The 46,683-nt window shown below is 66.7% G+C and carries 41 protein-coding genes and 2 pseudogenes (1 of these 43 cut by a window edge); 22 read left to right on the top strand and 21 right to left on the bottom strand.

The features are described 5' to 3' along the window. Positions 1–1,446: thioesterase domain-containing protein (locus BST12_RS34165; RefSeq protein WP_139801432.1), on the top strand; the 1,446-nt coding region annotated here is incomplete at its 5' end. A 6-nt stretch (positions 1,447–1,452) separates the two neighbouring features. Here BST12_RS34165 and BST12_RS01475 read toward each other — a convergent pair. Next, the gene (locus tag BST12_RS01475) at positions 1,453–2,919 is read right to left on the bottom strand and encodes an HNH endonuclease signature motif containing protein (protein WP_245849992.1); all 1,467 of its coding nucleotides are present in this window, start codon (positions 2,917–2,919) and stop codon (positions 1,453–1,455) included. Positions 2,920–2,968: 49 nt separating this feature from the next. Here BST12_RS01475 and BST12_RS01470 point away from each other — a divergent pair, with 49 nt between their 5' ends. Next, positions 2,969–3,550: a hypothetical protein gene (locus tag BST12_RS01470; protein WP_083111240.1), complete on the top strand. Its 582-nt coding sequence runs from the start codon at positions 2,969–2,971 to the stop codon at positions 3,548–3,550. Then, positions 3,550–4,452, top strand: a complete 903-nt coding sequence (locus BST12_RS01465; RefSeq protein ID WP_083111195.1) for an alpha/beta fold hydrolase — start codon at positions 3,550–3,552, stop codon at positions 4,450–4,452. Before BST12_RS01470 ends, BST12_RS01465 begins: the two co-directional genes overlap by 1 nt. A 36-nt stretch (positions 4,453–4,488) precedes the next feature. Here the strand turns inward: BST12_RS01465 and satS are convergent, their stop codons facing one another. Both satS and BST12_RS01455 read right to left on the bottom strand, forming a co-directional pair. Then, positions 4,489–5,811, bottom strand: coding sequence for a protein export chaperone SatS (gene satS, locus BST12_RS01460; RefSeq protein ID WP_083111194.1), 1,323 nt, complete (start codon positions 5,809–5,811; stop codon positions 4,489–4,491). A 33-nt stretch (positions 5,812–5,844) separates the two neighbouring features. Further along, positions 5,845–6,726: an alkaline phosphatase family protein gene (locus BST12_RS01455; RefSeq protein ID WP_083111193.1), complete on the bottom strand. Its 882-nt coding sequence runs from the start codon at positions 6,724–6,726 to the stop codon at positions 5,845–5,847. 91 nt (positions 6,727–6,817) lie between these two features. On the opposite strand from BST12_RS01455, the pseudogene upp reads away from it, so the two are divergent. Beyond that, a pseudogene (gene upp / locus BST12_RS01450) lies at positions 6,818–7,438 on the top strand (uracil phosphoribosyltransferase); the annotation flags it as partial. 4 nt (positions 7,439–7,442) lie between these two features. On the opposite strand, the gene BST12_RS01445 reads toward upp, so the two are convergent. From BST12_RS01445 to BST12_RS01435, 3 genes are read right to left on the bottom strand one after another with little or no spacing between them, the layout of a single operon-like run. Beyond that, positions 7,443–9,029, bottom strand: a complete 1,587-nt coding sequence (locus BST12_RS01445) for a phospho-sugar mutase (protein ID WP_139801431.1) — start codon at positions 9,027–9,029, stop codon at positions 7,443–7,445. 2 nt (positions 9,030–9,031) lie between these two features. Then, positions 9,032–9,838 carry a purine-nucleoside phosphorylase gene (locus BST12_RS01440; RefSeq protein ID WP_083111191.1) on the bottom strand — a complete coding sequence of 269 codons (807 nt, stop codon included), beginning with the start codon at positions 9,836–9,838 and terminating at the stop codon, positions 9,032–9,034. 22 nt (positions 9,839–9,860) lie between these two features. After that, positions 9,861–11,786: a PPE family protein gene (locus BST12_RS01435; RefSeq protein WP_083111190.1), complete on the bottom strand. Its 1,926-nt coding sequence runs from the start codon at positions 11,784–11,786 to the stop codon at positions 9,861–9,863. A gap of 179 nt (positions 11,787–11,965) precedes the next feature. Here BST12_RS01435 and BST12_RS01430 point away from each other — a divergent pair, with 179 nt between their 5' ends. The 3 genes from BST12_RS01430 to BST12_RS01420 all read left to right on the top strand — a co-directional run bounded on the left by BST12_RS01430 (position 11,966) and on the right by BST12_RS01420 (position 15,310). After that, entirely contained in the window at positions 11,966–13,150 is a 1,185-nt protein-coding gene (locus tag BST12_RS01430; protein ID WP_083111189.1) for an amidohydrolase, read from the top strand. After that, a complete protein-coding gene (locus BST12_RS01425; protein WP_083111188.1) occupies positions 13,147–14,316 on the top strand; it encodes a M20 family metallopeptidase in 1,170 nt (389 codons plus the stop codon). The genes BST12_RS01430 and BST12_RS01425 overlap by 4 nt, the downstream gene beginning before the upstream one ends. A gap of 112 nt (positions 14,317–14,428) precedes the next feature. Then, positions 14,429–15,310: an endonuclease domain-containing protein gene (locus BST12_RS01420; RefSeq protein WP_083111187.1), complete on the top strand. Its 882-nt coding sequence runs from the start codon at positions 14,429–14,431 to the stop codon at positions 15,308–15,310. Between the two features lie 72 nt (positions 15,311–15,382). On the opposite strand, the gene BST12_RS01415 is transcribed toward BST12_RS01420, so the two are convergent. Further along, on the bottom strand, positions 15,383–15,856 hold the full coding sequence (locus BST12_RS01415; RefSeq protein ID WP_083111186.1) for a gamma-glutamylcyclotransferase family protein: 474 nt from the start codon (positions 15,854–15,856) through the stop codon (positions 15,383–15,385). Positions 15,857–15,913: 57 nt separating this feature from the next. Here BST12_RS01415 and BST12_RS01410 point away from each other — a divergent pair. The 3 genes and pseudogenes from BST12_RS01410 to BST12_RS01400 form a co-directional block, all read left to right on the top strand. Further along, a pseudogene (locus BST12_RS01410) lies at positions 15,914–17,391 on the top strand (NAD(P)H-quinone dehydrogenase); the annotation flags it as partial. 27 nt (positions 17,392–17,418) lie between these two features. Further along, complete coding sequence (locus tag BST12_RS01405) at positions 17,419–19,164, top strand: glycerol-3-phosphate dehydrogenase/oxidase (RefSeq protein ID WP_083111184.1); 1,746 nt, start codon at positions 17,419–17,421, stop codon at positions 19,162–19,164. Between the two features lie 81 nt (positions 19,165–19,245). Further along, positions 19,246–19,668 carry a CBS domain-containing protein gene (locus BST12_RS01400; RefSeq protein ID WP_083111183.1) on the top strand — a complete coding sequence of 141 codons (423 nt, stop codon included), beginning with the start codon at positions 19,246–19,248 and terminating at the stop codon, positions 19,666–19,668. On the opposite strand, the gene BST12_RS01395 is transcribed toward BST12_RS01400, so the two are convergent. Beyond that, a complete protein-coding gene (locus tag BST12_RS01395; RefSeq protein ID WP_083111182.1) occupies positions 19,629–19,862 on the bottom strand; it encodes a three-helix bundle dimerization domain-containing protein in 234 nt (77 codons plus the stop codon). The two genes, BST12_RS01400 and BST12_RS01395, sit on opposite strands and share 40 nt — an antisense overlap. Positions 19,863–19,942: 80 nt before the next feature. Here BST12_RS01395 and BST12_RS01390 point away from each other — a divergent pair, with 80 nt between their 5' ends. Both BST12_RS01390 and BST12_RS01385 read left to right on the top strand, forming a co-directional pair. Continuing rightward, positions 19,943–20,818: a pseudouridine synthase gene (locus tag BST12_RS01390; protein WP_083111181.1), complete on the top strand. Its 876-nt coding sequence runs from the start codon at positions 19,943–19,945 to the stop codon at positions 20,816–20,818. Continuing rightward, positions 20,811–23,717 (top strand): arylsulfatase, encoded by a 2,907-nt coding sequence (locus BST12_RS01385; protein ID WP_083111180.1) that lies wholly within the window; start codon positions 20,811–20,813, stop codon positions 23,715–23,717. The genes BST12_RS01390 and BST12_RS01385 overlap by 8 nt, the downstream gene beginning before the upstream one ends. 5 nt (positions 23,718–23,722) lie before the next feature. On the opposite strand, the gene BST12_RS01380 is transcribed toward BST12_RS01385, so the two are convergent. Together BST12_RS01380 and BST12_RS01375 are read right to left on the bottom strand one after the other, a co-directional pair. Then, complete coding sequence (locus BST12_RS01380) at positions 23,723–23,926, bottom strand: hypothetical protein (RefSeq protein WP_083111179.1); 204 nt, start codon at positions 23,924–23,926, stop codon at positions 23,723–23,725. A 73-nt stretch (positions 23,927–23,999) separates the two neighbouring features. After that, positions 24,000–24,317 carry a DUF732 domain-containing protein gene (locus BST12_RS01375; protein WP_083111178.1) on the bottom strand — a complete coding sequence of 106 codons (318 nt, stop codon included), beginning with the start codon at positions 24,315–24,317 and terminating at the stop codon, positions 24,000–24,002. Between the two features lie 243 nt (positions 24,318–24,560). Here BST12_RS01375 and pstS point away from each other — a divergent pair, with 243 nt between their 5' ends. The 4 genes from pstS (at position 24,561) to BST12_RS01355 (ending at position 28,725) form a co-directional block, all read left to right on the top strand. Next, positions 24,561–25,673, top strand: a complete 1,113-nt coding sequence (gene pstS, locus BST12_RS01370; RefSeq protein ID WP_083111238.1) for a phosphate ABC transporter substrate-binding protein PstS — start codon at positions 24,561–24,563, stop codon at positions 25,671–25,673. 81 nt (positions 25,674–25,754) lie between these two features. Beyond that, positions 25,755–26,906: a PPE family protein gene (locus BST12_RS01365; protein WP_083111177.1), complete on the top strand. Its 1,152-nt coding sequence runs from the start codon at positions 25,755–25,757 to the stop codon at positions 26,904–26,906. Positions 26,907–26,948: 42 nt separating this feature from the next. Continuing rightward, positions 26,949–27,755 (top strand): MBL fold metallo-hydrolase, encoded by an 807-nt coding sequence (locus tag BST12_RS01360; RefSeq protein WP_083111176.1) that lies wholly within the window; start codon positions 26,949–26,951, stop codon positions 27,753–27,755. A gap of 52 nt (positions 27,756–27,807) precedes the next feature. Further along, entirely contained in the window at positions 27,808–28,725 is a 918-nt protein-coding gene (locus BST12_RS01355) for a CE1 family esterase (RefSeq protein ID WP_083111237.1), read from the top strand. Here BST12_RS01355 and nei2 read toward each other — a convergent pair. From nei2 to hglS, 5 genes are all read right to left on the bottom strand, one after another. Next, positions 28,722–29,486: an endonuclease VIII Nei2 gene (gene nei2, locus BST12_RS01350; protein WP_083111175.1), complete on the bottom strand. Its 765-nt coding sequence runs from the start codon at positions 29,484–29,486 to the stop codon at positions 28,722–28,724. The genes BST12_RS01355 and nei2 overlap by 4 nt on opposite strands. A 3-nt stretch (positions 29,487–29,489) precedes the next feature. Then, positions 29,490–34,046, bottom strand: coding sequence for an ATP-dependent helicase (locus BST12_RS01345; protein ID WP_083111174.1), 4,557 nt, complete (start codon positions 34,044–34,046; stop codon positions 29,490–29,492). A gap of 41 nt (positions 34,047–34,087) precedes the next feature. Beyond that, entirely contained in the window at positions 34,088–34,750 is a 663-nt protein-coding gene (locus tag BST12_RS01340; protein WP_083111173.1) for a TetR/AcrR family transcriptional regulator, read from the bottom strand. Positions 34,751–35,031: 281 nt separating this feature from the next. Further along, positions 35,032–36,540 carry an L-piperidine-6-carboxylate dehydrogenase gene (gene amaB / locus BST12_RS01335; RefSeq protein ID WP_083111172.1) on the bottom strand — a complete coding sequence of 503 codons (1,509 nt, stop codon included), beginning with the start codon at positions 36,538–36,540 and terminating at the stop codon, positions 35,032–35,034. Next, on the bottom strand, positions 36,537–37,766 hold the full coding sequence (gene hglS / locus BST12_RS01330; RefSeq protein ID WP_083111171.1) for a 2-oxoadipate dioxygenase/decarboxylase: 1,230 nt from the start codon (positions 37,764–37,766) through the stop codon (positions 36,537–36,539). Before hglS ends, amaB begins: the two co-directional genes overlap by 4 nt. Positions 37,767–37,796: 30 nt before the next feature. Between hglS and BST12_RS01325 the strand changes: the two genes are divergently transcribed. From BST12_RS01325 to usfY, 4 genes are all read left to right on the top strand, one after another. After that, a complete protein-coding gene (locus BST12_RS01325; protein WP_083111170.1) occupies positions 37,797–38,249 on the top strand; it encodes an Lrp/AsnC family transcriptional regulator in 453 nt (150 codons plus the stop codon). 52 nt (positions 38,250–38,301) lie between these two features. After that, a complete protein-coding gene (gene lat, locus BST12_RS01320; protein ID WP_083111236.1) occupies positions 38,302–39,618 on the top strand; it encodes an L-lysine 6-transaminase in 1,317 nt (438 codons plus the stop codon). A gap of 101 nt (positions 39,619–39,719) precedes the next feature. Then, positions 39,720–40,103, top strand: a complete 384-nt coding sequence (locus tag BST12_RS01315; protein ID WP_083111169.1) for a hypothetical protein — start codon at positions 39,720–39,722, stop codon at positions 40,101–40,103. A 140-nt stretch (positions 40,104–40,243) separates the two neighbouring features. Beyond that, the gene (gene usfY, locus BST12_RS01310; protein WP_083111168.1) at positions 40,244–40,555 is read left to right on the top strand and encodes a protein UsfY; all 312 of its coding nucleotides are present in this window, start codon (positions 40,244–40,246) and stop codon (positions 40,553–40,555) included. An 89-nt stretch (positions 40,556–40,644) separates the two neighbouring features. On the opposite strand, the gene BST12_RS31845 is transcribed toward usfY, so the two are convergent. Next, on the bottom strand, positions 40,645–40,794 hold the full coding sequence (locus BST12_RS31845) for a hypothetical protein (protein WP_170062030.1): 150 nt from the start codon (positions 40,792–40,794) through the stop codon (positions 40,645–40,647). A 107-nt stretch (positions 40,795–40,901) separates the two neighbouring features. Here BST12_RS31845 and BST12_RS01305 point away from each other — a divergent pair, with 107 nt between their 5' ends. Both BST12_RS01305 and BST12_RS01300 read left to right on the top strand, forming a co-directional pair. Further along, entirely contained in the window at positions 40,902–41,339 is a 438-nt protein-coding gene (locus tag BST12_RS01305) for an anti-sigma factor (RefSeq protein ID WP_083111235.1), read from the top strand. Next, a complete protein-coding gene (locus tag BST12_RS01300; protein ID WP_083111167.1) occupies positions 41,336–42,127 on the top strand; it encodes an RNA polymerase sigma factor SigF in 792 nt (263 codons plus the stop codon). Before BST12_RS01305 ends, BST12_RS01300 begins: the two co-directional genes overlap by 4 nt. Here the strand turns inward: BST12_RS01300 and BST12_RS01295 are convergent. From BST12_RS01295 to BST12_RS01275, 5 genes are all read right to left on the bottom strand, one after another. Beyond that, positions 42,107–42,487 carry an STAS domain-containing protein gene (locus BST12_RS01295; protein WP_083111166.1) on the bottom strand — a complete coding sequence of 127 codons (381 nt, stop codon included), beginning with the start codon at positions 42,485–42,487 and terminating at the stop codon, positions 42,107–42,109. The genes BST12_RS01300 and BST12_RS01295 overlap by 21 nt on opposite strands. A gap of 172 nt (positions 42,488–42,659) precedes the next feature. Then, a complete protein-coding gene (locus BST12_RS01290) occupies positions 42,660–44,456 on the bottom strand; it encodes an acetyl/propionyl/methylcrotonyl-CoA carboxylase subunit alpha (RefSeq protein ID WP_083111165.1) in 1,797 nt (598 codons plus the stop codon). A 126-nt stretch (positions 44,457–44,582) separates the two neighbouring features. Further along, positions 44,583–45,002 carry a SufE family protein gene (locus tag BST12_RS01285; RefSeq protein ID WP_083111164.1) on the bottom strand — a complete coding sequence of 140 codons (420 nt, stop codon included), beginning with the start codon at positions 45,000–45,002 and terminating at the stop codon, positions 44,583–44,585. 4 nt (positions 45,003–45,006) lie between these two features. After that, positions 45,007–45,900, bottom strand: coding sequence for a sulfurtransferase (locus BST12_RS01280; protein WP_083111163.1), 894 nt, complete (start codon positions 45,898–45,900; stop codon positions 45,007–45,009). A 273-nt stretch (positions 45,901–46,173) separates the two neighbouring features. Continuing rightward, on the bottom strand, positions 46,174–46,683 hold the 3' end of the coding sequence (locus BST12_RS01275; RefSeq protein WP_139801429.1) for a non-ribosomal peptide synthetase. It continues 8,223 nt past the right edge of the window; only the last 510 of its 8,733 coding nucleotides appear in the window; its start codon lies beyond the right edge, outside the window; its stop codon occupies positions 46,174–46,176.

Here is a 46,683-nt window from a genome sequence, read left to right as displayed (position 1 = left end):
GGGTGTGGGTATTGGCGTCGGGGGGCGTTGACGGCGTCGCGGTTTGTGGCGTGCCCGTTCGTCGGCGTCGGGGAGCGGATGTATCGGACCGGGGATGTGGTGCGCTGGGGTTCAGATGGCCAGCTGGTGTATGTGGGTCGTGCTGATGAGCAGGTCAAGATCCGTGGGCATCGCATTGAGTGCGGGGAAGTCGCGGCGGTGTTGGCTGGTGTGGATGGGGTGGATCAGGCCGTGGTGATCGCCCGTGAGGACCGTCCCGGCGACAAACGCCTGGTTGGTTATGTGGTGGGGACTGTTGACCCGGACCGGGCGCGTGCCGCGGTGGCCGACCGGTTACCGCCCTACATGGTGCCCGCGGCCGTGGTGGTGTTGGCCGAGTTGCCATTGACGGTCAACGGCAAGCTGGATCGACGGGCGCTGCCGGCCCCAGGGTATGGCGACACCGAGCGATATCGTGCCCCCGAGACGGCGTTGCAGGAAATCCTGGCCGATATCTACGCTGAAATCCTGGGTCTGGAGCGGGTGGGGATCGAGGAATCATTCTTCGATTTGGGTGGCGATTCACTGCTGGCGATGCAGGTGATTGCCGCGATTAATAAGTCCTTGAATACTCGTCTTCCAGTGCGCGCCCTATTCGAAGCGCCGACCGTTGCAAACCTCAGTCATCGGCTGCCAGCGCTAGAGGGTTCAGCTGAAATTGTTCCCATTGAGGTACTCAAAGGCGGATCTGGGGTCCCGCTGTTTTGTCTGCCGCCTGGGGGAGGAATCAGCTGGCTCTACCGAAATCTGGGTTCGTATGTGGACTGCCCGATCGTCGGCATTCAAAAGGTCCCGCAGAATGGGCAATTTGAGCCCGCATCAATTCGCGAGCTGGCCAAGCACTACGCCGACCTGATACAGGAATTCCACCCGGGCGGGCCATACAATCTGCTCGGCTGGTCCTTTGGCGGCGTCGTCGCTCATGAGTTGGCCATTGAGCTGCGCCGGCGGTCATGCGCAGTTGGGCGCCTGATAGTTTTGGACGCCTTTGTCGACGTCGATCACACCTGGGGCGGCAAAGATGCGGTGACCGAGAGCGATGTCGTCGAGATGCTCACGATCTTGCAAACAGCTGGCCTCGATATTGAGACACTGGCCCAGCCTCAAACCGATCAGCAGGTACCGGAACAAGCGTCCTTGTCTAAAGAGATTATTGAGATCTTGCTCAACAACGTGAATGCCGATAGGCAACTCCTAATACGGCATGTGCCGGACATATTTGATGGCGACATGATCATTTTTTCGGCATCCCGTGGCAACGACGGATCACCACTCTCAAATAATTGGCGGCCATACGTCGTGGGAAATATAACCGAATACCCAGTTGACTGTACGCACCAGGAGATGCTGACCTCGGAAACACTGAAATTGTTCGGCCAACAACTCGGGACCGCAGCTCAGCCCTAGAACGAACTAGAACGGCGGTGGTTCGTCGTCGGTTTCAGGTGGTGGGGCCGGGCCGAAGTTGTTGACGGATTCGGCTCGGCGGGTCATGCGGGCTTGGTGGCTTTGGCGGCGTTCGGTGGCGATGCGGTAGGCGCGGTCTTGAGCGCGGGTGCGACGGCGTTTGGGCATCATGGCGTTGCGTTCAGCGCAGTAGTCATAGGCCGGGTCCGCGTTTGGGACCGGAAGATCACCGGTGGGCGCGCACAAGCCTGGGAACAGTAGTGCGCTGCCGGGGGTGGTGACATAGGTGTGCCCCGTGGGTGCGGTCAAGATGAGGGTGCCGTCGGGCAACTGCTGCTCACCCCAGCCCCAAAAGGTTTTCGCCAGGTGATGGGTGCGGCAGTAACACTTCAGGTTCGACGCGTGGGTGGGCCCACCGGCAGCGTAGGGAATCGTATGGTCCACATCGCATTTCGTGGCGGGCCGGTCACAACCGGGCCAGCGGCACGTCAAATCCCGACACCGCACAAAATCGGCCAACGCCCTCGACGGCGTGTACTGCGGTTCGGGTGGGGCATCGACGGGATGCACCAGCGGCACCAGCTTCGCCGATTCAGCTAGCTCGGCCACCAACTCAGCCGTAATCAGCCCATCGCCGTCGAGCAGGGAACCCGGCGCCGCGCTGCGCCCATCGAGGGTGGCCTGCTCGGCGATCACATGAATCACCACCGGGCCGGCGGCCGCACGCCCCCCGGCCGCACAGTCCGGGCGCCCGCAGCGACACCCCAACCGCCTAGCATCGGCGGCCAGCGCCCCCACGGCATCGGCGCGCCGCTGATCACGGGTGCGCGGATCGTGTTCACATACCGTGGCCGCCAGCGCGGTCAAACGCTGATCCAACGCCTGCGCGTCGGTCGTGGACAGGCTGCCCACGATCTCACAGGTGCCGTCGTGGCTGGGCCCGATCCACACCGAGCGATCGGAGTGCTGCTTGCGACGCCGTCGCACCGCGTCCGCGTCGGCGCGGGCCACCACCTTGTCCACCAGTGCGCCCAGCCGACCCTTGCTCAGCGACGCCCAGCGCGCAACCTTGACGAACAGTTTGCCGTCGACGTCGGCGAGCACGTCGGGATCGACGATCAAATCGGTGCGCGTCACGAGCGTCTGGAATGCCCGGTAGTTGATCTCGCCGGCCTTGAACAGTTCGGCCACCTGCGGCAGCCGCTCGCGCATGGCCCGGGCATACGACAGCCGGTCACCGGCGGCGCTTTGGCTGATCCGCAACGCCGCCGCCACCTCGGCGGCGACCGCCTCCTGGGTATCCAGCGCCCAGTCCTCGGTCTCCGAGCACCGCGACAACCGATAGGCAAACAACTGCCCGATCGCCACCAACTGGGCCGCCGCGGCCCGGTTCTCGGCTCGGCTCGCGCAGCAGATCCGCTCGATCAACTCCGCCGACTCCGCCGTCGCCGATCGATCGGTCCATTCGAACATACGTGCGATTCTGCCACAGGGGTCCGACAACCGGCATACCATCGCTCGTGTGCTGCTCAACCGTGCCACCGCCGAGGGCATCGCGCACGGCCGCATCAGTCTGGTCCTCCGCCGTTGGGACGCCGCGCGAGCCAAAGCGGGCGGTACCCAACGCACCATGGCGGGCACCATCCGCATCGACGATGTCGCCGAACATCCCTGCGACTACCGCGTCACCAAACAGCAGGCGCGCGCCGCGGGCTATCCCGACGCCGCTACCGCACAGGCGGAACTCGACCAGCGTCAGGCGAAACACACTTACCTCATCACGGTCTCGTTCGTCGGCCTCGACGAACGCCCCGCGCTGGCCGCCGACGACACCCTGACCGCCAACGACATCCAATCGATCGTGGCCCGACTCGACCGCCTCGACGCGGCCAGCGAATCCGGTCCCTGGACCAGGCGTTACCTGCGGATCGTCGGCGACAACGAGGCGGTTCGCGCGCCCGACCTCGCCGCCGGTGAAAGCTTGGACGTTCCGCGATTCAAGCGGCGGGTCCGCCGTCTCAAGGAGATGGGCCTGACGATCAGTCTCGATGTCGGCTACCGATTGTCGCCGCGCGGCCGCGCATTCCTCAAGGCCACACGGTAATGACATTGCTGCCCAACGATATTCGCGCCGACGAGGCGAGGATATTCACGCTGCCCGACGGGCGCGCGCTCGCCTACGCGCAGTGGGGCGACGCCCACGGCTATCCCGCGTTCTACTTTCACGGCACGCCGAGCTCGCGGCTGGAAGTTGTGTTCGCCCACGGCGCCGCACAGCGCAACGGCTTTCGGCTGATTGCACTCGACCGCCCCGGCTTCGGACGCTCAACTTTCAAGCAGGGCCGCATATTTCGCGATTGGCCCGCCGACGTCATCGCCCTGGCCGACGCGCTGCAACTCGCCGAATTCGGCGTCGTCGGACACTCGGGCGCCGGACCGCACCTATTCGCTTGCGGCGTGCACATTTCGCCAGAACGACTGAAATTCGTTGGTGCACTGGCACCGTGGGGACCACTGGCGACTCCGAACATCATGACGGCCCTGAACGCGGCCGACCGCCGCTATGCGCGGTGGGCGCAACGCGGTCCACGACTGTTCGGTACCGTGTTCGCGCCACTCGGCTGGTGTGCGAAGTACAGTCCCGATTTGTTCTTCCGCCTGGTGCGGGCTTCGGTGTCCGGGGCCGACCAGCAACGCATGAGCGACGGACTCTTCGCACGGCACTTCCGCGCCATCCAGCTCGAAGCTTTCCGGCAGGGCAGCCGCGGCGCGGCCTATGAATCGTTTCTCGACTACCGGCCCTGGGAATTCGACCTCGCCGATGTGGCCGTCCCGACGCATATTTGGCTGGGCACCGACGACATCTTCGTGCCGCGCGCGATGGGCGAGTATTTCGAGCAGACGATACCGGGTGTCGACTTCCACTGGACCGAAGGCAAGGGGCACTTCAACATCGAAGACTGGGACGCGATCCTCGCCGCCTGCGCGGCGGACATTGGCAAGTGACCGGCAAGTGACCGGCAAGCGACGGGGCTCGCGGCGCTATTCGCGCCTTAGCCGTCCCTCCACGAAGGTTTCCAACTTCTCCCACTCTCGCACCGCCGAGGCATACGGTGCCGCAGGCTTTTTCGCCGAGGCGGGATCGAGCACATATGCCACCAACTTGCCCAGCGGTTTGCCGGTGTCCAGCGCCTTGTCGACGGTGCTCTCCTCGGAATAGTCGCCGATATCGCGCAGCAACTCGACTGCCAAGTCAAGTTGCTCGCGGTCCACCGCGTCCGGCCCGTCGGCGAAGTCGTCGGCAAGCCCGCTCAACACATAGATGTTCTCGTCGGTGATGTCCACCGCCAGCGACCCGTCGGTGGCGGCGGTCCGGATGTCGTCGTAGGTGCTCAGATCGGACAAGTCGTGATCGTGTTCGTCGGCCAGATAGCGGGCCAGGGCACGCTCGGAGGTGAATACGCTGATTCGGCCGTTGCGGCCCAAAAAGATCGGGCGATCGTCCAGATAACAGCGCAGCGTGTAGAAGGTGCCCGCACCCGTCATGATCTGGATCGGGTCGATTCCTACCTGCGCCCAGAAGTCCTCTTCGCTGCCCAGCACCACATTGTCGCCGGCCGCGCGCTCGTCCTCGTCCTCGTCTTCGTCGTCATCGGCGCCCTCATCGGCGCCCTGAGCCTCGGCCTCGGCCTCGGCCTCGGCCTCAGCGTCAGCAGACTCTTCGCTGGACTCCGCGTCGGCCTCCGCCTCTTCTTCGGGCTCCTCGCGCTCCTCTTCCAGTTCCTCGGCAGCCTGCTCCGATAATTTCTCGTCCACTTCCGGAGTGCTGATGATGCCCTCGATGGCCTTGAGCACGTCGTCCCAGCTTCGATCGATGATCTCGGCGATCGCGTTCCAGCGCTTCTGGCCGGCCTTGCCGGTGAAGTGTTCGCTCCCGCCGGAAACGGTGCCCAGCGTGGGATTGCCGTTGAAGAACTTCGACACCGCAGCCAGTTCGCACACCGATCCGATCGACGAGACCACGGCCAGCGTGGCCGCCAGCGAGCCCACCGACTCCTCGGTCGGCTTCTCGGCCACCAGCTCCTCGACAACCACCAGGTCGAACTGTCGCTCCTCGGCCGGCTCGAAGGCATGCGCGTGCGCCTCGGTCAGCGCCTTCCATCCGGGATGGTCCACCAAATCGTTGTCGGAGTCGCTCCGTACGAAGGCAATCAGGTCGGCGACCGTCTCGAAGCCGAACAGGTCCTCATCCTTGCCCAGAAACGCTTCCCACTCGTCGCCCGCGTCGCGCCAGCGGGGCGCCCACAGCGTGTAGCGGTCACCCTCGGACAGGCTCAGGCGGATGGGCACGAGGTCAGCAGCCATGCGGCACACAATAGCGACCTCACCCGGCAGCGCTTACCCGCCCCAAATAGTTGCGACGGGTGCGGCGGCCGCCGCCTTGCCCGTCTTGGGCAGCCCGTACATCTGTTCCAGGGTGGAAAGCACGTTGTAGTGGCTGATCTGCTCGTTGTAGGTTCCGGGCTGCACATGGGCGCCGTAAAAGATCGTCGGGATCTGATTGCGGCTGCCGCCGTCGTCCTCGTCCCAGGTCACGATGAGCAGGCTGTTGTTGGCCTTGGCCCAGTTCGCATAGGCCGACAGCTGACGGTTCAGCCAGGCGTCACCGGCGGCTATCGAGCCGTCGTGCATGTTGTTGTCGGCGTTGGGGATGACGAACGCCACCGTCGGCAGGCTGGCGTAATTCTCCGGCGACGGAAATGCGGAAAACGGCACCGAGTTGGCCGCCGGGACGTTGCTGAAGTTGACCCAGGGCACGTGCTTGCGCCCGTATTTGCCCGCGGCGCACACGGTTGAGCCGACCGCCGGCAGGTCTTCGGAGAAACCGACGAATGTATAACCGGCGCTGAGCAATTCGGAGCCCAGGTTGGGCAGGTTCCCGCCGTTGACCGGGCAGGTGTTCTTGGTGAGTCCGAACGTGTCGCCGGCGAAGAGCGCCAGATAATTGGGTTCGCTGGGGTGCGTTTCGGCGAACGATTGCGCCATCATCGCGCCATTGCCGGCCAGTGCGTTGATGAACGGTGCCGACTTGTTGCCGATGATGTTGGCCTGCGACCGGTTTTCCTCCACCACGATCACCACGTGCGCGAACGCGGGCAGCGTTGCCGCGGCATGCGCCCGCCAGCCGGTCAGCGGCGCAGCCGAAACTGTCGCCGTTAGCAAGGCTAACGTTGCCAGCGCGGTATACGCCCTGTTCAGGAGCGTTTTCACGGGCCGCATGCCGGGAGTATATGGGCGCTGCGCCGCGGCTCGGGTCGCCGCGCGAGCGTGTTCCCGGTGCGACCCCCGATTGTTATATACGCTCGACGGCATGGACGTCTGCGTCGTTGATCATCCGCTGGCTGCCGCGCGACTGACGGTGCTGCGAGATGAACGGACAGACACCGTTGCCTTCCGCGCCGCGTTGCGCGAGTTGACGCTGGTGCTGGTCTACGAGGCCAGCCGCGACGCGCCCCGAGAGCCGGTGAAGATCCGCACGCCGGTGGCGGAGACGATCGGAACCCGGCTGATCGACCCGCCCCTGCTGGTTCCCGTACTGCGGGCGGGCCTGGGCATGGTCGAGGAGGCCCACGCCGCCATCCCGGAGGCCCAAGTCGGATTCGTCGGCATGTCGCGCGACGAGGAAACCCACGAAGCCGTCCCGTATCTGGAGTCGCTGCCCGACGATCTGACCGGGTGGCCGGTGATGGTTCTGGACCCGATGCTGGCCACCGGCGGGTCGATGATTCAGACGATCGAACTGCTGCGCCGCCGGGGCGCCACCGACATCATGGTGCTCTGTGTCGTCGCCGCACCGGAAGGCCTTGCGGCACTTGAGGAAGCGGCGCCGAATGCGCGGGTGTTCACCGTCGCGGTCGACGAGGGGCTGAACGAGTCGGCGTATATCGTGCCGGGTCTCGGCGACGCCGGCGACCGGCAGTTCGGGCCGCGCCCCTTCACCAGCCCGCAACCGAAGCGGCCACCTCCGCACGCACCGCGGCGGCCCGTTCCCGGGCACGTCGCAGGTCAGCGGCCACCGCGCAGCGAACCTCCAAATAGCACTTCACCTTCGGCTCGGTTCCAGAAGGGCGTACCACCAACCTGATCGAGGTGGTTTCGTCGCCGCCGGTGAAGATCAGTGCGTCGGTGATGTCGGTGACGGTCGCGGCACGCCCGGCCAGCCGGTCCGGCGGCGCTGCCCGCAGGCGCTGCATCCAGGCGGCGGCCTCCTCGGCATCGGCGACCCGACGCGACACCGCGGCCACGTCGTGCACGCCGTGGCGCCGGGCCAGTTCGTCCAGCGCATCGGACACCGAACGACCCTGCTCTTTAAGCGCGGCCACCAGATCGCACACCAGGACCGCGGCGCTGATGCCGTCTTTGTCGCGCACCGCTTCGGGGTCGACGCAGTGCCCGATCGCTTCTTCGTAGGCATAGACCAGCGTTCCGCCGGGAACGTTGGCGTCGGCGCGCGCCAGCCATTTGAACCCGGTGAGCGTCTCCACATGTACCGCGCCATAGCGCGACGCGATCGCGGCCAGCATACGCGACGACACCACCGTGCTGGCCACCACTGGGGTCCCGTCTGCGCCTGCCGAAAGAATGTAATCGCCTAGCAGCCAACCGGTTTCGTCACCCGACAGCATTCGCCAACCGGCCGGGCCGGGTATGCCGACCGCGCACCGGTCGGCGTCGGGGTCCAGCGCGATCGCGACGTCGGCGTCGACGTCAGCGGCCAGGGCGAGCAGTGCGTCGGCGGCCCCGGGTTCCTCCGGGTTAGGGAACGCGACGGTGGGGAAGTCCGGATCGGGCGCGAATTGCGTTGCGACGGCGTGCACGTCGCTGAAGCCGGCCCGCCGCAGTGTCTCGAGCGCCACCGCTCCGCCGACACCGTGCATCGGCGTCAGCGCCACCCGAAGCGATCCGGTGCCGCGGCGAACCTCCGACGCGCGGCGGATATAGCGCTCCACCAGATCGGTATCGGCGGGTGCAACGGCCTGCCGGGCGATCTGATCGGCCAGTGGCGCGGCCGCCATCGCGGCTTCGATCTCACGGTCGGTGGGGGAGACGATCTGGATGCCGCCGTCGAAGTACACCTTGTAGCCGTTGTCGGTCGGGGGGTTGTGCGAGGCGGTGATCTGTATCCCGGCGGCCGCGCCCGTGCGACGCACCGCGAAGGCCACTACCGGCGTGGGTACCGGCTCGCCGAACAGCGTTACGGTAAAGCCTTGGGCGGCAAGCGTTTCAGCGGCCGCCGTCGCAAATGCCGCCGAGCCGTGCCGGACGTCGCGGCCCACGACTACGGCTGAGCCGGCCAGGCCGCGTTGCGTGAGCACCTGGGCCACCGCCCACGTCGCGCGCAGCACCACGGCAACGTTCATCGCGTCCGGCCCGCCGCGCACCGGCCCGCGCAATCCCGCGGTGCCGAACGTCAGCGGACGGGCGAACCGCGCCGCGAGTTCGTCGGCGTCGCATGCGGCGAGCTCGGCGGCGGTCTGCGGGTCTGGGTCGTGCGCGATCCAATCCTGTGGTGAGACAGTCACTTTCAAAACCGGGCGATGACGTCGGCCAGCAGCGAACCCATCCGGGCCGCCGATGCGGCTCCCGCGGCAAGCACCTCGGCGTGGCTCAACGGCTCGCCGGTGATCCCGGCGGCGAGGTTCGTCACCAGCGATAGGCCCAGCACCTCGGCGCCCGCGGCCCGGGCGGCGATGGTCTCGTGCACGGTCGACATGCCCACCAGATCGGCGCCCAGTATTTGCAGCATCCGGATCTCCGCGGGCGTCTCATAATGCGGGCCCGGCAGGCCCGCGTAGACACCTTCGCTCAACTGCGGGTCGGATTGCCGGGCCAGCGCACGCAGCCGCGGCGCGTAGGCATGGGTCAGGTCGACGAACTGCGCGCCGACCAGCGGCGAGCGCGCGGTCAGGTTCAGGTGATCGCTGATCAGGACCGGCTGGCCCACCGCCATGTCCGGGCGCAGCCCGCCGGCGGCGTTGGTGAGCACGACGATCCGTGCGCCCGCCGCGCAGGCTGTCCGCACCGGGTGTACCACGTGCGCCAGGTCGTGGCCCTCGTAGGCGTGGATACGGCCGGCCAGAACCAGCACGCGGTGCCTGCCGATCGCCACCGACAGCAGCTCACCGGCATGCCCGGCCGCGCGCGGCGGAGTGAAGCCGGGCAAGTCGCGGTAGGGCACCGTCGCGGTCGCGGTCCCCAGCGCCGCCACGGCGGGTGACCATCCCGAGCCCAGCACCACCGCGACGTCGTGCTCGGCGACCCCGGTGCGCTCGGCGATGACCTGGGCGGCGCGTTGCGCGGATTCGGCGGAAACGGGCTGCGGTCCAGTCACACTCGAAGGTTACCGACCGCGCTTACCGGTGGAAGAAACCCGACTGTTGGGTTCCGCTGTTGAAGGCGCCAGAGTTCAGGCTGCCCCCATTGGCCAGCCCGGAGTTAAATCCGCCTCCCGAGTTCAGGAAGCCCGACGTCTCGCCTTGCCCTGAATTGAAGAAGCCTGAAATCAAGCTACCGAGGCCGGAGTTGAAGAAACCCGCCTTGAAGCCGCCAGTGCCGCCGCTGCCGCCCGAGTTCATAACCCCGACGTGGGCGTTGCCGCCTGAGTTGACGAAGCCGCTGTCCACGTCGCCGGCGTTGCCATAGCCGGAAGTTTGGCTGCCATTGTTCCCGTAACCCGAGCTCTGCGTGCCTGTGTTGTAGAAGCCCGAGTTGCCCGTACCCGAATTCCCGAAGCCCGAGTTCGACACTGTTTGGTTGATCACGCTACCGAAGCCAGTGTTGAGGTCGCCGGAATTAAAGCCGCCGGTGTTAGTGTCCCCGGAATTCGAGAACCCGGTGTTGAAGTTGCCGCCGTTGAACCAACCGGAATTGTTATTACCCGCGTTGAAGTCACCGGTAATCGATGCGCCCGCGTTGAAAAAACCCGTGTTGTACGAGCCCGAATTGAAGCTGCCAACATTAGCGAGGCCGGAATTTCCGAAACCTGTATTGTAATTGCCGCCGTTTCCGAACCCGGTGTTTGCTCCTTCAAATATAAGGTCGGTAACACCTGAGTTCCACATGCCGGTGTCGAGATTTCCTGAGTTGCCGATGCCAGTACTATTATTGCCAGAATTCAAGAACCCGGTGTTGGTGTGTCCTGAGTTTGCGATGCCCCAATTACCGTACCCCGAGTTGAAGAAGCCGACATTATTATTGCCGGAGTTAAATAGCCCTATGTTGCCACTTCCGCTGTTTAGAGCGCCAAAGCCGATCTGGTTGTTGCCGGTAAGCCCGAAGCCAATGTTGCCCGAGCCGTTGTTGCCGAAGCCAACATTTCCACTGCCGAGGTTGCCCCAGCCCCGGTTGTTATCGCCATGGTTACCGAAACCCACGTTGTTGTTGCCGTAGTTGCCGGAGCCTACATTGAGGTTTCCATGGTTTGCGTTGCCGATGTTGCTGTCGCCCAGATTTCCGCTACCGATGTTTCCAGTGCCTCCGGATTGCGAGCTTCGCGAATTTCCGAATCCGAAATTGTTGGTACCGAAGTTTCCGCTTCCGAAGTTATGATCACCGAAATTTCCGCTGCCGATATTGTTGTTGCCGGTGTTTCCGGCGCCCACATTGTTGTTGCCTTTGTTTCCGCCGCCTACGTTGGATTGACCTTGATTGCCGCCACCGACGTTTTGGCTGCCGAAGTTTCCGCTGCCGGCGTTGTTGTTGCCGGTGTTTCCGCTGCCCAGATTGCCACTGCCCTTATTGCCGATACCCAGATTTACGTCTTGCAATAGGCTCTGCAGCGGCGACAACTGTGCTGCGACGGCAGCGGCCGTGGAGTGATATCCGAACATTGCCATCACGTCCTGGGCCCACATCTCTTCGTAGGCGAATTCGGCAGCCGCAATCGCCGGCGCGTTCTGCCCGAACAGATTCGACAACACCAACTGGACAAACGTATTCCGGTTGGCCGCCACTGCTATCGGATGGATCATTGCCGTCTGTGCGGCCTCGAACGCGCTGGCCACCACGTTGGCCTGAGCGGAAGCGCCCGCGGCCTGCGCCGCAGCGCCATCCAGCCAGGCGGCATACGGCGCCGCGGTGGCGGCCATGGCCACGGACGCGGGACCTTGCCATGCCTGGTCGGCCAACCCCGAAATCGCTGAAGAAAACGAACGTCCGGCGGCGGCCAATTCGTCGGATAGTTGAGACCATGCCGCCGAAGCCTGCAACATCGGCTCAGAACCGGCGCCGGAAAATATGAGCGCGGAATTAACTTCCGGAGCCAAAATCGAGTAATTCATTACGCCTCCATCCCTTTTCGAGGAATCTCGCAAGTGAGCCCCACGTGCTTCGCGCCGTAGCACTGGATGTCCGCCGAGCGCTCCCCGAGCGTACGGATCGCCAGCTTTGCGCGATGGGGTTTTGGCCACAGAGCCGAACAAGATTCGGCCGCTTCTTGCTCGATGAGATACTGCGAAGCATGCCCGCAGCCAGCGCCCTGGACAACGTCGAGGAGGTGGTGCGCCGGCGCGGGGCCGAACTGGTCGAGTTGTCCCACGCGATCCACGCCGAACCGGAGTTGGCTTTTACCGAACACCGCAGCTGCGCCAAGGCGCAGGCGCTGGTCGCCGAACGCGGTTTCGCGATCACCGCGGCCGCCGGTGGTTTGGACACTGCGTTTCGCGCCGACTACGGCAGCGGGCCGCTGGTCGTCGGTATCTGCGCCGAATACGACGCACTGCCCGAGATCGGCCACGCCTGCGGCCACAACATCATCGCGGCCTCGGCGGTAGGGACCGCGCTGGCGCTGGCCGAAGTGGCCGACGAACTGGGCCTGACGGTCGCGCTGCTGGGCACCCCGGCCGAGGAGTCCGGCGGCGGCAAGGCACTCATGCTGCAGGCCGGCACGTTCGACGACGTCGCGGTGGCCGTGATGGTTCACCCCGGGCCGACCGACATCGCCGGGGCCCGATCGCTGGCGCTGTCCGAGGTCACCGTGGCCTACCGGGGCAAGGAATCGCACGCCGCCGTCGCGCCGCACCTCGGCGTCAACGCCGCCGACGCGGTAACCGTCGCACAGGTGGCCATCGGATTGCTGCGTCAGCAACTGGCGCCCGGGCAGCTGGTGCACGGGATCGTCACCGAGGGCGGCCAAGCGGTCAACGTCATCCCCGGGCATGCGATGGTGCAGTACGCGATGCGGGCTGTTGAATCGGAATCGCTGCGCGAACTCGAAGGCCGCATCTATGCCTGCTTTGCCGCCGGCGCGCTGGCGGCCGGCTGTGAATACGAAATCGACAGCGCCGCACCGGCATACGCCGAACTCAAACCCGACCAATGGCTGGCCGGCGTGTGCCGGGAGGAGATGCGCCGGCTTGGCCGCGAGCCGGTGCCGGCGGCCGTTGAGGCCGGATTGCCCCTGGGCAGCACCGATATGGGTAACGTGACGCAGGTGCTGCCCGGGATACATCCGGTGATCGGGGTCGACGCCGGTGGCGCCACCGTTCACCAGCGTGCCTTCGCCGCCGCCGCTGCCGGTCCAAGTGCCGACCGAGCGGTCGTCGAGGGCGCAATCATGTTGTCGCGCATCATTGTTCACCTCGCGCAGAACCCCGACGAGCGGGACCGGGTGCTGGCGGCCCTGGAAAAGCGGGCGGCATCGTGAGCCTCGTCGATACCGCCGAATCCTGGCTGGCCGCCCACTATGACGAACTGGTCGAATGGCGCCGGCATATCCATCGCTACCCGGAGCTGGGCCGCCAGGAATACGCCACCACCCAGTTTGTCGCCGAGCGGCTGGCCGACGCGGGCCTCAACCCCAAGGTGCTGCCCGGCGGAACCGGCCTTGTTTGCGACTTCGGCCCCGAACATCAGCCGCGGATCGCATTGCGCGCCGACATGGATGCGCTGCCGATGGCCGAGCGCACCGGTGCGCCGTACGCCTCGACGATGCCCAACGTGGCACACGCTTGCGGTCACGACGCGCACACCGCGATCCTGCTGGGCACCGCGCTGGCGCTGGCGTCGGTGCCCGAGCTGCCGGTCGGGGTGCGGCTGATCTTCCAGGCCGCCGAAGAGTTGATGCCCGGCGGCGCCATCGACGCGATCGCGGCCGGGGCACTGAGCGGAGTGGCGCGGATTTTCGCCCTGCACTGCGACCCCCGGCTCGAGGTCGGCAAGATCGCGGTCCGGCACGGCCCCATCACCTCGGCGGCCGATTCGATTGAAATCACCCTGTATTCGCCCGGCGGGCACACGTCGCGGCCACACTTGACCGCCGACTTGGTCTACGGCCTGGGCACGCTCATCACCGGACTGCCCGGGGTGCTCTCGCGCCGCATCGACCCGCGCAACAGCACCGTGCTGGTGTGGGGGGCGGTCAATGCCGGGGTGGCCGCCAACGCCATTCCGCAATCCGGGGTGCTGTCCGGCACCGTGCGTACCGCCAGCCGGCACACCTGGCTCGAACTCGAGGGGATCATTCGCCAGGCTGTGACTGCGCTGCTGTCGCCGTTGGCCATTGAGCACACGCTGCAGTACCGGCGCGGTGTGCCGCCCGTAGTGAACGAGGACGTCTCGACCCGCATTCTCACCCACGCGATCGAGGCCGTCGGCCCCGATGTGCTGGCCGATACCCGGCAGTCGGGCGGCGGCGAGGACTTCTCCTGGTATCTGGAAGAGGTGCCCGGCGCGATGGCACGCCTGGGCGTCTGGCCGGGTGAGGGACCGCAGCTGGATCTACATCAGCCGACGTTCGACCTCGACGAGCGCGCTCTGGGCATCGGGGTGCGGGTAATGGTCAACATCATCGAGCAAGCCGCCTCCTTCTAGCGCCCGCGAGCGTGCATGTTTGCACACGACACGCCGCCTCCGGCCGGCATTCTGCGCACGCTCGCCAGGGGTGAATTGTCGACTCCGCGAGGCGCGCCCGACCATAACGGGCGTGCATCCAGAGTTGAGCCAGTTGCTTGACGCCCAGGGTGGAGTCGTCACGTCAGCGCAGGCCTTGACCTACCTCACCCGTCGCGGCCTGCAAGCAGATCTGAAATGTGGTGTGCTGCAAAAGGTTTGGTATGGAATCTACGGCCGCGGCGAAATAACCGACCCGGTGCGGCTGCGCGGCCTGGATTTGGCGACCGGGACGACAATCGCCGTGTGCTTGAGTACCGCCGCGGCAGGCTACGGCTTCGACACCGAACTGGATCGGGATCTTCATGTCCTCAATCCCGCTGGCCAACAATTGCGACCGGCCCGCGGGCTGATGGTGCACCGGCGTGCGGGCGCGCCGTTGGCCGTCGTCGCGGGCCGGCCGGCGACGGCACCCGCGTGGACGGCGATCGAGGTCGCTCGCGCGCTGCGCCGGCCGAGGGCGCTGGCGACACTGGATGCCGCACTGCGCAGCGGCATGTGCGGCCGCATCGAGCTGGAGCGGGCAGTCAAACGGCAATATGGCCGTCGCGGCATCGTCAACGTGCGCGAATTGCTCCCGCTGGCGTCCCCGCTGGCCGAATCTCCGATGGAGAGTGAGGCTCGCCTGGCCATGATCGACGGCGGGTTGCCGCTTCCTGAGTTGCAATACGAAATCGTGGATTTGAGCGGCCGAACCTGGCGGGTCGACTTCGCCTGGCCCGAATACCGCCTCGCCGCCGAGTACGACGGCGTCGACTGGCACAGCGGGCCGCAAGCCTTCCTCCGTGACCGTCGACGCTCGTCGGCGCTGCAGGACGTGGGCTGGTCGATAGTGCCCATCGTTGCCGAGGACGTCAGATATCGCCGGCACGAACTGGTCCGCCGGCTCGAGACGCGGCTACTGCGCGCCGCGTGAGCGTGCGCAAAATGCCAGCTGTAGCGGCGTGTCGGTGTACCGACACGCACGCTCGCGGCCAAGCACAAAAAGCTAAGTGCCCGGGCCGATGTTGCGGGCCGGGCGGGTGCGCAGATCGTGTACGTAATCGGCTGGGGCACCGGCGATTTCGGCCGCATCGGCCATAACCCCGAGATAGCGCGCCGACGGCAGCCCGCCCTCCCAGGCGTCCAGCACATAGAGCCAGGCCAGCGCGGGATCGGTTGTGGTGTCCGAGGATAACCGTTCCACCCGGCAGCGGATCTTCTTATGCACGCCGAACTCAGAGCCCTCCCACCGATCAAGGCTCATCTCGTCGGACGGTGTCATGTCGTAGAGCACGACGAACACCTTCGAATCCGGATCCTCGACGATGGTGGCCAGCGCGCCTTCCCAGCCGAAGTCTTCGCCGCCGAACGTCAACCGCCACCCGTGCAACCAGCCGGTTCCGGCCATCGGCGAGTGGGGTGCTCGCTGCAGCATCTGCTCGGGATGCATGTTCGATCCGTAGGCGGCGTAAAGCGGCACGGACAAAGCTTAGACGGCGCGCTGCGGCGTCCGGCTAGGCCAAGCTAGGTTAGGCCTGTGGTGACCCGCATCGTGATCCTTGGTGGAGGCCCGGCCGGTTACGAGGCTGCACTGGTCGCCGCCACCTCACACCCCGAAACGACCCACGTCACCGTCATCGACTCCGAGGGCATCGGCGGAGCGGCCGTGCTGGACGACTGCGTGCCGTCCAAAACGTTCATCGCCTCCACCGGCCTGCGCACCGAGCTGCGCAAAGCGCCTCAGCTGGGCTTCGACATCGACCTCGAAGACGCCAAGATCTCGTTGCCGCAGATCCACGCCAGGGTCAAGGACCTGGCCGCGGCGCAGTCCGCCGACATCGCTATGGACCTGCGGAACATGGGAGTACAGGTGATCGCCGGCCGGGGTGAGCTGGTCGATCCCACTCCCGGACTGGCGCACCACCGCGTCAAAGCGACCGCCGCCGACGGCACCACCAGCGAACACGACGCCGACGTCGTGCTGATCGCCACCGGCGCCAGCCCCCGCATTCTGCCGTCTGCCCAGCCCGACGGCGAGCGGATCCTGACCTGGCGGCAGCTCTACGACCTGAAGAAGCTGCCCGAGCATCTCGTGGTGGTCGGCTCGGGCGTTACCGGCGCCGAATTCGTGCACGCCTATACCGAGCTGGGCGTACAGGTGTCGGTGGCGGCCAGCCGCGACCGGGTGCTGCCCTACGAGGACGCCGACGCCGCTGCTGTGCTCGAAGAGTCGTTCGCCGAACGCGGGGTCCAGCTGTTCAAGAACGCCCGGGCCGAATCGGTCACCCGGACCGACGCCGGTGTCCTGGTGACCATGACCGACGGCCGCACCGTCGAGGGCAGCCACGCCCTGATGACCATCGGGTCGGTGCCCAACACCAGCGGCCTCGGCCTGGAACGGGTCGGCATCGAGCTCGGCCCCGGCGACTACCTAACGGTGGACCGGGTGTCGCGCACCTCGGTGGCCGGCATCTATGCCGCCGGCGACTGCACCGGCCTGCTGCTGTTGGCCTCGGTCGCGGCGATGCAGGGCCGCATCGCGATGTATCACGCGCTGGGCGAGGGGGTCAGCCCGATCCGGCTGCGCACGGTGGCCGCGACGGTGTTCACGCGGCCCGAGATCGCCGCGGTGGGGGTGCCGCAGTCGGCGATCGACGACGGGTCGGTGCCGGCGCGGACCATCATGCTGCCGCTGCGCACCAACGCGCGGGCCAAGATGGGCGGGTTGCGGCAGGGGTTCGTCAAGATGTTCTGCCGCAAGTCCACCGGCGTGGTGATCGGCGGCGTGGTGGTGGCTCCGATCGCATCCGAGCTGATCCTGCCGATCGCCGTCGCCGTGCAGAACCGCATCACCGTCAACGAGCTGGCCCAGACACTCGCCGTTTACCCGTCGTTATCAGGTTCGATAACTGAGGCCGCCCGCCGCCTCATGGCACACGACGATCTGGACTGAAGGGCGACTCAGGGCGCCCGAACGAACTAGCCTTGGCTACGCAACGCCCACCGCCGAGTAACCGAAGTAACCGACAGGAGTCATTAGTCGTGAGCAACCCGATCCACGGACCGGAGAGCCCCGCCGCGTCGCTCGGGCCGCAGCAGCGCGCATTGGCCTGGGAGCGACTCGGTGCCGAGCAGTTCGACGTGGTGGTCATCGGCGGCGGCGTGGTGGGTTCCGGCTGTGCCCTGGATGCCGCCACCCGCGGGCTCAAAGTGGCCCTGGTCGAGGCGCGGGACCTGGCCTCGGGCACCTCGAGCCGGTCGTCGAAGATGTTCCACGGCGGCCTGCGCTATCTCGAGCAACTGGAATTCGGGCTGGTGCGTGAGGCTCTATATGAGCGCGAGCTGTCGCTGACCACGCTGGCACCCCATCTGGTCAAGCCGCTGCCATTCCTGTTCCCGCTGACCAAGCGCTGGTGGGAGCGTCCGTACATGGCCGCGGGCATCTTCCTCTACGACAGCCTCGGCGGCGCGAAATCCGTTCCGGCGCAAAAGCATATGACCCGTGCCGGTGCATTGCGATTAAGTCCCGGGCTAAAACGCGCGTCGTTGATCGGCGGTATCCGCTACTACGACACCGTCGTCGACGACGCCCGTCACACCATGACGGTGGCGCGCACTGCCGCACACTACGGCGCGGTGGTGCGGTGCTCCACCCAGGTGGTGGCGTTGCTGCGCGAGGGCGACCGGGTGACCGGGGTGCGGGTGCGCGACTCGGAGGACGGCTCGATCACCGAGGTGCGCGGTCACGTGGTGATCAACGCGACCGGGGTGTGGACCGACGAAATCCAGGCGCTGTCCAAGCAGCGCGGCCGCTTCCAGGTGCGCGCCTCCAAGGGCGTACACGTGGTGGTTCCCCGCGACCGCATCGTCAGCGACGTGGCGATCATCCTGCGCACCGAGAAGTCGGTCATGTTCGTCATCCCGTGGGGGAGCCACTGGATCATCGGGACCACCGACACCGACTGGAACCTGGACCTGGCGCATCCGGCGGCCACCAAGGCCGACATCGACTACATCCTGGGCACGGTCAACACCGTGTTGGCCACGCCGCTGACCCACGCCGATATCGACGGCGTCTACGCGGGACTGCGCCCGCTGCTGGCCGGGGAAAGCGAGGAGACCTCGAAGCTCTCCCGCGAACATGCGGTGGCGGTGCCGGCGGCCGGCCTGGTAGCCATCGCGGGCGGCAAGTACACCACCTACCGGGTGATGGCGGCCGACGCCGTGGACGCCGCGGCCGAATTCATCCCGGCCCGGGTCGCGCCGTCGATCACCCAGAAGGTGCCGCTGATGGGCGCCGACGGCTACTTCGCCCTGGTCAATCAGACCGAGAATGTCGGTGCGACGCGAAATCTGCACCCCTACCGGGTGCGCCACCTGCTGGATCGCTACGGCTCGCTGATCGACGAGGTGCTGGCGCTGGCGGCCGAAGATCCCGAGCTGCTGAGCCCGATCAACGAGGCGCCGGGCTATCTGAAGGTGGAAGCCCTGTATGCCGTCACCGCCGAGGGCGCCCTGCATCTCGAGGATGTACTGGCCCGGCGGATGCGGATCTCCATCGAATACTCACACCGCGGCGTGGACTGCGCCCAGGAAGTGGCCGACCTCATTGCCCCGGCGCTGGGCTGGAGCGCGGCCGACGTCAAGCGTGAGGTCGCCAACTACAAGGCTCGGGTGGAGGCGGAGATACTGTCGCAGGCGCAGCCCGACGACGTCTCGGCCGACGAGTTGCGCGCCAGCGCACCCGAGGCGCGCGCCGAGATTCTCGAGCCGGTACCGCTGAGCTGAGCTACGCCCGGTGACTTGTTTCACCGGAATGGGGGACTGAGGTCACTAGTAAGCGCGGCCGGACTTGGTGAGCATGGGTGCGTGACTAGCATCTCTCTGGCGGGTTCGACCCCGATTTCGACCGTTACCGGCGACGCGGTGGTGCGCGTTGCCGCCGACGCCACGATCGCCGACATAGCCAAAGCCATTGTGGCCCATGATGTCGGGGCGGTTGTGGTGGGCGACGACAACAGGCCCACCGCAATAGTGAGTGAGCGCGACATCGCTCGGGTGGTGGCCGCTGGACAGGATCCGGCAGCCGTACGTGCCATCGACACGGCCACCACCAAATTGGTGTGGTGCAGCGCCGAAGCCACCGTCGACCAAGTCGCGGTCCAGATGATGGACCATTACATCCGCCACATCCTGGTGGACGATGACGGCGCTCTGGACGGCATCGTCTCGGCCCGTGATCTGCTCGGCGTTTACAGTGCCCAAGCCGATTTGGGCATCGACTCCGCGTAAGGCTCAGCCCAGGGCCGGCGTGGTTGCCGGCGCGATTCCATCAACCGGTTGCGGACGATGTGTTCGACGAGGATCGGCACGAAGGTCTGCAGCGGCGCGTCGACGAATTGCTCAGCGGCCTCTTCACACTGCCGGATCTGCGGCCTGAGTCGAGCGGTGCGCTGCTCGTCGCCGTGGCCCTCGTGCCGGGCCAACTTCTACGTCCATGTCTTGATCACCTGTTGCCCTCCGACGACGTACGCTCGCGTGGTCGGATACCGCAGGAGGATTGCAATTGGAGCCCGCAGTGCTCAGCGTTCGCGATGCGCTGGGGCCGGTGCGGGTGCGGTTGCGGGGTGGATCGGTGCTGACCGAACTCGTCGAAAGATTCGGCGCTCCTGCCGGCGCGAAGCTGCTCGCCGGGGAAGTCGTCGATGGCCGCGGCGCGGTGGTCGACAGCGGCCGGCTGCTGCCGCCGGGTTCCTTCGTGTACGTCTACCGTGACCTGCCCGACGAGGTGCCGGTACCCTTTGACATCCCGGTGCTCTATCAGGATGACGACCTCGTCGTCGTCGACAAACCGCACTTTCTGGCCACCATGCCGCGCGGGCGCCACGTCGCGCAGACGGCGCTGGTGCGGTTGCGCTGCGCCCTGGGATTGCCCGAGCTGAGCCCGGCACACCGCCTGGACCGGCTGACGGCCGGCGTGTTGCTGTTCACCACCCGGCGCGAGTTGCGCGGTGGTTACCAGACGCTGTTCGCGCGAGGCGCGGTGCGCAAGACGTACCTGGCCCGGGCGGCGGTCGACCCGGGGCTGGTGCTGCCGCGCGTGGTGCGCAGCCGCATCGTCAAACGCCGCGGCAACTTGCAGGCGGTGTGCGAGCCGGGTGCGCCCAACGCGCAGACGTTGGTGGAGCTGGTTTCACCCGATGGCCTGTACCGGTTGAGCCCGCGCACCGGACGCACCCACCAGTTGCGCGTGCAGATGGCCTCGCTTGGGCTACCGATAAGCGGAGATCCGTTGTACCCCAACGTGGTTGACGTCGCTTCCGACGACTTCAGCACACCGCTGCAATTGCTGGCGCAGCGCATCGAGTTCGACGATCCGATCACGGGGTTGCCCCGTGAGTTCATCAGCCGTCGCGAATTACAGGAGTCTGGGAATGAGTGAAGAGAACGCGCTCGTCATCGTCGCTGGCTATCAGGAGCTGGACACCGCTCGGCGCGACTTCGAGAACCTCACCGGCCGGGCCAACGCCAAGACCGTGCCGTTGCAGGGCGCGGTGCTGGTGGGCAAGGACGCCGACGGCAACGCCGTCCTGCTCGACACCGGCAACCGGCTTGGCCGCCGCGGCGCGGCGTGGGGCGCCGGGGCGGGTCTGGCGGTCGGCCTGTTCTCGCCGGCTCTGCTGGCTACGGCGGCATTCGGGGCGGCCGCCGGAGCCCTGGCCGGCACCTTCGCCAATTACCGGATCAAGAGCGGGCTGGCCGACAAGATCGGCCAGGCGATGGCCGCGGGCAGCGCGGTGATCATCGCGATAACCCCGGCCCGGGGCCGGCTCACGGTAGAGCAGACGCTGGCCGGATCGCCGATGAAATCGGTTGCCGAGATGAGTCATTCGACGCTGCGCAGCTTCGGTGCTGCGCTGCAAGAGGCGATGGGCAAGTTCAACCCGGACCGCACCAAGCTGCCGATACCGCAGCGCAGCTTCGGTGGCACCATCGGCCGCACCGCGGCGGACTCGGTGGGGGACTGGACGATCGTCCCCGGCGCCAGCGCGCCCGACGGCGCACCCAATGTGCTGATCGTGTTGATCGACGACGCCGGCTTCGGCGGCCCGGACACCTTCGGCGGCGCCATTCGCACCCCGACGCTGTCCCGGGTTGCCCAGAACGGCTTGGCCTACAACCGCTTTCATGTCACCGCGGTCTGCTCGCCGACCCGTGCGGCGCTGCTGACCGGACGCAACCACCACCGGGTGGGCTTCGGATCGGTCTGTGAGTTCCCGGGACCCTACCCGGGCTACTGCACCGTCAAGCCGCGCAGCTGCGCCTCGCTGCCCCGCATTCTGCGCGACAACGGTTATGTGACAGGGGCTTTCGGCAAGTGGCATCTGACCCCGGACAACGTCCAGGGTGCGGCGGGGCCGTTCGACAACTGGCCGCTGGGTTGGGGATTCGACCACTACTGGGGATTTCCGTCCGGTGCGGCCGGCCAGTACGACCCGATCATCAGCCAGGACAACTCGGTCATCGGCATACCCGAGGGGCAAGACGGCAAGCTCTACTTCTTCCCCGACGACCTCACCGACAAGGCCGTCGAATGGCTGCACACCGTGCGCGCCCAGGACGCCACCAAGCCATGGATGATGTACTACTCGACCGGCGCCACCCACGCCCCCCACCACGTCTTCAAGGAATGGGCCGACAAATACCAGGGGCAGTTCGACGAGGGCTGGGATGTCTACCGGCAGCAGACATTTGAGCGTCAGAAGCAACTCGGCATCATTCCGCCGGACACCGAGCTGACCGAGCGGCCGGATCTGTTCCCGGCCTGGGACAGCTTGTCGGAGACCCAGAAGAAGCTGTATGCCCGCCAGATGGAGGTGTTCGCCGGGTTCTCCGAGAACGCCGACTGGAATGTCGGGCGGCTGCTGGACGCCATCGAGGATCTGGGCGAGTCGGACAACACCCTGGTCTTCTACATCTGGGGCGACAACGGCGCCAGCATGGAAGGCACCAACACCGGTTCGTTCAACGAGATGACGTTCCTCAACGGCCTGGACCTCGACGCCGACCGGCAACTTGAGCTCATCGAACAGTACGGCGGGATCGAAGCGCTGGGCGACGAGTTCACCGCGCCGCACTTCGCCAGCGGCTGGGCGCACGCCAACAACACGCCGTTCCAGTGGGGCAAGCAGATGGCCAGCCATCTCGGTGGCACCCGCGATCCAATGGTGGTGGCCTGGCCGTCGCGGATTCGGCCCGACGGTGTTCGGGACCAGTTCGCGCACTGCATCGATATCGCGCCAACTGTGTTGGAGGCCATCGGTTTACCCGAGCCCACCCATGTCGACGGCTTCGAGCAGGAACCGATGGACGGAATCAGCTTCCTGCACACCTTCGACGGGGCGGACGCCGAAGACCGCCACACCGTGCAGTACTTCGAAAACTTCGGCAGCCGCGCCATGTACCAGGACGGCTGGTGGGCATGCGCCCGGCTGGACAAGGCGCCGTGGGATTTGTCGCCGGAGACCATGGCGCGGTTCGCGCCCGGCACCTACGACCCCGACAACGACGTGTGGGAGCTGTACTACCTGCCTGACGACTTCTCCCAGGCGAAGAATTTGGCAGGCGAACGTCCGGACAAGCTGGCCGAGCTGCAGCAGCTGTGGTGGCAGGAAGCTGAGCGCAATAGGGTGCTGCCGCTACTGGGCGGGCTCGCGGTGATGTACGGCGACCTGCCGCCGCTTCCCACTGGGTTTTTTGAAGCGCGGTTCAGCTTCAAGAAGGGGGTGCAGAACATCCAGCGGGGCATGGTTCCGCGCATCTTCGGCCGCTCCTATGCCATCGAGGCACTGCTGAACGTGCCCGACAATGCCGAGGGCGTGATCGTCGCCAACGCCGACTTCATGGGCGGGTTCGCGTTGTGGGTCGACGGGCAGCGGCGTCTGCACCACACCTATTCCTTCCTCGGGGTCGAGACCTATCGGCAGGTGTCCACCGAGCCCATCCCCACCGGCGACGTGACCGTGCGGATGCAGTTCGACAGCGAGCAGCCCGTCGTCGGTTCCGGCGGACGGGTGACGCTATGGGCCGGCAATCGGTTGATCGGCGAGGGTGAGCTCCCGCAAACGGTGAGCCTGGCGTTCACGTCGTATGCCGGGCTGGACGTCGGACGCGACAACGGTCTGGTCGTCGACCGCGAATATGAGGACAAGGCGCCGTATGCGTTTACCGGCACCGTGCACGAGGTGACCTTCGACCTCAAACCCGTTTCGCCGGAAGCCGAGCAGGCGCTGCATGAGCACGCGTCGGTCCAGGCTGTCGGGCAGGGAGCCGCGGGCTAGGCGGATTAGTCTGGGGCGTCGTTCAGCTCGGCAAGGCCGTCGCGGATTCCGGTATCGATTTGCTGGGTGAAGGTCGGCCCGCTCTGCGGCACCGGTTCGCAGTTACAGCTGAGGGTGTTGTACCAGCTGGGGTCGGCGTTGGCCGCAGTGGCTACCCCTACCGCAGCACAGACCGCGATTGCGGCGCTGAACAATGCTTTCCTGATCATTTATGGCTCCCCGCCTGCATGTAGCAAAAGTTTATGCGGGTGCCGCTATGGATCAGAGGCTTGACATCAAGTCTTAACCAGAGTGATGCCGGGGGCAAAAAGCCGCGACGCTCAGGCCGACAAAGAACCCGGCGTGATAGCCGTCCAGGTTGCTGCTGGCCGCTACGTCATTGGCGATGTCGGGCTTGGCTCTACCTGAATCGAGTTGGTCGCAAACCTGGTGACCGGCCAGGAGCGCGGCTTGCGGTGACGCGAAGTTGATGCCATGGGCGTGCGCGGCACTCAGGAAGTGGTCATCGACCGCGTCGGCATGCGCTGCTGGAGCGGCGACGGCAACGAGGCTGCACAGCGCGGCCCCCAGGAAGGGGCCGGCCGCTTGGGTGATCGCCATTGCTGGAACCTCCCCGGGTAAGAGTGCGGACGTAACAGGCTGCTTACGTTTTGATCATTCCAGTTAACGATACGACGCGGGAACCCCTTAGGTGACCGAACCGTGTACCGGCCGGAAACTGTGGCTGAAATCGTGAACCCGGCCGTCTGCAGCGATGGCCGGAAGCAATCGGCTACGGGAAGATCATGAACTGTGCCGCAGGACTCCGGGCAGGATAGCAGTCTGGTCGCTCAAGGGATTCAATTGAAGTTCAACCGATTTGGCCCCGCGCTGAGCGTCCTGGGCGTTGCCGTGCTGCTCTTGTCGGCGTGCGGCAGCGACAACAAGCCCACCGCGGCACGCGCGGCGACCCCGTCGTCGTCGCCGAATGTCTGGTGCGGGGGCAAGCCGACGCTGAAGGCCGGCGGCTCCACCGCCCAGGACAATGCCATGACCCGCTTCGTCAAGGCTTTCGAACGGGCGTGCGCGGGGCAGACGTTGAACTACACGGCCAACGGTTCGGGTGCCGGAATCAGCGAATTCCTGGGTGGTCAAACGGATTTCGCCAGCTCCGACTCTCCGCTCAGCATGGATGAGTACGCCAGAACCGAGCAGCGGTGCGGCTCGCCGGTGTGGAATCTGCCGATGGTGTTCGGACCCATCGCGATCGCCTACAACGTCACCGGCCTGACTTCGCTGAACCTCGACGGTGCCACCGCGGCCAAAATCTTCAACGGCGCGATCACCTCCTGGAACGATCCGGCGATCGCGGCGCTGAACTCAGGCGTCGGCCTGCCCGCCGAGCCGATTCATGTGGTGTTCCGCAGCGACGAGTCCGGGACCACGGAGAATTTCCAGAGATATCTCGACACCGCTTCGGGCGACGAGTGGGGCAGGGGCGCGGCAAAGGAGTTCAAGGGCGGCGTCGGTGAAGGTGCCAACGGCAGCAACGGTGCCGCGGCGGCCGTCAAGGGCGCCGAAGGGTCGATCACCTACGTCGAGTGGTCCTTCGCCCGAGCGCAGCAGCTCAGCGTGGCCAAGGTGATCACCTCGGCGGGTCCCGAACCGGTAGCGCTCGGCATCGACTCGGTGGGGCGCACGATTTCCAGTGCGTGGTTCACCAGAGAGGGCAACGACCTTGCCCTCGACACCATCTCGTTCTACCGGCCCAACCAGCCCGGCGCCTACCCGATCGTCCTGGCGACCTATGAGGTCGTGTGCTCGAAGTATCCGGACCCGGGAGTCGGTCCGGCCGTAAGGGCGTTTCTGCAAAGTACGATGGGCGCTGGTCAGAGCGGTTTAGCGGACAACGGATACGTCCCCGTGCCGGATGCGTTCAGATCGCGACTGGCGGCCGCGGTGAACGCCATTTCGTGACGCGCAATGTTTCGACGGTTTTCCCGCCGTTGTCAACGTAATGTTTTGCAAAATTTCCCAGCGTAGTAAGAGTGTCATGTTATGGAGTTCATAACGCTGCCCCCCGAGGTCAGCTCAGCGCTGATGCACTCGGGGCCCGGCGCGGAATCACTGCTCGAGGCTTCCGGTGCGTGGCAGCGCCTCGGTGCCGATCTAGAAGAAACTGCCAGTAGCTATAACGCCTTGCTTTCTGCGCTGGCCGCCGACTGGCACGGTCCGTCGCCGCTGGCGATGGTTCAGGCGGCCGCTCCCTACCTCACCTGGATGCGCGCCACCGCGCAGCAATGTCAGCAGTTGGCCTTGTCGACGCAGTCCGCCGCGGCGGCATTCAGCTCTACCCTGGCGGCGGTCGTTGCACCCGCGACGGTCGGCGCCAACCGGACGCAGCTGGCCCACCTGCTGGCCACCAACGGGTTCGGCAAGAACCTCGCGGCCATCGCCGAGAACGAAGCCCAGTACCAGACCATGTGGGTGAACAACGCGTCAGCGATGTACCGCTACGAGACCGCTTCAGCGCAAGCGACCGCGTTGTCGTTGTTCGCTTCGCCGCCCTCGGTCGCCGATCCGGGCGCACCGGCAGCTCAAGCCAGCGCGGTTTCGGCCGCTGCGGCGGTGGCGCCGGCCGACGCGATCGCTCCGCCGGTATCTCCCATCGATGCGCTAATGCAGGCGATAGGCGTTACCTTCGACCCCGACCAAGGCTGGTTCGGATTGGCCAACACCTACGCCAACCAGTTCATATCGTCGGGATTCCCGATCAACCTACTCAGCTACATGGCGCAGAACACCTCCGCCCAGGCATTGCAGTCGGTGGCGCCCGACATCGCGGACGGCTTATCGCAGGGGGAGGCGGCGCTGAGCGACGCGGCGGCTGGGATATCCAACGCTGCCGGCGCCTTCGGTGCGCTGGAGCCGGCCGCGGCGGTAGGCGTGGGAGTTTCGCTGGGCAACCTCAGCGCGCCGCCGGCAACGCTGGGGGTGCTGACCGCCGCGCAAACACCGGTGCAACTCGCGTCGGCGGTGTCGCCGATTCCGGCCGGGGACGCCGGGTTCCCCATGCTTCCGCCGCTGATGCCACCGCCGATATCGGCTGGCAGTGGTTGGCGCAAGCGCAAGGAGCCCAAGTACGAGGACCTGGCAATGGGCCTGGAGCTGAAGGGGACGTTCATGCCCCGGCCACCCGGGGCGGGCTGAGCGCGGCTGCTTGAACCGCCGTCACCCGGGTAGTCCCGGGCGATGGACATCACCGTCACATTCGTGGGCAATGCCACCACGCTGGTTGCCGCCGGCGGCCTGACCATCCTGACCGATCCGAACTTCCTGCATCGCGGACAGCACGCCTATCTGGGCTACGGGCTGGTGTCCAAACGCCTCCGCGAACCGGCGTTGACCATTGATCGTCTGCCGCCGATCGACGCGATCGTGCTGTCGCACATGCACGGCGATCATTGGGACCGCGTTTCGCAAAAAGGCCTCGACCACGACCTGCCCGTCATCACCACCCCGCACGCCGCCAAACGGCTGCACCATCGCGGCTTCGAGGATGCGCTCGGTCTTTCCACCTGGCAGCAGCACATGATCAGCAAGGGCGGCGTCACCGTGACCATGACGTCGTTACCGGGCCGGCACGCGCCGGTGCTCGCCCACCGGCTGCTGCCCCCGGTGATGGGAACCATGCTCGATTTCGCCGCCGCGGACGGCTCGCGGCGACGCCGGGTCTACATCTCCGGCGACACCCTGCTCGTCGAGGAGCTCAACGAGATTCCGGTGCGTTTCGATGCGATCGATTTCGGCTTGCTGCATTTGGGTGGTACCCGGCTGCCGGCGGGCCGGCGTCTGCCGTTCGGTCTGACGGTGACCATGGACGGACGTCAGGGGGCGGGACTGGTCGAGCTGCTGAAGCTGCCCAAGATGATTCCGATTCACTTCGACGACTACGGCGTCTTCGCATCGCCGTTGGCGGACTTCACCGCCGAAATGCAGCGCCGCGGCATGGCCGATCGCGTCGTTGCGCTGGAGCGCGGCGCTTCGGCAACCCTATGAAAATTCAGAGGTCTGCGAGCGGTTGGTGGGGGCGGTCGGTAACTTGGCCGTCATGCCCTGGGTGCGACTGCTCTTGCTACTCGTTCTCGTGGGCGGCCTGATTGGCTGTCGCGGACAGCAGGTTTCGGCGGCCAGCGCCCGAGATCAGCCGGGCACCTTGCAATTCGGTGGCCTGAAGCGCACCTATACGGTGCATGTCCCGCCGGGCCCGCCCGTTGGTTTGGTGCTCAACCTGCACGGCGGTGGCGGCACCGGCGCGGGACAGCAGGGGCTGACAGGCTTCAACGCCGCTGCCGACGTCACCAACCTGCTGGTCGTCTATCCCGACGGCTACGACAAGAGCTGGGCCGACGGCCGCGGTGCATCCCCGGCGGACCGCCGCCATGTCGACGACGTCGGGTTCCTGGTGGCGCTGGTGGGCAAGCTGCAGAACGAGTTCAGCGTTCCCGCCGGGCGCGTGTTCGCCACCGGCATGTCCAACGGCGGCTTCATGTCCAACCGGCTGGCGTGCGATCGCGCCGACCTGTTCGCTGCGATCGCGCCGGTATCCGGAACGCTGGGGGTTGGTGTGGCCTGCAATCCGTCCCGTCCGGTGTCGGTGCTGGATGCGCACGGTACCGCCGATCCAGTGGTGCCGTTCAACGGCGGGGATGTCCGCGGCCGGGGCGGGGTCAGCCACGCCGTCTCGGTGAAGAGCATGGTGGATCGGTGGCGCGCGGTCGACGGCTGCCAGGGCGATCCGGTGACCGAAGTGCTGCCGAACACCGGGGATGGAACCGTTGTGCACCGTTTCGATGCCCAGATCTGTTCGGCCGGGACGGAAGTGGTGTTCTACCAGATCGACAATGGCGGGCACACCTGGCCGGGCGGCAAGCAGTATCTGCCCAAGCCGGTCATCGGAGCCACCACTCGCGCGTTCGACGCCTCGCAGGTCATCGCGCAGTTCTTCCTGACGCACGGCCGCGACTAGCGCTGGCAGGATGGGCACCAGTAGGTGACCCGTTCGCCGGCGCCATCGGGGCTTCGGTGCTCGATGCGGGTTCCGCAGCGCCGGCAATGCTGCCCGGCGCGCCCGTAGACCCACAGCTGCCGGCCCGCCCGGGTATCGCCGGTGGTGCAGCGTTTCCAGCGAAACCGGTTGGCCCACAACATGTCCCGCGCGCGTGAGACCAGCCGTCGTGGATCGGCGATGGCGCTGACCGGTGCAGTTGGCAGGTGGCCGCAGACGAAACACAGCTCGGTGCAGTAAACATTGCCGATCCCGGCCATTACCCGCTGGTCCAGCAGCGCCTCGGCGATGGGCCGGTTCGGATCGGCTATCAGGTTCGCGGCGGCAAGTTCGGGATCCCAGTCCTCACCCAGCAGATCGGGACCCAGATGTGCGACGGCGTCGCTGTCGTGGTCGCGTTCGAGGATTTCCAGCACGCCCAGGTCGATGCCGACCGCTCGAATGTTGGCTGCTTCCAGGATGATTCGTGCACGGTGGTCAACGCGCACCGGCCGGTCGCCGACCCGCCAGCTGCCGTCCATCTTCAGATGCGAATGAATGCTGGCCGCGCCCACCCGGATGAACAGATGCTTGCCGCGGCTGAGCACTTCGTCCACCACCTGACCGGTGAGGTCGACGGTGGCAAACCGCGGCACCCGGATGTCGCAGCGGGTCAGCGTATGGCCGACCAGGTGCTGGCGCAGCGCGGCTGCGGTGTGCCAGACGGTGTCACCTTCGGGCATGGTCTAGCGCAGCCGCAATCCACGCGGGGTGCGGACGAAGCCGGCGTCGGTCAGGGCTGCGCTCACCGGGCCCGGTATGCCCGGCTGCAATACCGGTATCCCGTCGACGCGTTCGACCAGGATCGATGCGACGCGCCGGGCGCCGACGAGATCGGCCAGGCCGACCGCCGCCGCGTGATTGGCCGCCGGATCCTCGGTGAACGTCAGCAGTGAGCGCCCGCCGCGCTCCAGGAACCAGGCCAGCTCGCCGTCCACCAGCACCACCAGCGCGCCGGCCTTGCGGCCCGGGCGGGCGGGCGCCCGGGCATCGTCGCCATCTGCGGCGGGCCACGGCAATGCCGCGCCATAGGGATTGGCCGGATCTGCGGCGGCCAGCACCACGGCGCGGTATTCGGGCCGTTCCGGGTCGACCCCGTCGAGATAGCTACGCAGCCGGTCGACGGTCGAGGCGACCGCGAACTGCGCACCCCCCAGCGACTCGACGAAGTACCCGCGCTGGCACCGCCCGGCATCCTCGAACGCGCTCAACACCTTGTAGAGGGTGGCGAATCCGCCGGGTACCCCCTCGGCGGCGGCCGCACCCTTGGTCAGCACACCGTGGCGGTTCAACAGCAGTTCGGCCTGGAAATGGGCCCGCAGCGTGGAGTCCGGCTCGGGAACCGGCAGCAGTGACCACCGCCCGGCCACGGTCGGGTCGGCGGTGCGTGCAGTGGCATGCGCGACGCTGTAGCGGCTCAACCGCGGCGGGCGGTGGCTGCGGTGCGCCGGCTGGGAGCGCTTACGGGTGCCCGAGCCGCCGAGCAGCGCCCGCACCGGCGCGAAGGTGTCGCCGGTGATCCACCCCGCCCAAATCAGTTCCCACAGTGCGGCTTTGAGGTCACCTTCGGTGTGCCCGTGCTGGGTGAGCTGGCGGAAGAAGTACGCGCCGCCGCCGGCCAGGGTGTCCAGAATCGCCCGGTGCGCCTCGGTGAAGTCGATCTCGGCCGGGGCGGTCAAAGTCAGCGGCGCGGACTCCGCCGGATGCAGCGCGATCCAGCCGTCGCTGCCCGAGATCGACCCGGCACCCGACCAGGTCACGTCCCCGCTGGCGAGCAGTTCATCCAGCATCGCCGGGGCATAATCGCGAACACGCGGAGCCAGCACCAGCGGTTCCAGCGCCGAGGCCGGCAATCGCACTCCGGCCAGCTGTTCGACGACGGCGGCCAGCCCGTCAATACCCGAGTGACTGGCGTCCACGTGGTGCCAGGCCGGCAGGAAGCGGCCGTAGGCCGCGGTGCTGACAGGCTCGACCTGAGCGCGCAGCGCCGCCAGCGACCGCCGCCGCAGAATGCGCAGCACCTCGGCGTCACACCACTGTTCGCCGCCGGCCACACCAGACGCATCGACGGCAACGAAGTCGCCGCGCACCAGCCGGCCTCCGGAGGTCAGGTCGGCCAGCCGGCCCAGCACGTCGGCGGTGACCCGCAGGCCCAGGCCGAACCGGCTGGCCGCCTCGGCGGTGGTGAACGGCGTGTGGGTGCGCGCATAGCGGCCCAGCAGCTCGCCCAGCGGGTCGGCCACCGCTTCGGTGAAGCTGTCCGGCAGGCCCACCGGAACCGCCACGCCCACGCCGTCGCGCAGCCGGCCGATGTCCTCGACTGCCACCCACCAGGTCTGTCCGGCGAACGACACCGTCAGCGCGCGCCTGGCGGCGCGCAAGCCTTCCAGCCAGCCCCCGACATCGGCTGCGGTGGCCCGGGCGGCGACCTCGTCCGCGGTGAGCGGACCCAGCAGCCGCAGCAGATCCGCGACCCCTTCGGCGTCGCGGGCAAGCCGGTCGGCCGACAAATGCTGCAACTGCCGGCCGGTCCCGGCGATGACTTCAGGGTCGAGCAGCTCGCGCAGCTCGACGCGGCCCAGCAGCTCGGCCAGCAGCGTGCTGTCCAACGAGAGCGCGGCCGCGCGGCGTTCAGCCAATGGGACATCGCCCTCGTACATGAACGCACCGACATAGCCGAACATCAGCGACGCCGCGAACGGGGATGGTTTCGCCGTTTCGGCCGAGAGCACCCGCACCTTGCGCTGGGCGATCTGCGTCATCAACTCGACCAGGGTCGGAACGTCGTAGACATCCTGCAAGCACTCGCGGACGGTCTCCAGCACGATGGGGAAGTCGGGGTATTTGCGTGCCACGTCGAGCAATTGGGCGGCCCGCTGGCGCTGGTGCCACAACGGCGAACGGCGGCCGGGATGGCGCCGGGGCAGCAACAGCGCACGCGCCGCCGATTCGCGGAACCGGGACGCGAACAAAGCTGACTCGCCCACCTCGGCGGTGACGATGGGATCGATCTCGTCGGCGTCGAACACGAAAAGTTCGGCGCCGGGCGGTTCGTCCCCGGCATCGGGCAGGCGCACCACGATGCCGTCGTCGGAAGCGGTCGGCTTCTCGTCGAGCCCGTAACGTTCGCGCAGCCGCCGGCCCACCGCAAGCGCCAGCGGCCCATGCACCCGCAGCCCGTACGGCGAGTGCAGGACCACCCGCCAGTCGCCGAGCTCGTCGCGAAACCGTTCGACCAGCAGGGTGCTGTCGGTGGGCACGACGCCGGCGGCCGTCCGCTGGTCGTCCAGCAACGTCCACAGGTTGTCCGTCGCGTACGCATCGAAACCCAAAGCGGCGCAACGCTTGTCGAACGCATCGCGGTCCAGGCCCGCCAGCTCGCCGGTGAACGCGCCCAGTGCCCGGCCGAGCTCGGCGGGGCGCCCGACGTCGTCGCCGCGCCAGAACGGCAGCCGGGCCGGCTGGCCCGGCGCGGGAATCACCAACACCCGGTCGTGGGTGATCTCGGTGATCCGCCAGCTGGTGGCGCCCAGTGAGATGACATCGCCGGGCCGCGACTCGTAGACCATTTCTTCGTCGAGTTCGCCTACCCGGGAAGGCTTTTCGGAATCGCTGGCGAGGTAGACGGTGAACAGCCCGCGGTCGGGGATGGCGCCGCCGGAGGTGACGGCCAGCCGTTGGGCACCGGGCCGGGCCGTCAGGGTGCCGTTATCGCGGTCATACACCAGCCGCGGCCGCAGCTCGGCGAACTCGGTGGACGGGTACTTGCCCGACAGCAGATCCAGGGTGGCCTCGAAGACGCTGCGCGGCAGCGTCGCGAACGGGGCGCTGCGACGTACGGTGTCGAACCAACGGTCGGCATCCAGCGGTTCCAGTGCCGCCGCGGCCACCGTGTGTTGCGCCAGGATGTCGAGTGGATTTGCCGGTACCCGCATGGTCTCGATCTGTCCGGTAAGCATGCGCTGCACGCTGACCGCGCAGCCGAGCAGATCGGTGCGGTGTTTGGGAAACAGCACCCCTCGCGAAACCTCGCCCACCTGGTGGCCGGCTCGGCCGATGCGTTGCAGGCCGCTGGCCACCGACGGCGGTGCCTCCACCTGGATCACCAGATCGACCGCGCCCATGTCGATGCCGAGTTCCAGGCTCGAGGTCGCCACCACCGCCTTGAGCTCGCCGCGTTTGAGGTCTTCTTCGACGACGGCGCGCTGCTCCTTGCTGACTGAGCCGTGATGCGCGCGCGCCAGCAGCGTCGGCGCACCGAAGGTCTGGCCGCTGGCCATGACGTAGGCCGGAGCGCCGCCGGCAACCTGGGGGTTGGCCTCCGAGGGCACCGCCAGGCCACACCGCTCGGCGTGAATCTCGTTGAGCCGGGCGGTAAGTCGTTCGGCCAGGCGCCGTGAATTGGCGAACACGATGGTCGAGTTGTGCGATTCGATCAGGTCTACCAGCCGCGCCTCGACGTCGGGCCAGATGCTGTTGTTGGTCAGGTTGGCCATATCGGGCACCGGGACCTGCACCGACAGCTCGACCGTCTTGGCCGACGGCGGCGCCACTATGGTCGTGGGGGTTGTCGCGCCCGCGCCGGACAGGAACCGTGCCAGCTCCTCGGGCGGCCGCACGGTCGCCGACAGCCCGATCCGCTGCGCGCGTCGCCCGCCGGCTAGTTCGTCGAGCCGCTCGAGCGACAGCGCCAGGTGTGCGCCGCGCTTGGTGGCGGCGATGGCGTGAATCTCGTCGACGATGACGGTCCGCACGCCGGCCAGGGTTTCGCGGGCGGCCGAGGTCAACATCAAGAACAGCGATTCGGGGGTGGTGATCAGTACATCGGGCGGCTTGGTGATGAGTTGACGGCGCTGCGCGGGCGGGGTGTCACCCGAGCGGACGCCGACGCTGATGTTCGGCGCCGGCAGACCACGTTGTTCGGCGAGCCGGGTGAGCCCGGCCAGCGGAGTGCGCAGGTTGCGCTCGACGTCGACCGCGAGCGCTTTGAGCGGGGATACATAGAGCACGCGGGTTTCCGCCGGCCGGTCTGCCTCGGGGGCCGCGCGGGCCAGACTATCCAGCGCCCACAGGAATGCGGCCAGCGTCTTGCCCGACCCGGTGGGCGCGACAACCAGGGTGTTGTCGCCATCGGCGATGGCGGCCCACGCCTCGGCCTGCGCCGGGGTGGGTCCGGCGAAGGTGCTGGCGAACCAGTCGCGAGTAGTCGCGCTGAATCTGCCTAACGGATCAGAGCTCACCAGGCCATCGTGCCAACACCCACCGACAAAAAAGATTCAGAGCTTCACAGCCGGGCGGTGGCCAGCGCCTCGGTGAGTTCGGGCGGAATCTCGGGCAGCCGCGCGATCAGATCCAACAGCGAGTGCGCGCACGAGTCGGCCAGCCGGTCGGCGTCGGTGGTGGGGTCCATAATCCGCTGGCGGCAGATTTCGAAGGTGAACGAGATCCAGCCGAATACCAGCACCCGCAGGTCACGCTCGACGTCAGGATCGAGCTTGTTTCCCTGAGTCGCGGCCACCGTATTGGTGATGCGATTCATGATGTGTTCCATCTGGCGGTTCTTGGCTTCGTCATCGATGCCGAGCAGAACCGGGTCGGACCGCCCGAGTCCGACGTATGCGGCCCACGCGGCCTCCGGGTTCTGCTGGTGGTAGGCCATGTAAGCCAGCACGCCCATCCGGATCTCTTCGAACATCGTCAAGCCGGGCGCCGGCTCGATGTTGGTGGCTGCGTACAGCCGGTCGGCCTCGTCCTTGACGACAGCGGCAAAGAACGCGCGTTTATCCGGGAAGTAGTGGTACATCAGCGCGCGCGACACGCCGGCCCGCTCCGCGATCTCGTCGATACGGACCTCGTCATAGGGTCGCTTGCCGAAGACCTCCGCCCCCAGTGCGAGCAACTCGGCGCGTCGATCCTCTGGGGATAACCGCCTCCTGGCCGTCGCCATAAGCAGTGATACTACCCACGCAAGATGTGCGTTCCGCTAGAGCTGATGGTGGTGACCCACTGCGCCCCGCTTCGCGGCGCTGGTGATCACCACGATGCTGATGGTGGTGACCCACTGCGCCCCGCTTCGCGGCGCTGGTGATCACCACGATGCTGACTGTGGCGACCCGCGGCGCCCCGCTTCGCGGCGCTTGCGATCACCACGATGCTGATGGTGGTGACCCGCGGCGCCCCGCTTCGCGGCGCTTGCGATCACCACGGTGACGACGGTGGCGCCCAGGCTCAGCCGAATTCCACGCCCTGCGCCAGCGGCAGCTCATTGGAGTAATTGATGGTGTTGGTAGCGCGCCGCATGTAGGACTTCCAGGAATCCGAACCCGACTCGCGTCCACCGCCGGTCTGCTTCTCGCCGCCGAACGCGCCGCCGATCTCCGCGCCCGAGGTGCCGATATTGACGTTGGCGATACCGCAGTCCGACCCGGCCAGAAATCGTTGCGCCTCGCGCAGGTCGGTGGTGAAGATCGACGACGAAAGCCCTTGCGGCACCGCATTATTGAGCGCTATCGCGTCGTCGAGATCGTCGTAGGTCAATACGTAGAGGATGGGCGCGAACGTTTCGGTGGCCACGATGGGCGTCTGGGACGGCATTCGCACCAGCGCGGGGGAGACGTAGTAGGCGCTGGGGTAGTCGCCCGGCTGGTGGTCACCTCCGATCACTTCGCCGCCGTCGGTGCGGGCGTCGTCCAGCGCACCGAGCATGTCGCGGTAGGCGGCCTCGTGAATCAGCGGCCCGATCAGGGTGCCCGGCGCCGACGGGTCGCCAACCGGCAGCTGCCGGAATGCCGAGGCCACCCGCTGCACCACAGCGTCGGCCACTGAGCGGTGCACGATCAGCCGGCGCAAGCTGGTGCACCGCTGCCCGGCGGTGCCCGCCGCGGCGAACACGATGGCGCGCACCGCCAGGTCCACGTCGGCAGACGGCGTCACAATGGCCGCGTTGTTGCCGCCCAACTCCAGCAACACCCGTCCGAACCGGCGGGCCACCCGGGGTCCCACCTGTTCACCCATACGCACCGAGCCGGTGGCCGAGACCAACGCGATTCGGGGGTCGTCGACGAGTTGCTCACCTAGCTCGCGACCGCCCAGCAGCAGACCGCCCAGCCCGGGCGGCGCGCCGACATCAGCGGCGGCCCGGTCCAGCAGCGCCTGGCAGGCCAGAGCAGTCAGCGGCGTCAGCTCCGAGGGCTTCCACACCACCGGGTCGCCGCACACCAGCGCGATCGCCGTGTTCCAAGCCCACACCGCCACCGGGAAGTTGAAGGCGGTGATCACCCCGGCGACGCCGAGTGGATGCCAGGTCTCGAGCAATTGATGCCCCGGACGTTCGGAGGCGATGGTGCGCCCATAAAGCTGACGTGACAACCCGACGGCGAAGCGACAGATGTCGATCATCTCCTGCACTTCGCCCATTGCCTCCGAGGTGATCTTGCCGACCTCGACCGTCACCAGCGTCGCGAGCTCACCCCGGTGCTCGGTGAGCAGTTCGCCGAGCCGGGCGACCAGGGCGCCGCGCACCGGCGCTGGGGTGGCACGCCACTGCGAAAACGCTTGGCACGCATCGGCAATCGCGCGGCCGGCCTGCTCGGGCGTGGTCTGCGCGACGGTGCACAGCACCTCCCCGGTGATCGGCGTGCTCGCCGCCAACCCGTCGGAACCCGGCTCGCCGAGGCCGAGGGTGACGCCGATCGCCTCGAAAGCGTCGCGCACCCGGGTGCGTAGCTGCTCGGTCATGCCCGTGCCTCCGCCTCGTACAGCGCGTAGGGATCGTAAATGTCGCGGCCCATCACCCCAGCCAACCACTGCGCGTCGTATTGCGAGTCGTCGGCAACCGAACCGATATCAGTGTCGCGGTCCAAGTTCGAGCGAAAGATACCCGCCGCCGACGCCGGCAAGAAGTCTTCGTAGACCACCGGCACGCGGGGGTCGCCGCGGCGGTAGTACGCCAGCTTCTGGGAAGCCATTTCCGCATCGGTCGACGGAAAGTACCGGGACCACACCGCGGCCGGATCCGCGACGGCCATCGCGGTGTCGTAGCGTTCCCGGCCCTTGCGGGTCAGCGCGACACCGCGCGCCTCGACTTCGCCGAACCGCACCCGCAGCGTGCCCGGTCGCACGCTGCCGTCAGCGCGGCGGAAAAGGCGCGGTTCGGCCAGCGCGCGAAAAGAGGTCTGGCGCAACAGCACCTCGGGTCCGTCGCTGCGGGGCGGGCCCTGGATCGCATCGATCATGGTGATGCCGCGCCCGGTCATCCGGCGGTACGACTCGTCGATGTCGAGGACCCGTGGCGTCAGGTGATTGATGTGGGTGGAGCCGACCGCGGCAATGTCGGCGGCCACCGCCGACACCTCGGACAGCTCGTCGTACCAGGACTTGTCGATCGGATCACGCGACAATGCGAATGCCGCCACCGCCGCGTCGACGAAACCGTCGGCCGCCTCGGCGTCGCAGCCGCCGTCGGCCGCGACGGTCCGCGCCCGGACCAGCAATGCGGGATCGAACAACTGCCGGCGCGACAGGAATTCCTGCACGCGGGCGCGCAGGCCGGCGTCGAAGTAGCGCGGGTCATCGGTGGCCAGCATCGAGGTGAACACCCGAAACGGGTTGCGCGCCAACTCGGTTGGATCGACCGGCCGAAACGCCGTTGACACCACGGGTATCGGTGCGGCCGCCGACCGCAGGTCGTAGTAGCCGACCGGCAGCATGCCGAACGCGGCGAACAGCTCAGCGACGCAAGCGAGTTCGGCCGGATTGCCAACCCGGATGGCGCCGTGCCGCTCGGCCGTGACGCGCTGCAGCGAACCCAGTCTTTCGGCGCCGGGGTGCGACGCAACATAGTCCCGATTGACCTGTGCGCTGACCTCGACCAGCGTGCCGTAGGCGGGTACCTCGGCGGCGTACATGGCCGATAGCCCGGCGGCGAACCGCGCCCGCAGCTGCCAGGTCGGTAGCCACCTCATGGCGCGCCGTCGCTGCGATACTCTCCGGCCATGAGTGAGACGCTCGACGATATCGACCGGATCCTGTTGCGCGAACTGGTCGCCGACGGGCGCGCGACGCTCTCGGAGTTGGCGACGAGTGCCGGACTGTCGGTTTCGGCGGTCCAGTCCCGGGTGCGCAGGCTGGAGTCGCGTGGTGTGGTGGCCGGATATTCGGCGCGGATCAACCCCGAGGCCGTGGGGCACTTCCTGTCGGCGTTCGTGGCCATCACTCCTCTGGATCCGTCTCAACCCGATGATGCTCCTGCCCGGCTGGAACGGATCGAGGAAATCGAGTCCTGCCATTCGGTGGCCGGCGAGGAGAGCTACGTCCTGCTGGTTCGGGTCGAATCCGCCCGGGCGCTGGAGGATCTGTTGCAACGGATTCGGACAACCGCCAACGTGCGGACGCGCAGCACCATTATCTTGAATACTTTTTACTATGATCGGCAGTTTGTACCATAAAGTTTTCGGTTGGTATCTCAATACACCGTAAAGATGCCGCTATCATGTGGGCATGACTGTCGCCCTCAACGCCGGACCGGCCCAGGTCCCCGATGTCCTGGCGCGCAGCATCCTGCTCGATACGTTCGATCTGGTACTCGATCTCAACCGCTCGGCCGGTTCGTATCTGGTGGACGCCCGCACCGGTCGGCGCTACCTCGACATGTTCACGTTCGTCGCGTCGTCGGCACTGGGCATGAATCACCCGGCGCTCGCCGGTGACGACCAGTTCCGCGCCGAACTCGTCGAGGCCGCGCTGAACAAGCCGAGCAACCCCGACGTGTGCTCGGTCGCGATGGCCCGCTTCGTCGAGACCTTCACCCGTGTCCTGGGCGACCCGGCGCTGCCGCATCTGTTTTTCGTCGAAGGGGGCGCGCCGGCGGTAGAGAACGCCCTCAAGGTCGCCTTCGACTGGAAGAGCCGGCACAACGAAGCACACGGGATCGACGCGGCGCTGGGCGGTCGGGTTCTGCACCTGCGCGGCGCATTTCACGGTCGTGGCGGCTACACCTTGTCGCTGACCAACACCAAACCGGCCAACGTGGCCCGCTTCCCGAAGTTCGACTGGCCCCGTATCGATGCGCCGTACCTGCGGCCGGGCGCCGACATGTGTGCGCTGGAAGCCGAGTCGCTGAACCAGGCTCGCGCGGCATTTGCCAAGTACCCCAACGACATTGCGTGCTTCATCGCCGAACCCATTCAGGGGGAGGGCGGCGACCGGCACTTCCGGCCGCAATTCTTCGCCGCGATGCGACAGTTGTGCGACGAGCACGATGCGCTGCTGATCTTCGACGAGGTGCAAACCGGCTGCGGGCTCACCGGAACTCCGTGGGCCTACCAGCAATTGGGTGCCCAGCCCGACGTCGTGGCGTTCGGCAAGAAGACGCAGGTGTGCGGCGTGATGGCGGGACGTCGGGTCGACGAGGTCGCCGAGAACGTGTTCGCGGTGAAGTCACGGCTCAACTCGACCTGGGGTGGCAATCTCACCGACATGGTGCGCGCCCGCCGCATCCTCGAGGTGATCCAAGCCGATGGCCTCTTCGAGCGCGCTGCCGAGCGCGGCCGCTATCTGCTCGGGCGGCTCGACGAGCTCGCCGACGATTTTCCGGCGCTGGTTTCGCACCCGCGCGGACGCGGCTTGATGTGTGCCTTCAGCCTGCCCACCACGGCCGTGCGCGACGAGGTGATCCGGCAGTTGTGGCACCGCGCGGTGATCGTGCTTCCCACCGGAACAGACGGTGTGCGGTTCCGTCCGGCACTCACCGTTTCGCGCGACGACATCGATGCCGCGGCGGCCGCCCTGCGGGGCGCGTTAACGGCTGTGACCTAGACGTATGCAGCGACGGATGCAGCCTGTTGCGGGTTTGTGCGGTATTGACGCAGGGTATTCGGCGGGGGTAGTTGGTAAGGGCGGGGATTAGAGGTGCTCCGATGCAGAAAGTACATGACGTAACAGGACGTGACCGTCTCGGTCAGGAGGACAGCGAGGTCCGCTCCGCCATCCGGTTTGCGGTGGTGGCCACCGTCGCGGGAATCGGCTTCGTAATCATGGCCGCATTGTGGGTCAGCACGTGTCCCGGAGTGAATGTGGACACCGCGGCCTGCGGCGCGCCCGAGCGGACGATGCTGGCGTTCGGCGGTCCGGCGATCCTGTTTGCGGCTGGGCTCTGGGCGTTTGTGCGCACCTACCGGGTTTGGCGGGACGAGGGCACCTGGTGGGGATGGCAGGGCGCCGGCTGGTTCCTGCTGACGCTGATGGTGGTCACGGTATCCATGGGCGTCCCCCCGATCGCCGGCCCGGTGCTGGGCCTGTGAGTCTGGCCAAAAGCCTGGCCTATAAGCCTGGTGGCAAATAAATCGCCCTGAGCCCTCCACAACCCGTTCTGCGAGTTCTACCGTTGGTGGTAATGCCTTGCTCGGCAGATGGCGGGCAGAAATCGCGGGAAGGAGGAACCATGGGGGACACTTATCGTGACCCCGTCGACCACTTGCGGACGACGCGGCCACTTGCCGGCGAATCGCTGATCGACGTGCTGCACTGGCCTGGGTACCTCTTAATGGTCGCCGGTGTGATTGGTGGTGTCGGGTCCCTCGCGGCCTTCGGCAGCGGACACTACAACCAGGGCATGACGGCCGGGGTGGTGGCGCTCGCGCTTGCCGTCATCGGCCTGGCGTGGCTGACGGTGGAGCACCGGCGGATTCGCAGGATCGCCGACCGCTGGTACGCCGAACACCCCGAAGTGAGCAGGCAGCGGCTGGCCAGCTAGAGGGCTCGGACATTCCGGGTTTACCCGCTGCGGCGATTGGGCATCTGGTTTAGACCATGATGAGTACGGCCAGTGTTGCGTTCACGTGGTCACCCCATTGCGGGGGACAGGATCACAAAAGCACCGACATATATCCCTACTGCGATCAGGATCAGCAGTACCAGAGTGACCACCGCGATCACCGCTATCCGCCTGAGGTTGCGCGTCCGCGCGGTGTCGGTGATGTCTGCCTCGCGCATAGCTGGTTGAATACCCGGTGGCGATCATGACCAACCGGCTCGAACCCAAGGTCCAAGGCGGACCCGAAGGCACCAATCGGGTCGGTCGAACATTGCCGGGAGGCCACATGACCGATGCGGATCAGCTCACCCACGGGCGCCAACGGGGCCCGCGCGCCGTCGAGTTGAATGTTGCTGCACGCTTGGAGAACCTCGCGATGCTGCGAACCCTGGTCGGTGCCATCGGCACCTTTGAGGACCTGGATTTCGACGCCGTGGCCGATCTCAGATTGGCGGTGGACGAGGTGTGCACCAGGCTGATCCGCTCGGCCACGCCGGACGCCGTACTCAGCCTGGTGGTTGATCCCCGGGAAGAGGAACTCGTTGTGGAAGCGTCCGCGTCGTGCGACACGCACGACGTGGTAGCCCCGGGCAGCTTCAGTTGGCATGTCCTGACGTCGCTGGCTGACGACGTGCAGACCTTCCATGACGGCCGCCAGCCAGATGCGAGCGGAAGTGTCTTCGGGATCACCCTGACAGCCCGACGGGCGGCCTCTAGCAGGTGACAGAGCGTCATGGCGGTGCTGGGTCGTCGTCGCGGCCCAACGAATACGCCGATGTTCCAGATATGTTCCGTGAGCTGGCGGACTTTGCCGAAGACTCACCGGAATTCCAGCGCCACCGGGACAAGATCGTGGAACGGTGCCTGCCGTTGGCCGATCACATCGCGCGGCGTTTCGAAGGCCGCGGCGAACCTCGCGACGACCTGATACAGGTCGCGCGCGTCGGCTTGGTCAACGCCGTCGTCCGCTTCAACGTCGAGGCGGGTTCGGATTTCGTCTCCTTCGCGGTGCCGACCATCATGGGCGAGGTCCGTCGGCACTTCCGCGACAACAGCTGGTCGGTCAAGGTGCCCCGGCGCCTCAAGGAGTTGCATCTGCGGCTGGGCAGCGCCACCGCCGACCTCTCCCAACGGCTGGGCCGGGCACCCACCGCCACCGAACTCGCCGCCGAACTCGGTATGGACCGCGAAGAGGTGGTCGAAGGCCTGGTGGCCGGAAGCTCCTATAACACGCTGTCGATCGACAGCGGGGGTGGCGGTGAGGAGGACGATGCCCGCGCCATCGCGGACACGCTCGGCGATGTCGACACCGGTTTGGACCGGATCGAGAATCGCGAGGCGCTGCGCCCGTTGCTCGAGGCGCTGCCGGAGCGCGAACGAACGGTGTTGATTCTCAGGTTCTTCGAGTCGATGACCCAAACGCAGATCGCCGAGCGCGTCGGAATCTCACAGATGCACGTATCGCGCCTGCTGGCCAAATCGCTGACCCGGCTACGTGACCAGCTGGAGTAGCCGCTCGGCTTGACTGCCTACGGTGGCCTCCATGACCGGCAGAATGCCGTCGGGGTCGCAGATCCGCAGTAGCCGCGACACTGCCTCGCTCGGGATCATCGCCCAGTGCGTGCCCAGGGCCGAACACACCACATTGATCCGGTGTAGTGCCGAAAAGCCCGCAGTACCAATGAATTCCAGGCCACGTAGGTCCAGTGTCAGCCATTCGCGGTCGGTGATGCAGCGCTGCACGTACTCGGCGAGCTCATCGGCATTGGCGGCGTCGAGCTCACCGTGCGCGCTCACCGCGGCAACCGATGAACTCCGCTGCGCGGTGAAGTCGGCCATGCGGGTCTCTTGCCGGGATTGGGTCACAAGCATTGTTGACTCCGTCAGTCGTGCTGTGAATCGCGTCTGTGCACGGCGAATCGCTCAGTCCAGGGATTTCGCCTCCCCGTGCGGTCCCATGGGACGCCATTCCGGGCGGCTGTGAACTCAACCTGGTTCGAACCCTACCCAAGGCCTACCGGGTCGACAACGTGGCAGGTGAGAGCTACTTGATTTCGGCGAGCACGGTTCCCTGCGTGATAGCCGCGCCGGCCTCGACCGCCAAACCGGTGATGGTGCCGTCCTTGTGCGCGGTGACGGGGTTCTCCATCTTCATCGCCTCGAGGACCACCACCAGGTCGCCGGCGGCGACCTCCTGTCCTTCTTCGACCGCGACCTTGACCACGGTGCCCTGCATCGGAGCGGTCACCGCGTCGCCCGACGCCGCCGCGCCGGTGTGGGCGCCGCGCTTGCGTGGCTTGGGCTTGCGCCGAACGACGCCGGACGCCTCGGCTGCCGAGCCGTTGGACAGCGCCAGATCGGCGGGCAGTGAAACCTCGACCCGGCGGCCGTCGATCTCGACGACAACCTTCTGGCGCGGCCGTGCGTCTTCCTCATCGAGAGGCTGACCGCCGGTGAACGGCTCGATGGTGTTGTCCCACTCGGTCTCGATCCAGCGGGTGTGCACGGTGAAGCCATTCTCGTCGCCGATGAACGCGGGGTCGGAGACGACAGCGCGGTGGAACGGGATGACGGTGGCCAGCCCCTCGACATGGAATTCGTCCAGCGCGCGCCGCGCTCGTGCCAGCGCCTCGGTGCGGTCGGCGCCGTAGACGATGAGCTTGGCCAGCATCGAGTCGAACTGGCCGCCGATCACCGAGCCGGCCACCACACCCGAATCCAGCCGCACGCCGGGTCCGCTGGGGGTGTCGTAGCGGGTCACCGGGCCGGGGGCGGGCAGGAAGCCGCGGCCGGCGTCCTCGCCGTTGATCCGGAATTCGATCGCGTGCCCGCGCGGGGTGGGGTCTTCGGTGATGTCGAGCTTCTCGCCGTTGGCGATCTTGAACTGCTGCAGCACCAGGTCGATGCCGGCGGTTTCCTCGGTGACCGGGTGCTCGACCTGCAGCCGGGTGTTGACCTCGAGGAACGAGATCAGGCCGTCCTGGCCGACCAGGTATTCGACGGTGCCGGCGCCGTAGTAGTGAGCTTCTTTGCAGATCCGCTTGGCGGATTCGTGGATCTCTTTGCGCTGCGCGTCGGTCAAGAACGGCGCCGGCGCCTCTTCGACGAGCTTCTGGAACCGGCGCTGCAGCGAGCAGTCCCGGGTGCCGGCCACGACGACGTTGCCGTGGGTGTCGGCGATCACCTGGGCTTCGACGTGGCGCGGCTTGTCCAGGTAGCGCTCCACGAAGCATTCGCCGCGGCCGAACGCCGCGACGGCCTCACGGGTGGCCGACTCGAACAGCTCCGGAATCTCCTCGATGGTGCGCGCCACCTTCATGCCGCGGCCGCCGCCGCCGAAGGCGGCCTTGATCGCGATCGGCACTCCGTACTCTTTGGCGAACGCCACCACCTCGTCGGCGTCCTTGACCGGGTCGGGAGTGCCGGGCACCAGCGGAGCCTGTGCGCGGGCGGCGATGTGGCGAGCGGTGACCTTGTCACCGAGGTCGCGGATCGACTGCGGGCTGGGCCCGATCCAGATCAGCCCGGCGTCGAGCACGGCCTGGGCGAAGTCGGCGTTCTCCGACAGGAAGCCGTAGCCCGGGTGGATCGCGTTGGCGCCGGACTTAGCCGCCGCGTCGAGCAGCTTGGCGAAGTCCAGGTAGGACTCGGCCGAGGTCTGACCGCCCAGGGCGAACGCCTCGTCGGCCAGCGCGACGTGCGGCGCTTCGGCGTCGGGTTCGGCGTACACCGCCACGCTGGCCAGGCCGGCGTCGCGGGCAGCACGGATCACCCGAACCGCGATCTCGCCGCGGTTGGCGACGAGAACTTTGGAGATCCTTGAGCTGGCGTGACTGGCCACTGCGCCTCCTGTAGGACTGGACGTCTTCGTCTGTCAGAGATTTGCGTCTCTAAGAGAATTTCTTACAAGTCTTGTCGGGGGAAGTTTAAGCGCCGCGCCGTCGGCCCGGTCACTCGGTTCCTCAATTCACGCCGCCTCGCGCAGCCGACGCTTGATCCGCGCCAGCATCGCCGACATTCCCCGCAGCCGAAGCGGGCTGATCAGAGCTGCCAGTCCGAGTTCGGTGTAGAAGTCCTCGGGCACCGCCAGGATCTCGGCGGCGGGCTGCTCATCCAGCCCGGCAGCCAGGATCGAGGCGAACCCACGGGTGGTCGGCGCCTCGGCGGGCGCGCTGAAATACAGCCGCACGTGGTTGGGATCGTGGGCGTCGACGTGCAGGAACAGCGGGGACTGGCACTCGGGGACCGGCTCCATGGCCGCCTCTTCGAGTTCGGCGGGCAGCGCTGGAAGTTCGTTGGCGAACTCCAGCAGCAGCTGGAGCTTGTCCTGGCCCTGGACTTCGGCGAAGTCGGACACGACCTCGGCCAGCGGAGCAGGCATGCTCATTTGGTCATCGTCCTGGTACTTCTCCTGGCTCAGGGCCGGCGACGATCGGCACCCGCACGGTGTTTCCCCACTCCGTCCAGGAGCCGTCGTAATTCCGCACGCCCGGCTTGCCCAGCAGATGGGTGAGCACGAACCAGGTGTGGCTGGACCTTTCGCCGATGCGGCAGTACACGACGGTCCGGTCGTCGGGCTCTAAGAAGCCATAGAGCTCTTCCAACTCCTCGCGGCTGCGGAACCGGCCGCTCTCGTCGGCTGCCTTTCCCCACGGGATCGAGCGGGCGGTGGGGATGTGGCCGGCGCGCAGCGCCCCTTCCTCGGGGTAGTCGGGCATGTGGGTGCGCTTGCCGGTGTATTCGTCGGGAGAACGCACGTCGATCAGTGGCTGGCTGCCCAGGATGTCCAGGACGTCGTCCTTGTAGGCGCGGATCGGGGCGTCGTTGCGCGCGACGATGGGATAGCCGGTCGACGTCTTGGTCGGCACTTCCAGGGTGGTGTCCCGGCGTTCGGCGAGCCAGAGGTCGCGCCCGCCGTTGAGCAGCCGCACGTCGGGGTGACCGAACAGGGTGAACACCCACAGCGCGTAGGCGGCCCACCAGTTGCTCTTGTCGCCGTAGATCACCACGGTGTCGTCACGGGCGATGCCCTTGCGGTCCATCAGTTCGGCGAACTGTTCGCCGGTGATGTAGTCGCGCACCCGCGGGTCGTTGAGGTCGGTGTGCCAGTCGATTCTGACCGCACCGGGAATGTGCCCGACGTCGTAAAGCAGGACGTCTTCGTCGGATTCGACGATCGCCAGCCCGGGCGCGCCCAGGTTGGCCGACAGCCAGTCGGCGGTTACCAGTCGTTCGGGATGGGCGTAGGCCGACAGGGTTGGGCTTGGGTCTGCGGGAAGCGGCACGTCACAAAGCCTACCCACCGGGGCCGACGCCGGCTTCGTCCCCCGATCGGGGGACCGGGGGTCCTCTCGCCAGGGGCTGTTAGGGGGATAGATCAGGCTGCCGCGCAACGGAATAGTTGCATTTATTCCGCACCACCGCAGCGGCTGGGAGGGGGGTGAATCATGTCGCACGAACTGCTGTTCGCCGAGGAAGAACTCTGCATTGCGCAGGTCTCGTTGTCAGTCGCCAACATCGACGCCTGACTTCGAAAGAGCGGCCCGGCGAGGCTTGCACTACCCGCTGAAGTGGGATCCCCGCCGGGCCGTTTCTGTAGCTAACAGCGTTTCTAGCCTGGTCATCCAGGTTTCGATGGTGGTGGCGTCGTAGACGTCGGTGCGATATTCCACGACGCCGGTGATGCCGTCCGGCACGCCCGTGGCGCCGAAATTTTCGTTGAGAGACAGCACCAGATCCATCCGTCCGACATGGGTGTGTAGCGGTGCTTCAGTTACATCCAAATCTTCCAACGCCCATTTGACGGTCTCGGTGTTATGCCAGACCAGCATCACCTGCCGCAGCGGAGTGTGGCTGCGCGATTGCGTGGGGTTGAGCCGGTCGAGGAGCACTCCGAACGGGACGTCTTGGTGATCGAACGCCGCCAGAGTCCGGGTCCGCACCTGAGCCAGCAGTTGCGAAAATGTAGCTCCATCACCTAGGTCCGTGCGCAGGACCATGCTGTTGGAGAAGTTACCCACTAAATCGTCCAATAGCGGGTGGCCCCGCCCGGCGACGTTGATTCCGAT

Origin of the sequence: Mycobacterium angelicum, assembly GCF_002086155.1 — a bacterium.
Classification (GTDB): Bacteria; Actinomycetota; Actinomycetes; order Mycobacteriales; family Mycobacteriaceae; genus Mycobacterium; species Mycobacterium angelicum.
This window is presented reverse-complemented; position numbering and strand designations above follow the sequence as displayed.

Coding starts and splice junctions, on each gene's coding strand:
- BST12_RS01380 (WP_083111179.1), bottom strand. CDS start 23,926: ATGATCAGGAAAGCATTGTTCAGCGCCGCAATCGCGGTCTGTGCTGCG.
- BST12_RS01295 (WP_083111166.1), bottom strand. CDS start 42,487: ATGCTTGTGACCCAATCCCGGCAAGAGACCCGCATGGCCGACTTCACC.
- BST12_RS01340 (WP_083111173.1), bottom strand. CDS start 34,750: ATGGCGACGGCCAGGAGGCGGTTATCCCCAGAGGATCGACGCGCCGAG.
- BST12_RS01435 (WP_083111190.1), bottom strand. CDS start 11,786: ATGAATTACTCGATTTTGGCTCCGGAAGTTAATTCCGCGCTCATATTT.
- BST12_RS01430 (WP_083111189.1), top strand. CDS start 11,966: ATGCCCGCAGCCAGCGCCCTGGACAACGTCGAGGAGGTGGTGCGCCGG.
- usfY (WP_083111168.1), top strand. CDS start 40,244: ATGGGGGACACTTATCGTGACCCCGTCGACCACTTGCGGACGACGCGG.
- BST12_RS31845 (WP_170062030.1), bottom strand. CDS start 40,794: ATGCGCGAGGCAGACATCACCGACACCGCGCGGACGCGCAACCTCAGG.
- BST12_RS01355 (WP_083111237.1), top strand. CDS start 27,808: ATGCCCTGGGTGCGACTGCTCTTGCTACTCGTTCTCGTGGGCGGCCTG.
- BST12_RS01455 (WP_083111193.1), bottom strand. CDS start 6,726: ATGCGGCCCGTGAAAACGCTCCTGAACAGGGCGTATACCGCGCTGGCA.
- BST12_RS01385 (WP_083111180.1), top strand. CDS start 20,811: ATGAGTGAAGAGAACGCGCTCGTCATCGTCGCTGGCTATCAGGAGCTG.
- satS (WP_083111194.1), bottom strand. CDS start 5,811: ATGGCTGCTGACCTCGTGCCCATCCGCCTGAGCCTGTCCGAGGGTGAC.
- BST12_RS01375 (WP_083111178.1), bottom strand. CDS start 24,317: ATGGCGATCACCCAAGCGGCCGGCCCCTTCCTGGGGGCCGCGCTGTGC.
- BST12_RS01465 (WP_083111195.1), top strand. CDS start 3,550: ATGACATTGCTGCCCAACGATATTCGCGCCGACGAGGCGAGGATATTC.
- BST12_RS01360 (WP_083111176.1), top strand. CDS start 26,949: ATGGACATCACCGTCACATTCGTGGGCAATGCCACCACGCTGGTTGCC.
- BST12_RS01315 (WP_083111169.1), top strand. CDS start 39,720: ATGCAGAAAGTACATGACGTAACAGGACGTGACCGTCTCGGTCAGGAG.
- BST12_RS01325 (WP_083111170.1), top strand. CDS start 37,797: ATGAGTGAGACGCTCGACGATATCGACCGGATCCTGTTGCGCGAACTG.
- hglS (WP_083111171.1), bottom strand. CDS start 37,766: ATGAGGTGGCTACCGACCTGGCAGCTGCGGGCGCGGTTCGCCGCCGGG.
- BST12_RS01305 (WP_083111235.1), top strand. CDS start 40,902: ATGACCGATGCGGATCAGCTCACCCACGGGCGCCAACGGGGCCCGCGC.
- lat (WP_083111236.1), top strand. CDS start 38,302: ATGACTGTCGCCCTCAACGCCGGACCGGCCCAGGTCCCCGATGTCCTG.
- nei2 (WP_083111175.1), bottom strand. CDS start 29,486: ATGCCCGAAGGTGACACCGTCTGGCACACCGCAGCCGCGCTGCGCCAG.
- BST12_RS01285 (WP_083111164.1), bottom strand. CDS start 45,002: ATGAGCATGCCTGCTCCGCTGGCCGAGGTCGTGTCCGACTTCGCCGAA.
- BST12_RS01365 (WP_083111177.1), top strand. CDS start 25,755: ATGGAGTTCATAACGCTGCCCCCCGAGGTCAGCTCAGCGCTGATGCAC.
- amaB (WP_083111172.1), bottom strand. CDS start 36,540: ATGACCGAGCAGCTACGCACCCGGGTGCGCGACGCTTTCGAGGCGATC.
- BST12_RS01475 (WP_245849992.1), bottom strand. CDS start 2,919: ATGTTCGAATGGACCGATCGATCGGCGACGGCGGAGTCGGCGGAGTTG.